The following is a 55,340-nucleotide window of genomic DNA, read 5'->3' on the forward strand; positions in this document are numbered from 1 at the left end:
TCTTGGGTGGCTTACACTCCGTCGCTCGCTTCCGGGGGACTCGTCGGTCGCCGAAGAGGTGGTTTCCGCGGTCTTACCGCGAGAACTCGATGGCTGCGCCCTGACCGAAGCCGACACAGAGCGTCGCCAGTCCGCGGTCGACGTCGCGACGAATCATCTCGTGGACGAGACCGACCGGCAAGCGTGCGCCGCTGGCACCGAGCGGGTGGCCGAGCGCGATTGCGCCGCCGTTGACGTTGTACTTCTCGTCGTCGATGCCGAGTTCGCTGCGGGCGTAGACGGCTTGGGAGGCGAACGCCTCGTTCAGTTCGACGAGGTCGTAGTCGTCGATGGAGCGGCCGTTCCGTTCGAGGAGGTTTCGCGTCGCCGGGACCGGGCCGATACCCATCACCGTCGGGTCGACCCCCGCGACGGCGTTGGTGCCGATTTCGGCCATGATGTCGAGACCGTGGTCCTCGGCGAACTCGCGGCTGGTGACGAGCGTCGCCGCCGCGCCGTCGGAAATCTGCGAGGAGTTACCCGCCGTCACGCTCCCGTCGCCGGTGAACGCGGGCGACAGTCCTGCGAGCGTCTCCAGCGACGTGTCGCGGCGGATGCCTTCGTCCTCGTCGACGAGGCCGTCGTCGGTTTCGATGGGGACGATTTGGTCGGCGAAGTAGCCCTCGTCGGTCGCTGCCGCGGCGCGTTCGTGGCTGCGGAGCGCGTACTCGTCTTGCGCTTCTCGGCTCACGTCGTACTTTTCGGCGACTTTCTCGGCGGTCATCCCCATCTGAAGTTGGAAGACGTTGTACCGCTCGGAGAGTTCCGGGTGGAGGTGCTGGTAGGAGTCGCCGTCCATCGGCACCCGCGACATGTTCTCGACGCCGCCGGCGACGACGACGTCACGATTACCCGCCGCGACGGCGTCGCTGGCGCTGATGATGGCCTGCATCGAGGACGCGCACCAGCGGTTGATGCTCGTCGCGGGTGTGTTCTCGCCGAGTTCCGAGAGCAACGCGATGACGCGCGCGACGTTGTTGTCCTGCTCGCCGCGCTGTTGGGCGACGCCCCACATCAGGTCGTCGACGTCGTCGCCCGACAGCCCCGTCTCGTCGAGGATGGTGTCGATGAGCGGAATCGAGAGGTCTTCGCTGCGGACGTCCTCGAAGACGCCGCCGCCCTTGCCCTGTGCGGTTCGTCGCGCCGCCGCGATGACTGGTGTTGGCATATCTGACCCTCCGGGGTCTATCCTGATAAACGTGGGAGAACCGAGGGTCGGAGAACCCGAGTTTATCCGACAGTCGTCGACCGGCAGTCGACCTTTGCGTGCGTTCCCTCCGAACGTCTCTGTCCCGGAGCAAACGCGGCGATTCGGAGCGGGTTCGACGGTATTAAGACGCTCTGGCAGCTAATTCTCGGGGATGAGTAGCCCGGCTCTCGAAGTCGTCGAATTCCTTCTCACGGCTCACGTGTACAACGAAAACCGGGAGTTGGACGAGAACGACCTCCCACCACGCTATCGGCGCGTTTTCTGGGCCGAGCGCGACGGCGACGCCTCCGACACCGAGTCCGACGGCGTCGAACCGCTCGGCGGCGTCGAACGTCCCCTCTCTGTCACCGAAACCGACGCCCAGACCGCGACCGGCGTCGAACGCCCCTGGGAGGCGGTTTCGGACCTGTTGTTCACCGACCGAACGGAGTTCTCCGGTACGCTCTCGTTCACCCAACCGGAGATGGCGCTGGAGTGGTTCTTCAAGAGCGCCGACCGTGACCGCCTCGTCACGAACCCGACGCTCGCGTTCGTCGCGGAAGGCCGCGACGAAATCGACGTGAGCCACGAAGAAGCCCGCGAGCAAAACCGTCCGATTCACGCCGACCGCGTCTGGATTGACAGCCTACTGGAAGCGTACTTCGACACCGACGACGAGGAGGGCGACTCGGAGATGCTCGACCTCGTCCACGTCCGTGCGCCCGAGGAAATCGAGATGACGCTCGACGACCTCGTACTCACCGCCGACCAGGAGGGCGAAATCGGCAAAATCGTCAAAGCCATCGAACACCGCGACTACCTCGCCGAAATCGGCCTCCGAGAGATAGGTAAACTGCTGTTCGTCGGCCCACCCGGAACCGGGAAGACGACCGTCTCGCGTGCGCTCGCTCACGAACTCGGTCTCCCGTTCGTCGAGGTCAAACTCTCGATGATTACCTCGCAGTATCTCGGTGAAACGGCGAAGAACGTCGAGAAGACGTTCGAGGTCGCCAAACGACTCTCGCCGTGTATCCTCTTCATCGACGAGTTCGATTCCGTGGCCAAAACGCGACGGAGCGACGAACACGCGGCGCTCAAGCGCGCGGTCAACACGCTGTTGAAGAGCATCGACGACATCTCGCTCATCCGCGACGACGTGTTGCTCATCGGGGCGACGAACCACCCCGACCAACTCGACTCGGCGGCGTGGCGACGCTTCGACGAAATCGTCAACTTCCCCAAACCGGACCGACAGATGCGCGCGGACATCCTCCGCGTCATCACGAACCGGATGGATATCGCCGAGTTCGACCCCGAATCGGTCGCCGCCCGTACCCAAGGTCTCACCGGCAGCGACCTCCGGATGGTGCTCCGCGAGGCCGTCTTGGAGGCGCTGACCGAAGAACGGATGTCGCTCACCCAAGCGGACATCCTCGACGCCGTCGAGGACTTCGAAGAGCGGGACAACCTGAAGAACATGGATATGATGGACGACTCCGACTCGCTCATCGCGGGCAACGGCGAGTCGCCGGATGCCGACCACGACCACGACCACGACCACGCGCACGACCACCAGCACTGATGCGCGTCACCCTCCTCGGAACCGGCGACACGACGGGTACCCCCACCGTCGGGTGTGACTGCGACACCTGTCGGACGGCGCGCGAACGCGGTATCGAGCGCTCGCGCTTCTCGGTTCACGTCGAGAACGACCGCACCGGCGAGTCGCTGCTCGTCGACGCCAGCCCCGACTTCCGCAGCCAGTTTCTCTCCCACGACGTGCCGCTGCCCGAGGCGATGGTCATCACCCACATCCACTTCGACCACCTCGACGGCCTCGGCAACGCCTACCGCATTTTCGACGATTTGCCCGTGTACGCCGCCGACGAGACGGACCCGAAGACGGGCGAGAGCGTCGCCGAGACGGTGCGCTCGAAGTTCGACTATCTCGACCGAATTACGGTGCACGCGGTGACGCCGTTCGAATCGTTTCGCGTCTGCGGCTTCGACGTGACGCTCGTCCCCGTCGACCATCCGCCGCTGCTTTGCTACGGTCTCGTCGTCTCCGACCCCGAGACGGGGACGAAACTCTCGCTGTCGGGCGACACGAACTACGACATCCCCGAGGACTCGCGGGCGGCGCTCGCCGACCCGGACCTGTTTCTCGCCGACGCCATCGTCCCGGCGGCGCTCTGCGAGCATCACCCGGCGGGCGGCCGCCACGAGGACGACGAGGGCGTCCCGCGGACGTTCGGCCACAAGCATATGACCCGCGAGGGGGCGCTCTCGATGGCCGAGGAGTTGAACGCGAAGCAGACTCGGTTGGTCCACACGTCGCACTTCTACCCGGCCAAGGAAGCGTTCGAGGAGCCACTCGCAGTCGACGGCGAACAGTACGACCTCTGATTCCGATTCCGACTCCGATTTTTTCGCTAGCCGAACTGGTCCAGTCCACTCTGTCGGCGTGCGACACCCGACGGTTCTCGGACCCACGGAGAGCGCTCGGCGCGAATCTCGTCTAACTCGTTTTCCCACTGTTCGCCTGCCTCGAATCCCGGACACGACTCGCCACATCTGCTTCCGGGGTCGACGACGCAGTCGAAATGTTCGCAGTGGGGACGGCCGTCGTCGGTCGGAGCCATCCGCGCACACGGCGGTAACTCGTACGTCCGCCAGCCTTTGCCGTAGGCGCGTTCGGCGATTCGTCGCCGCTTCCGAGCTTTCTCCTCCGCGCTGACGATGGCGATATCCGTTTGAAGCGGGCGTTCGTCGAGTAGTTCGACGCCCGGTTCGTCGGATAAGAGCGTCGTCGCCTCGCGGACGACTTCTCGCTCGCCGCTGTCGGGGTCGAAGCGCCAGACGCCGACTTCCTCGGGGATGCGGTTGAGGTGCGCGCGCGTGACGTAGCTCTCGGTCGCCAGAATCACTTCGTCGAACAGGCCGAGACTCACGTCGACTCTGAGTTGGCGCTCGAGGTCGCCCGGTTTAGCCAAATCGGGTTTGTTCTCGATGCCAACGAGGCGCGAGAACCAGTCGTCGGGGTAGCGCGTCGTCCGGCGGACGTAGCGACGACTGCCGCGGCGTTCGACCTCGAAGAAGCCGAGTTCGACGGCGCGGTCGGTGGCCTCGCGGGCGGTCTCGGGGTGGCAGTCGAACGCATCTCGCCAGTACGTCGCGCGCCCGACGCCGACGTCGCTCTCGATGGCGAGTGCGGGGATGGAGTCGGGGGTGATTCGGGTGCGCGCGTCGAACGCCGGGCCGGGTTCGACGAGAATCGCGTCGACGATTCGGCTGCCGGGGGAGAAAACGGCCCCGCCGAGTTGGCGGGCGACGAGCCACTCCGACCAGTCGCTGGCCGCCTCCAGATGCCCACAGAGAGCCAACTCGAACCCGAACTCCTGCACGCAGTACTGGAGGCGGTACGGAGTCAAAAGGAAATTGGTCGTACCAGAGGGGACTCCGCATCGTTCGTCTCGCGGGCTTCGTACGGTGGTCGTTCACACGGCACGAACTCTCAGACGCGGTGAGAACAGCAACTTTATCACTCGCACGGGGCGAACCTTTCGCAAGATTGCTCTTAGGAGGTCAATGGTGACGAAAACACAACAACCGGAGGTGAACATCGGACTCGTCGGCCACGTCGACCACGGGAAAACGACGCTGGTGCAGGCACTCAGTGGCTCGTGGACCGACCAGCACTCGGAGGAGATGAAGCGCGGAATCTCCATCCGACTGGGCTACGCCGACGCGACGTTCCGACGCTGTCCGGGAATGGACGAACCGGAGTGTTACACGGTCGAAGAGGAGTGCGAGAACGGCGAACCGAGCGAACGGATTCGCACGGTGTCGTTCGTCGACGCACCCGGCCACGAGACGTTGATGGCGACGATGCTGTCGGGCGCGGCGCTGATGGACGGCGCGGTGCTCGTCGTGAGCGCCACCGAAGACGTCCCGCAGGCGCAGACCGAAGAACACCTGATGGCGCTCGATATCATCGGTATCGAGAACGTCGTCATCGCACAGAACAAGGTAGACCTCGTCGACCGCGACCGCGCGGTCGAGAACTACCAACAGATACAGGAGTTCGTCGAGGGCACCGTCGCCGAGGACGCGCCCATCGTCCCCGTGAGCGCCCAGCAGGGCGTCAACCTCGACTTGCTCATCAACGCTATCGAAGACGAGATTCCGACGCCCGAGCGCTCCGACAGCGACGATGCACGGATGTTCGTCGCGCGGAGCTTCGACATCAACCGCCCGGGGACGACGTGGGGGAACCTCTCCGGCGGCGTCGTCGGCGGCAGTCTCGTCGACGGCACGCTCGACGTCGACGACGAGATAGAACTGCGCCCCGGCCGCGAAGTCGAAGAGGGTGGCCAGTCCGAGTGGCAACCTATCACGACGACGGTCCGGTCGCTTCAGGCCGGCAGCGAGATGCTCGACACGGCGACGCCGGGCGGACTGCTCGGTGTCGGCACCGGTCTCGACCCGAGTTACACGAAAGGTGACGCGCTGGCCGGACAGGTCGCCGGGACGCCCGGCACGCTGCCGCCGACGCGAAACGCGTTCGAGATGGACGTCGACCTGCTCGAACGCGTCGTCGGCGGCGAGGACGAAATCGAGGAGATTTCGACGGGCGAACCGCTGATGCTGACCGTCGGCACCGCGACGACCGTCGGCGCGGTGACGAGTGCCCGTGAAGGCGAGTGCGAAGTGTCGCTGAAGCGCCCCGTCTGTGCGGCCGAAGGCGCGAAGATAGCCATCAACCGCCGCGTCGGCGCGCGCTGGCGACTCATCGGCATCGGAACGCTCGCCGAATAACGGATGGTCGCTGTCGCCATGGACACCAACGCGCTCATGATGCCCGTCGAACTCGACGTCCGCGTCTTCGACGAACTGGACCGACTGTTCGGTCTGGGTTCCGTCGACCTCGTGGTCCCCGAGTCCGTCGTCGCCGAGTTGGCGAAACTCTCGGCGGGCAACGGCGAAGAGAGCGTCGCGGCGAGCGTTGGTGCGGATTTGGCGGCCGACCGCTGTCGAGAAGTCGAGACCGAGGCGACGTACGCCGACGACGCGCTGGTCGAACTCGGCGCACGCGGCGACTGTGAGTACGTCGTCACGAACGACCAACCCCTGCGCGACCGCCTGCTCGAACGCGGCGTTCGAGTAATCGGTTTAAGGGGTCGGAACACACTGAGTATCACAGAACCATAACATGTACAAGAGGGTACGACTCAAGGACACGGTCGAGGTGCCCCCGCGGCACCTCGCCGACGTGACGCCCGAACGGGTGAAGCGTCTGCTACAGGACAAGTTGGAAGGACGGATGGACGAGGACGTCGGCAGCGTCGTCAGCATCGTCGAGGTGCAGGACATCGGCGACGGCTCGGTTCTGCCGAACCGCCCGGGGGTGTACTACGAGGCGGAGTTCGACGCGATAACGTACGACCCACATATGCAGGAAGTCGTCGACGGTATCGTCGTCGAAGTCGTCGAGTTCGGTGCCTTCGTCGGCATCGGCCCGGTCGACGGCCTGCTACACGTCTCGCAAATCTCGGACGAGTATCTCGCCTACGACGGCGAGAACCAGCAGTTGGCGTCGACGGAATCGTCTGACACGCTCGGTGTCGGCGACTCCGTGCGCGTCCGCATCGTCACGAAGAGCATCGACGAGCGCAACCCGCGCGACTCGAAAATCGGTCTCACGGCCAAACAGCCCGGCCTCGGCAAACACGGCTGGCTCCAGACCGAACGCGAGGAGCGACAGGCCACGACGGAGGGTAACTGATGGCCAAACCCCGCCTCGCCTGCCGTGAGTGCCACTACATCAACGAACCGGACTCACAGAGCTGTGACCACTGCGGGTCGTCGAGTCTCACCGAGGACTGGGCGGGGTACGTCGTCGTCACCCATCCCGAAGAGAGCGAAATCGCCCGGGAGATGAACGTCGACGAACCCGGCGGCTACGCACTGAAGGTCCGGTGAACCGCTGATGTTACGTCTCCCCGACGACCTCCGGGGAGCGTTCAAAGAGCCGCTGGGCCCCGTTTACACTGACACCGAGCGACTGCTCTCGAAAGCAGAGGGACAGATAATCGCCGTCGGCGACGTCGTCACCTATCATCTTCGGACTGCCGACCGCGACCCCGACGTGGCTGTCATCGACGGCAAGACCAAACGCGAAGCCGTCGGCGACGAGATTCGCCGCGTGCTCTCGGGCGACAACCCGCGCATCGAAGTCGAGAACCCCGCGGCGACGCTCTCCGAGGAACTGCTCGCGGCGCTGCGCGAGGCCGTCGACAGCGACGAGCACACTGTCGTCGTCGTCACCGAGGGCGAGGAGGATTTGGCGACGCTGCCTGCGATTTTGGTCGCACCCGTGGGTTCGCTCGTGGTTTACGGCCAACCCGACGAGGGGATGGTCGGTGTTCCCGTCACGCCGAAGGCGAAAACCGACGCGCGCGAGTTGATGGCGCAGTTCGAAGGCGACACGGACGCGGCGTTCGAGACGCTCGGTATCTAAATTCGAGTCACGCGGCGTCTGAGCTCAGCTCACTCGCCGTCGACGTTCGGTTTCGGCGGCCACGCGGCGGGCGTTCGTCGGCCGTCGACCGCTCACTGGCGACCGCTCGCCGCTCGTTTCTCGCGTATCGGCCGTCCGCTCCCCCGCTCTTCGAAATCCTTTTACTTGCTTCGCCGGGATTTATGAGCAACTGAACTATGGAAATCGAAATCATCGACGAGGAGGAGAACCCGATGTTGCACAGAACGGACGTTCGATTCACGATGACGCACGACGAGGCGACGCCCTCGCGCCTCTCGGTCCGCGACAGTCTCGCGGCGAAACTCGACAAGAACTCCGACGAAGTCGTCGTCCACGAACTCGACACGAAGTTCGGCATGCGCAAAACCGCCGGCTACGCGAAAGTGTACGAGAGCCCCGAGTTCGCCCGCGACGTCGAGCAGGAGTACATGCTCGAACGCAACAAAATCACCGCAGAGGACGGCGACGCGGAAGCCGAAGAAGCGTAATCGAACGTGCGCGTTCTGGGTATCGAAGGGACGGCGTGGGCCGCGAGCGCTGCACTGCACGATACCGAACGCGACGAGACGTTTATCGAATCCGACCCGTACGAACCCGATAGCGGCGGCATTCACCCGCGCGAGGCGGCCGAACACATGAGCGAGGCCATCCCGAGCGTCGTCGAAACCGTTCTTGACCACGCCGAGCAGACGGCCGAAGGAGATGAGGCCCCTATCGATGCCGTTGCTTTCTCCCGCGGACCGGGCCTCGGCCCCTGTCTCCGTATCGTCGGTACGGCCGCGAGAGCGCTCGCAGGAGCGCTCGACGTACCGTTAGTCGGCGTCAACCACATGGTCGCCCACCTCGAAATCGGCCGCCACGAGTCCGGGTTCGATTCTCCGGTCTGTCTCAACGCCTCGGGGGCCAACGCCCATCTCTTGGGCTACCACAACGGCCGGTACCGAGTTCTCGGTGAAACGATGGACACCGGCGTCGGCAACGCCATCGACAAGTTCACTCGCCACGTCGGCTGGACCCATCCCGGCGGGCCGAAAGTCGAACAGGCGGCCGCAGACGGCGAGTACATCGACTTGCCGTACACGGTGAAGGGAATGGACTTCTCCTTCTCGGGCATCATGAGCGCCGCCAAGCAGGCATACGACGATGGTGAGACGGTCGAGGACATCTGCTTCTCGCTGCAGGAACACGTCTTCGGGATGCTGACCGAAGTTGCAGAACGGGCGCTGTCTCTCACCGGAACCGACGAACTCGTCTTGGGAGGGGGAGTCGGACAGAACGCCCGTCTCAGAGAGATGCTGGCGTCGATGTGTGAGGAACGCGGCGCAGCGTTCTACGCGCCGGACCCCCGTTTCCTCCGCGACAACGCCGGGATGATTGCGGTGTTGGGCGCGAAGATGTACGCCGCGGGCGACACCATCGAAATCGAAGACTCCGCCATCGACCCGAACTACCGACCCGACCAGGTCCCCGTCACGTGGCGCGGCGCGGCCGAGTCCGTCGCGCGCGCCGTCGACGCCGACGCAGATGTCAAGGGCGCTGAAGCGACCGTCGAGTTCCACGACGAGGAAGTCGTCAAACGCCGCCTCCCGAAGGCGTACCGGCATCCGGAACTCGATGCGCGACTCCGACGCGAACGGACAGTCGCGGAGGCACGTCTCACGAGCGAGGCGCGGCGTGCGGGCGTCCCGACGCCGCTGGTGCGCGACATCGACCGTCGGGAAGCGACCATCACCCTCCAGCGTGTCGGCGAGATGGATTTGGCGGCGACGCTCGACGCGGATGCCGTCGCAAGCGTCGGGGAGCATCTGGCGGCACTCCATGCAGCGGGCATCGTCCACGGCGACCCGACGACGCGGAACGTGCGAGTCGACGGCGACCGAACCTTTCTCATCGACTTCGGTCTCGGCTTCCACACCGGTCACGTCGAAGACCACGCGATGGACCTCCACGTGTTCGAACAGAGCATCGAAGGGACCGCCGCCGAGCCAGAACCCCTGTTAGAAGCGTTCGAGGCGGGGTACGCGGCCGCCGGCGACGACGAGGTGCTCGCGCGTCTGCGGAGCGTCGAATCACGCGGCCGATATCGCTGAACCGGTCGCTCTCGTTGCACCGGCGCGCCGACGTGACGGTACGTCGCCTGCCGTCGATTCGCAGCGACGACGACACAGCCAAAACGATTTATCACAGGCGGGCGTACCGCTCTCGCATGGCGGATAAACCAGAAACCGGCGAACTGTTCGGTGTCCCGTACAACTTCGAACGCCCGAGCGCCGGTCGGATGCTGTCCTCGTACTGGCAACCAGGCGACCGAATGCTCGTCAAGAAGCCGTTCGGCGTCGGCTACACGCTCAACCTCGCTAACTGGCGCTCGTGGGTCGTGCTACTCGTCGCGGCAGTGCTGCTCTTCCAAGAGCGAAAAAGCCGTGAAAATGCCGAGTACGAAGACGACGGTCCCGTCGAAGTCGTCGTCGACGACGACTAAGACCTCCGTTTCTTCGCTTCGCGTTACTGTCGCGGACGAGCGAGTGCCGTCGCGCGCCAGACGTTACCGCGTGTGCCGACCGGACGCAGTTCCAGAGGAACCGACGCGCCGGCGGGTAGTTGCTGGAGTGTCGACTGCAACTGCGACGTCTCGTACTCTGCGATGTGCCGCGTCGCGTTCGAGTCGACCGCCTCCACGGTCATCGCACCGTGGGCGTTCATCTCCTTCCTGACTGTCACCAACTCCGCTGCGTGCTGCTGCCGTGCCCCGGACATACCCGGCATAAATAATCGTAGCGGCTTAAAAGCTAATATTTTTCTTAAGTTTTGATACCGAGTACTATGTAGTTCTCACCCCATGACAAACGATGATATAATTTCTCACGCGTTGCATTCGCACCCCGTTTCGCCCGTCTCGTCCCACCGAGACCGACGCCTCTTTGCGGCGGGCGGCCCCCTGCTCGAACATGCTTCACTACGTGACGACCAACGAGGGAAAAGTCGCGGAGGCGACGACGTACCTCGGCGAGTCGGTCGGACAGGTCGACTTCGACTACACGGAGATTCAAAGCGACGACCTTGGGCGAATCGCCGCCCACGGCGCGCGAGAGGCCTATCGCCACGTTGGTGACCCCGTCCTCGTCGACGACGCGGGCTTGTTTGTCGACGCCCTCGGCGGGTTTCCGGGGCCGTACTCCTCGTACGTCGAGGACACTCTCGGCGTCGAACGCGTTTGGCGCGTCGGTGAGAACGAGGAGAACAGGCGAGCAGCGTTCCGCTGTGTACTCGCGTACTGCGACGGCGATCCCTTCGCCGCCTCGCCGGACCCGGTGGACCGCGACGACCGGGTCACGGCGGCGGCAACGGGCGCAGAGCGAGACGCCGAAGAGACCGAACCGCTCCCCGTCAAACTGTTCGAGGGCGTCGTTCGCGGCCGTCTCGTCGCTCCGCGCGGCGAAGGCGGGTTCGGCTACGACCCCATCTTCGAACACGACGGGAAGACGATGGCCGAGATGAGTACCGAGGAGAAAAACGCCATCTCGCATCGGGGTCGGGCGCTGGCGAAGTTCGGGGAGTGGTTCGCCGAACGGTAGTGAGGCGAATCTCGACGGGCGAGCGAAGCGAGTCCATCGGTGGTATCAGGAACGCAGTGACTGATACCTCGTCGGGCGCGACGCGTCCGACGTAGGTTCGAACGCGAACGGAGTGAGCGTTTGAATGAGGATGAAAGTAATACTCTAAACACAGTCATTACGACTGCTCGGAACTCCTCTCCCGTTTTCTATCATCATCTATACAACAGTCGACCCCGGCCCGTCTACGCGCGTGGGTCGCGGTCCGGCCCCGGATACTCGCCGCCTTCGACTTCCCGATACAGACTCCCGGCGTCGAACAGCGTGGCGAACGCTTTCGGGTGGCGAACGCTCAGCGAAACTCGTTTCCGGAGCGTCGCGCCCGCTTGCGCCGTCTGGAGACGCGGGTCCAGCGTCAGCAGATGCATCGCACCGCCGTGGTACGCCGACCCCAGCGCCGGGTGGTCTCCGTCGGCGTGGTCGACCGGTTCGCGCAGCGTCTCGATTCGCGCGCGCCAGTCGGCGGCGAGTTCGGCGTCCGCGAGCGAGGAGATAATCGCCTCCGCGTCGTCCAGTAGCGCGTCGCTGGCGACGAGCGTCGTCCACGAGTGTTCTCGCAGCGAGTCGAGCGCCCGCCGGGCGTCACCGCCGCAGAGCACGTCCGCCGCGAGTACGTCGGCGTCGGCGACGACGCGGGCGGGCGACGCCTCGGGCCGGTCGGTCACCTCCGCGCGTTCAGTCATCGCCGCTCCGTCGTCGTTCGAGTTCCTCGCGCACTTCGTCTTCGTCCACGTCGTACGCCGCTGCTCGCTCGAAGAGGTCGGCCCAACTCATAGCGGGAGATGGCGGCGCGACCACAAGACGCTTATCGGTCGGCGATTCCCGCGCCGCCGACCTTCGACGCCAGTCCCCACGCCACGACACCGACGACGAACGCGACACCGACGTTCGCCACGAGGCCGACGAGACCCACGAGAACGGTCAGCGCGAGCGACTCCGTCTGCACCGCACTCCGGCCCAACTGCACCGCGACGAGGACGAGTAGCACACCCAAGAGAGCCATCGGGAACGCGAGAACCAGCGCCGAAAACAGCGCGGCGACGACGTAGAACACGCTGAGGACGACGTTCGCGCCGCCGGTCCGCGCGCCGAAGGCGTACTTGCCCGCGAGGCCGCCACTGCCGTGACACATCGGGAGGCCGCCGAAGGGGACGGAGAGAAGCGTCATCGTGCCCATGCTCGTCGAGAGGTCGTCGGCGGAGACGTCGGCGTCGAAGAGGTCCGAGCAGAGAAGCGACGTGGCGACGGCGGCGTTGCCGACGGTCATCGCCAACTGTGCGGCCGCACCCTCCGCGGCACCCAGAGAGAGCGCTGGGCCACCGGCGGGAAACACGCCGAAGGCCGGAATCGTCGGTGTCGGCACGCCGGTCACGACGGCCGCTATCGCTCCGCCGACACTGAGAACGACGAGCGTCGCCGCCTGCGGCCGCCCGATTGCGACGACGCCGAGTGTGAGCGCCACGGCCACTGCTGCGAGTGTGGGATTCCCGAGGCCGAGTCCGACGCCGGTCTGTGCTAAGAGAAGCGCAACCGCGAGTTGGACGCCTCGGACCACCGGTTCGCCGACGTAGCGTTCGACCGACGAGATGGCGTTTGTCTGCCCCGCGACGAGGAGTACCACGCCCGCGACGAGGCCGGCGGCGACGAGTTCGCCGTAGCTCAGGGCACCGGCGATGGCCAGCGCCGCCAGCGCCTTCATCGGTTCGACGGACAACGGGAGGCCGTAGACGACGCCCCAGACGATCTGAAAGAGACCGAAGGCGACGAGGGCGTGCGGGAGCGACATCGGCGTCAGCGCGCCGAGTGCGACGACGATAGGGAGAACCGTAACCGAATCTCCGAGCGCGCCGGTGAACTCACCGACGTCGAAGCGAAGCGTTTGTCCCTCCCGAACGTCGGCAAGTGCCATTATCGGGGCCTGTACTGCAAGAGTGATGAGTGTTCTCAGTAAGTGTATGTTCCCACCAGTACCGTCGGGCGAAACCTCGAACGGTTACGCCAAGTGAGTAACATTTAACCACGCCCTCGCCTTCGATGAATCCATGAAGATACAACGACGGCGGTTCGTGCAGGCCGCGGGCGTCGGTGCGATTCTGGGGCTGAGCGGGTGTTCGAGTCAGGACGTTTCGGAGAGCCCCAACAACAGCACCGGGGGCAACCAGAGCAACAGCGGTGGGCAGAGCGACGGTGGCAACGGCGAACAGCAGCAGGAACTCACGCTGGCGACGACGACGAGTACGTACGACACCGGGTTGCTCGACGAACTGAACCCGATGTTCGAAGAGCAGTTCGGCGCAAAAATCAACACCATCTCGCAGGGGACCGGTGCGGCCATCGAGACGGGCGCGGCCGGCGACGCCGACGTGATTCTCGTCCACGCACGCGGTGCCGAAGACGAGTTCCTCCAGCAGGGCCACGGCGTCAACCGCCGCGACGTGATGTTCAACGACTTCGTCATCGTCGGTCCCGAGAGCGACCCTGCGGGCATCAACGGGATGGGAAGCGCGACGGAGGCGTTTTCGACTATCGCAGAGAGCGAGTCGACGTTCGTCTCCCGTGGCGACGACTCCGGGACGAACAAAAAGGAGATGCTCATCTGGGAGGAGGCCGGCGTCGAACCCAGCGGCCAGTGGTATCGCGCCATCGGCCAAGGGATGGGCGACACGCTCAATCAGGCGAGTCAGTCGGGCGCGTACACCCTCGCCGACCGCGGCACGTACCTCTCGATGCAGGACGAAATCGACCTCGTCATCCACGTCCAAGGGCCGCTGCAGGACGGGCCGGTCATCCTCCAGAACCCCTACGGCGTCATCCCGGTCAACCCCGCCCAGCACGACAACGTCAACTACGAACTGGCGATGGCGTACGTCGGCTTTCTCACGAGTCCCGAGGGCCAGAACACCATCGACAGCTACACCGCCAACGACTCGCAGTTGTTCTTCCCGAACGCGCTCTCGGAGGAACCGAACTTCGACCAGTACGTCCCGCAGGGGTACAGCGCCCAAGAGAGTCAGTCGCTGTCGCGGCGCGACAAGCAGTTCCTCTACTGGGTCGAAACGCGAGTCCCGGCAGACTATTAATTCGCCCCATCTCCATATCTAACCGTGATTTCGGCGTTCGGCGACCTGAACCTGAACTACCTCGTCAGCGTCACCTTCGTGTCGCTGTACGTCAGCACCGTCGCCGTCGCCATCAGCACGCTCATCAGCCTCCCCGTCTCCATCGGCGTCGCGTTCGGCAACTTCCCGGGCAAACGCCTCCTCACGACGGTCATCAACACCGGGATGGGGTTTCCGAGCGTCGTCGTCGGTCTCGTGGTCCTCCTGACGCTGTCGAACGCCGGTCCCCTCGGCGAACTCCAACTGCTGTTCACCCCGCAGGCGATGATTATCTCCCAAACCATCCTCGCCACGCCCGTGGTCCTCAGCGTCTCCATCTCCGCCGTCGAGAGCGTCGGCGGCGACCTCCGCGACGCCGCCTTCGCCGCTGGTGGGACGAACACCGACGTAGGACTTCTCGTCCTTCGTGAGGCGCGCTACGGCATCGTCACGGCCGTTCTCGCGGGCTACGGCCGGGCCATCAGCGAAGTCGGTTCGGTGCTCATCGTCGGCGGTAACATCGTCTACCCGCCCGAACAGACCTCGTTCACCCGGACGCTGACGACGGCAGTCACCGTCGAAGCTCGCCGCGGAAACTACGAGACGGGACTCGCACTCGGTGCGGTGCTTCTCGTGCTCGTCCTCGTGGTCAACGCACTCGGCGGGCGCATCCGCGACGGAGGGCGAGCATGAGCCACAAGGAGAACACGACCGGCCGTCTTCGCCTCGTCGCCGACGGCGTCTCACACGGGTTCGACGGCGACTCCGTTCTCGAAGACGTCTCGCTCACCGTCGACCCCGGCGACGTGCTCGCCATCGTCGGCCCGTCGGGCACCGGGAAGACGACACTCCTGCGGCTTTTGGCGCTGTTCTCGCGGCCCGACGACGGCCGTGTCGCGCTCGCCGAAGGAGAGAGCGTCGACACCGTGTCCACTGAACTGACCCCCGACCACGTCGCCGACGCCCGGACGAACGGCCACGGAGACGTCGGTGCTCGAACCAATGGCGGCGGCGGCGACGGCGACGCCCGCGATGCGTGGTCGCTGTCGGACGACGAGCGTCTCCGACTCCGGCGACGTATCGGCCTCGTCGCACAGGACCGCTCGCTGTTCTCGGCGTCGGTCGGCTACAACGCCGCGTACGGTCTCGGCGTCAGACGCTCGCGGGCGGCCCGTCTCCGCAGTTCGCTCCGTCGAACCGTCGGCCGGTGGTCGCCGCCGGCGGCCGCGCTCTCGGCGCTCGAAACGGTCGGGATGGCCGAGATGGTCGACAAACACGCCGACTCGCTTTCGTCGGGCGAGGCCCAGCGCGTCGGCGTCGCGCGCGCGCTCGCCGTCGACCCCGACGTACTCCTCTTGGACGAACCGACCTCGAACCTCGACCCGCGAAACACCGCCGTCATCGAGGACGCCATGCGCGAAGCCAAAGCCCGAGGAATCGGCGTCGCTCTCGCCACGCACGACATGGACCAAGCGCGCCGCGTCGCCGACAAGACGGCCGTCGTCCTCGGCGGAACCTGTATCGAGTACGGCCCGACAGAACGGGTGTTCGAGTCGCCGCGCGACGACCGCGCCCGCCAGTTCGTCGCCGGCGAACTCGTCTACTGACGGAGTCGGTGGCGACTCACGACGGGTGTACTGATTAGGTGGGCTCTCGAACGGACCGTATGGACGGCGCGTTCGAGGCGTACCTCGCATCCGACGGCGTCACGTTCGACGACGGCGACGCCGCGTTGCTGCGTGCGGTCGACGACCACGGCTCGGTCAGCGGTGCGGCCGCCGCACTCGGCCGTTCCCGCGCTCGCGCACTGTCTCGATTGGAGACGCTCGAATCCGCCTTCGGGTCGCTCGTCGAACGCCGACGCGGCGGGGCCGACGGCGGCGGCAGCGAACTCACGGACGGCGCAACCGCACTGTTGGCGCGGTTCGCTCGTCTCCGTGCCGCGCTCTCGGGGACGGCGGGGGCACGGGAGGCGGTGCTGTTCGGCCGCCTCGCGGACTCTGACGGCGAACTCGCCGTCGTCGACACCGATGCAGGGCCGGTCCGTGCGCTCGTCGTCGACGCTGACGGCCAGATTGCCGGGAGCGTCGACGCGCAGACGCCGGTACAGGTGAGCGTCCGCGCCGACGCCGTCACGTTGCACGCGCCCGACGACGCCCCGCCGTCGGCGGCGACGAGCGCCCGCAACCGCTTCGACGGCGTCGTCTCCGACCTCGATTCGGGTACGGCCGTCGCCACCGTCGTAGTCGATATCGGCGCGAACGCGCCGTTGTACGCACTCGTGACCGTCGAGAGCGTCGACCGACTCGGACTGGAGGAAGGCGTGCCGGTCGTCGCGTCGTTCAAAGCGACGGCGACGCGGGCGACGGTGGTCGACGAGTAGCCGCCGCATCGACTCGAGACGGTGAGAGAACTCAGGCAGTCGGGTCGGTCCCGTCCCGTTCCCGGCCACGTTTTCGCAGCAACGACTCTCCTCCGGCGAGCAGCAGATACACCAGAACGTACAGCGGCGCGGGGACGAACACGAACGTGAAACCCGGCGAGTCGCCCTGTCCGCTTCCGACGGGTGGAAACTCGACCAGCACGTGCCAGAACAGGAGCATCAGACTCATGAACGCGACCGGACTCCGGTAGCGATAGCGGTACCACAGCGCGACGGGAAGACCCACAGACCCGAACGCGAACACCGTCAAGATTCCACCGGACTGCCAGAGGGGGCCACTGATGCTGACGTTCGACGAGAGGACGCTGTAGCCGACGACGACGGCCGTGTAGACGATGCTGACGACGGCGGTAACGCCGAACGTGCGCGTCCAGTTCGGACGCGTGTCAGCTGAGGTGGGGGGTTCGCTCACAGAGCTGTCGACAGACTGTCGTGTAATAACTCTACGGACGGTGGTGCGGGCGTTCGGTCGCTGTGAGATACCGACAGCCGTGGGCCTCGACGACTGCGTTCCCCGACTACAGTTCCGCGACGAGCGTTTCCAACTCTTCTCGCGTCTCGTCGTCGACGGGGCGGTGCGGTGCTCGTGCGTAGCCGGCGGGTGCGCCGCGGGCGCGCATCGCCGCTTTCAGTCCGGGGACGCCGTGGACCGACGTCACCGCGCGGTTCAACTCCACGAGACTGGCGTTCAGTTCGCGCGCACCCTCCGTGTCGCCCTCGCGGTGGCGTTCGTATATCTCCGCGCAGGCTTCGGGGGCGACGTTGGCCAGCCCCAAGATACCGCCGTCGGCACCGGCGTCGAGGGCGTGGGCGGCGACGCTGCCTGCGCCGACGAAGAAGTCGAACTCGTCGCCGGCGAGGCGTCGGGTGCGGCCGAACGCTTCGAGGTTCCCGCTCGAATCTTTCATCCCGGCGACGTTCGAGTGGTCGGCGAGACGGCCCGCGGCGTCGGACGAGAGCGTGACGTTCGTGTACGGGGGAACGCTGTAGAGATACACTGGAATTTCGGCGTCGTCGGCGACTTCGCGGTAGTAGGTTTCGAGCGCCCCCTCGTCGTGTGGGAAGTAAAACGGCGTGACGACGAGTGCGCCATCGGCCCCGGCGTCGGCGGCCAACTGCGTCTGACGCTTCGTTTCTCTGAGGCCCGGATGACCCGTGCCGGCGAGCACCGGCACTGAGGCCTCTTCGACGACGAGTTCGACGACGCGAGCGCGCTCTTCGACACTCATCAACTCGGCCTCGCTGTTCGACCCACAAGGGACCAGAAAGTCGACACCACGGGCTTCGACCCAGCCGACGAGTTCTCGAAGCGACCCCTCGTCGAGGTCGCCGTCTTCGGTGAACGGTGTCGCAAGCGGCGGTCCGATTCCTTCCATAACGGGCGGTCACGCGCGGCGAAATTGTAACTTTGGGTCGGGGTCGCACGGTCCGCCTTTCGGCGTCATCAGAGAGCCACTTTCGAGGGCCATCACGCGGTCCGTTTCTCGGGCCCTCAGACAGCAACGTGTCATATAGCTAATCGGCTGAATTCGCTGTCGCACAGCAGTCACACGCCCGTCTGACGCGGGTTTAAGTTCGTCCGTCGGGTCGGTTTACTCGGGCGCGTAGACGGCATCTGTTCCCATCCTCCCACCCGTTCGCGCCCGGATGCTCGCCGAACCCCACCCGACGGCATCCGAGTTCGTCTTTGGGACGGCCGTCCCCCGCGGCCGGCCCCGGGCGAACGTATCGCGCTTTTCCCCTTGATTCAGGCGCTCTCGACGGCCGCGTCTCCGAGCAACTGTTTACGAACGTCTTCGAGCGACTCCTGTTCGACGATGAGTGCGACTCTGTCGCCCGCCTGAATGGTCGTCTGCGGTAGCGGAATCGTCATCGCCTCCCGGTCGTCGCCGTGTGCGTAGATACGGGCAGTCGACGGCAGGTCGATTTCACTGACGCGTTTGCCGACGACGGGCGACCCCTCGGGGATGGTGACCGCCGACAACTGGAGGTTTTCGGTGAGTTCGCCGATGGCGTTGAAGTTCCCGCCGAGCAGTGCGGTTTTCGCCCCCGCCGCGCCGAGACGTTCGGGATAGATTATCTCGTCGACGTCCTCGGCGTACTCCTTGTAAATCTCCTCGCGGTAGTCGGCGTCGATGCGGAGTACGGTCCGACAGCCGTGTTCTCTGGCAATCATGCAGACGGCGTAGTTCGTGTTCAAATCGCCCGTGATGCCGCCGACGGCGACGGCGTCGTCCAGTCCGGCGCGTTCCAAGACGGCCTCGTTGCTTCCGTCGCCTTCGATGACTTCGAACCCGGCGTCACGAGCGCGTTCGACCTTGTCCCGGTTGTTCTCGACGAGGACGACGTCGTGCCCCTCCTCTTTGAGGATACGCGCGGTTCGAGAGCCGACCCGCCCGTACCCAACGATAACGAATCGCATGGCTCTCTATACCGTGCTCCTCCTCAAAAAGCTACGTCTCGTCGTGGAGTTCGTGTGGAGCCGTCGCCATCGCCCGTCGCCTCACCGTCCGCGTGTCCGTTCGAGTCGGCCCACGAGCGAATCGACCGTCGTCGACAGTCGCCGTGTGCCAAAGAGGGCGACGAGTATTGCGCCGACGCCGTCGAAGACGAGGTCCGTCAACGTGTCTTCGAGGCTGTACTGGATGAGGACGGCCTGAATACCCAGAAGGTCGGTCACGCCCCGTATACTGAACTCCAAGACCTCCCAGAACACCCCGAACGCCAGCGTCACGACGAGGATGAACACCGAGAGGAACCGCGGCGGGAGGTACACCGCTCGCGTGTGCTCGTCGACGGCGCGCACCGTCGCGTAGCCGACACCGGCGACCACCGTCGCCGACAGCGTGTGCGTGAGGCTGTCCCACCACGGTATCGCGGTGTAGAGGCCGAGCATCCCGAGCGAGTGCAACGACACCGCGAGCGTCACCCACAGCGTGACGCCGGCGTCGAGGTCGAACTCCGGGTCGCGTTCGAGAATCGCCGGGAGGAACGTCACGACGAGCGCTATCGACGCGTTGACGACGACACTCAGGTTTCGCTCGACAGCACCGACGAGAAAGACGACGGCGATGACGAGTTGGAGTGCCCGGGTGAGTCGCCGTTGCCGACGCGGCGAGAGCGAAAACAGCGTCATCGTGGAGAGATATCGGCCGCGTACGCGCTAAACGTTGTGCCGTCGACGGCCCGCCGTGATGCAGGTGGACTAGTGTGTCACTAGTTCGCACCTCGCCCGACACGGTTTTGCTCTCCTATCTCATACACGGGGGCGATGATGGCCACCACGCACGCCCTGATAGGGGTCGTGCTCGCGCTCGTCGTCGCCCCAGACGGCGGCCTTCTCCCCGTTGCGGCCGCCGGACTCGGCGGACTGTTTCCCGACTTCGACCTGTACGCTGGACACCGGAAGACGCTGCACTTTCCGGTGTACTTCTCGCTGGCGGCGTTCGTCGCCGCCCTCGTCGCCGCGTTCGTCGCCTCGCCGATAGCGCTCGCCGTCGCGCTGTTTCTAGCGGCGGCGGCGGTTCACTCGGTGATGGACGTTCTCGGCGGCGGCCTCGAACTCAAACCCTGGGAAGGCACTTCCGACCGAGCGGTGTACGACCACTTCAACGGCCGGTGGCTCGCGCCCAAGCGCTGGATTCGCTACGACGGCGCGCCCGAGGACTTCCTCTTGGGTGCGGTCTTCGGCGTGCCCGCGCTGTTCGTCCTCTCGGGGACGCCTCAGACCGTCGTCGGCGTCGCACTCGGCATCTCGGCGGTGTATACGCTGCTGCGGAAGACGCTCGTCCCGCTGGCGCAACGTCTCGTCGACGCGATACCCGCCGAACTGCTGGCGTACGTCCCCGACCGCTTCGTCGAGGACTTCCAGTAGTTTCCGATAGCTTCCGATAGCTTCCGATAGTTTCCGATAACTCCCAGTGAGTTCCGGTGTTTTCTCTGCGGCGGCGCTCTCCGGGATAGGAAGGCTGAAACACCGATACCGCTTGGTTCCGACGTGGGTCTCAGCACGCGACTGTTCGGCGACGACACGGCGTTGCTGTCGAACCGGAGTTTTCAGCTTCTGTTGCTCGCCAGCGTTAGTTCACCGCTCGGCTCTTCGGTCGTCTCGCCGGTTCTCGACTCGCTGCGCGGACCGCTCGGCGCGACGGAGGCGCAGGTCACACTGCTCATGGCCGCGTTCACCGCGCCCGCTATCGTCTGTATCCCGCTCGTCGGGATTCTCTCGGACCGCTACGGCCGCAAACCCGTGCTCACGGCGGGACTGACGCTTTTCGGTCTCGCCGGTGTCGCCATCCCGCTGACGACCGACTTCCGGGTCGTCGTCGGCCTTCGACTCCTGCAGGGCATCGGCTACACCGGCATCGCGCCCGTGCTCATCACGAGCGTCGGCGACCTGTTCGACGGCGACGAAGAAGCGACCGCACAGGGTCTCAGATTCACGACTGTCGGCCTGTCGCTCACGGTGTTTCCGCTCCTTGCGGGCGCGCTCGTCGCGCTCTCGTGGCAGTATCCGTTCTATCTGTACGCGCTCGCGCTACCGACGGCACTGGCCGTCGCGCTGTTCTTCGACGACCCGACGCTGAACGCCGACAACGACGCCCCCGGCGCTGCAACTGACGGCGGCGACCAAGGTTCCGAAGGAGACGACTCGCCGTCGACGCTGCAAGCACTCTCGGTCGTGCTTCGTGAGCGTCGCGTCGCGGCGACGCTCGTCGGCCGGGCGGTGCCCTCCTTTCTGTGGTTCGCCTTTCTCACCTACGTCTCCATCGTCGTCGCTCGCGTTCTCGGTGGGTCGGCGGGACAAGCGGGTGCGCTCGTCGCGCTGGCGAGCGTCGCCTCCTCGGTGAGTGCGACGCAGGTCGGCCGCCTGACGGCGGCGTTCGACCGCCGGGCGATACCGCTGTTCGCCACACTCGTCTGCACCGCCGCTGGCGTCGCTACGCTCGGTCTCTCGCCGTCGCTTCCGGTCGCTGCACTCGGCTCCGTCGCCGTCGGCGCGGGTTTCGGCGTCGTACTCAGCCTCTACCGGAGTACCATCTCGAATCTGGCGACGGACGAACTACGGGGGAGTCTCGTCAGCGCTGGCGAGTCGCTCGGGCGCGTCGGCAGCACCACCGCACCGATTCTGCTTGGCGGAACCGTTGCACTCCTCGAACCGGGTCTCGGCGGCGTGCTCGCCATCCGGACGATGCTCGTCGGCGTCGCTGTCGTCACCGTCGCCGTCGGCGGGTTCGTCCTCTATCTCGGCGAGACGGGCGACACCTGACTCACCGCGCGCCCGGCCGCGCACCCGGCCTCTGTCTTCACCCGAGTTCCCGCTCGCAGAACGTGAATCGCCAGCGCTCGCCCTCCGAGAGCCGTTGTCCGCCGACCACCCACTCGTCTATCCGCTCGTCGGTGAGCGGCCGGGCGACGAGGTAGTTCGGAGTCGTCACCCGTGACAGCGGCGCTTCGTCGTTCCGAGCGAAGCCGTATTTTTCGAGCAGTCTTCGGGGGAGCGCCTCGCCGAACACCGACAGCAACGCGGCGTCGTCGTTGTCGGCGACGACACGCGCCAAGAGCGCGTCGACCGCGTCCGTCCACACCTCGCCGCCGGTCAGCGGCGCGACGTCGGTGACGTGGACGACAGTCGAGGCCACGTCTCTCTGGGTGCCGACGACGAACGCGGCGGCGGGACTGCCACCCCACTCGGCGAGCAACGTTTCGTACTCGAAGCGTGGGTTCGCGTACCGCCACGCGTAGAACTCGGCGTCCCTGTCGGCGTGGACGTGCGGCAGCGGCGACGTCGCCACGAGCGTCGTCAACTCTTCGACGGGAACGCCCGCCTCGCGACGAACGGTCACGTCGGCGTCTCTTGGTCTGCCTGTCCGAAGCGAGAGATAGCTCCGTGTCGCTGTCGCTGCGAGTTTGGCGACTGCGTTCGTGGCTCGTTCGCCGCCAATCGACGGCAGCGAGGTCAGCGCAGTCGGGTCCTGCACGCGGTAGTACACCGGGCACTCGCGTCTGACGCCGCGATGCAGTGAGAGGCGTTCTCCTAACTTGTCGAGGGCCCCGAGTACCGCCTCGTTCGGAAAGCCGATGGAGACCTGCGGGTCGCGGGTCGCGTAGTGGTCGTACACGTACGTCACCATCTTCGAGAACAGGCCGCGCCTGCGGTGGTCGGGGTGAACCATCGGGTCGACCTGAATCACCGCGAGAACGCGCTGGTTGCCGATGCGCAGCGGAATCGGCACGCTCGGTCGTGCACCGACGACGTCTCCGTTGTCGGCTTCGACGACGGCGATAGGCGTCTCGTCGAGATACGGGTTCTCGACGTAGCGCCAGTCGAACCAGTCCGGGTCAGTTCGGTCGAACACCGTTTCGTAGAGCGACAACACCGCTTCCCGGTCCGCCGATTCGTACTGTCGGACGTGGTAGTCGCGTTCCGCCTCTCCCGTGTCGTCACCGGCCGCGTCGGTGGCAGCGCCGTCCTCGTCGGCAGCGGCGTCGGCATTGTCGGCGTCCGCAGCGTTCTCAGCGTCCTCAGCGTCCTCAGCGTCCATCCTGTGTCGATTCGACGACCGACGACATAGTTTCACCGTCCGAATGCTGGGTGGCGCTAAATGGTAGACAGTGACTAGCGTCCGAAAAATACCGAGTTAAAACCGGGTGACGGGAACGTTTCCGACCGGAACTCAGTTCATAATCGTGAAACGGACACTGCGCTTTTCATCGGTATCGCCGAACGAGAACCGATGCACTCAGGCGCGTTCTCACCCGGCGCGCGCTCCGGCAACGCAGCGCGTGTCTACGACGAAACCGCGACGGTTCGCGGCGACGCACTCGCCCTCGAAACCGAGAGGAGACGGTACTCTCACGCCGAACTCCGCGACCGGTCGGCACGAGTAGCCGGGGCACTGCACGAGCACGGCCTCGCACCCGACGACCGCCTCTGCTTGTTTCTCTCGAATCGCCCCGAACTCGTTCTCACGGCGCTTGCGGCGTTGAAAGCCGGACTGCCTTTCTCGCCGGCGAACCCGCAGTTCACCGCGCGCGAACTCGTCTTCCAGTTGGCCGACAGCGACGCGAGAGCGCTCGTCACCGAACCGTCGCTGTTGCCGAAAGTCGCCGAGGCACTCGACCGACTCGACACCGACCCGTTGGTGATTCTCGTCGACGACAGCACAGACGAGACTGCCACCGACGGCGATGCCGCCACCACCGACGAGGCTGCTGACGCCACGGACGACATCGGGTTCGACTTCGAGTTCGATTTCGACACCGTCGCGTTCTCGTCGCTCGACGCCGACTCGACGATGGTCCACCGCGAGGACGACGACGTGGCGATGCAGCCGTACACGAGCGGAACGACCGGCAAACCGAAGGGCGTGTTGTTGACGCACCGAAACCTGCGCGCACAGTCGTTCATGGCGTTCGAGCGCTCGGCACTGCGCGCCGACGAGGAACGGTTTCTCTCTATCCTCCCGCTGGCGCACATCGCGGGCTTCGTCAACCGGACGTGGCAGCCGTTGATTCGCGGGGCCGCCGTCTACCTGCGCGACCCGAGCGAGTGGGACCCCGAGACGGCGATGGCGACCATCGAACGCGAGCGAATCACGAAGTTCGGCGCGGTGACCGCGATGTACGTCGACATCGTCAACCACGAGCGCTTCGGCGAGTACGACCTCTCCAGTCTCGAAGAGGTGATGGAGGGCGGCGACCGCCTGCCGACGTCGGTCCAAGAGCGCTTCGAGACGACGGCGGGCGTCGAACTCTTCGAAGCGTACGGCCTCACCGAGACGGGCGGCGGCACCCACGTCGGCTTCGGGTCGACGTTCGGCCCCCGACTGGGTACCATCGGTCAACCGCTGCGGGCGACCGACTGTAAACTCGTCGACGAGGAGGGTCGAGAAGTACCGCCGGGTGAGACGGGTCAACTGCTGGTCCGTGGCCCGCACGTGATGAAAGGCTACCACGAGCGACCCGCCGAGACGGCGGAGGCGTTCACCGACGACGGCTACTTCCGCACCGGCGACGTCGCCCGCCGCGACGCGGACAACTACTACGAACTCGTCGACCGGATGTCCGACGTTATCGTCACCGCCGGCTACACCGTCTACCCACGCGAGATAGAGAACGCGCTGTACGAACATCCGGACGTCGTCGACGCCGCCGTCGTCGGCGTGCCCGACGAGCGCCGAACGGAGACGGTGAAAGCGTACGTCGTCCGCCGACAGGGGTCGGCCGTCGACGCCGACAGAATTCGGGCGTTCTGTCTCGAACGCGTCGCGCCGTACAAACACCCGCGGACGGTGGAGTTCGTCGAGGAACTCCCTCGCACACACAACAGCAAGGTTCGACGCGTCGAACTCCGCGAAGGAACCTAACTCCCGGCTTTTTCGAGTCTTGCGCTCGCCGACTCCGACTGTCTATCTAGAGTGAACGTTTATACACCCACCTCTTGTCTCTCCGCTCGATGCCGGAACGGCCGACCGAGAAGACCGGGCAGGAGGGTGACGAGACGACGAGCACAGACGAGACGGCCACTCACGACGACCATCCGCCGCTCGCATCGGACGGCGAACGGGCGTTTCTCGAACGGGCACTCGACGAGTTGGACGACCCGTTCTACGTGTTCGACAGAGACGGCGGCCTCGTACGGTGGAATCGCGTGCTGACCGACCTGTTCGACGTCACCGACGAGGAGATAGCAGGGAGGTCTCCGATGGAGTTCTTTCTCGAAGCCGACCAACCGCGGGTGCGCCGGGCCGTCGACGAGACGCTCGAACACGGCGAAACGGTCGTCGAAGCACGCGCGGAGACGACGCAGGGACTCGTCCGATTTCAACTCACCGGCCGCCGACTGGTCGACGATGACGGAACTGTACTCGGTCTCTGCGGTATCGGCCGCGACGTGACCGAACAGCGCGCCTTCGAGCGCCGCCTCGCCGACCAGAACGAACGCCTCGAACGGTTCGCCGAAATCGTTGCCCACGACCTCCGAAACCCGCTGACCGTCGCCAAAGGCTTTCTCGAACTGGAGCGACGCGAACACGACTCCGAGCACCTCGGCCGCGTCGACGAAGCGCTCGACCGAATCGACCGTATCGTCGACGACGTGCTCGCCGCCGCCCGCGACGGCCGGACCGTCACCGACCGGACGTCCGTCTCGCTGAACCGCGTCGCACAGAACGCGTGGCGAAACGTCGACACCGCCGACGCGACGCTCGACGTTCGAGCGTCGGGCACCGTCGACGCCGACGAAGACCGACTGCGTCGACTGTTCGAGAACCTGTTTCGCAACAGCGTAGAGCACGGCACCGACGGTGTCGCCGTCACCGTCGAGGACATCGACGAGGGGTTCGCCGTCGCCGACGACGGGCCGGGTATCCCGCCCGAGGACCGCCAGCGCGTCTTCGAGTTGGGTTTTACTGGACCTTCGCAGGGAACCGGATTGGGTCTGAACATCGTGCGGACGCTGGCGCACGCCCACGGGTGGTCGGTGCGAGCGACGGAGTCGGAGTCAGGCGGCGCACGATTCGAGTTCGATACGTCACGTGAACGGTCGTCGAGAGTCCCCGAGTGACGCTGTCTGTGTCGACGCGGCTGGAGATGGCTTGTTCGACGTGCCGCCTCTTCTCCGGAGACTCAGACACGTCCCGCACGACCGGCGGGCTTTATAAAATCAACTCACGGAGTCGCCGATGACGATGTCTCGCCTCGATGTTGCGACGCGCGCAGCGCTGGCCGCCGGGAAACGTCTCTCAGAACTGTCGAATCCACGCGACGAGGATGCCGCGTGGGTGAGTGCCGGTGACGTCGTGACAGAGGCGGCAGCCGAGTCCGCTGACGAACTGGTGGAGAGGCTCGGTGAGACCGACGACGCCGTCTTCATCCAAGAAACTCGCCGTACCTCCGATGACGGCGGGACGTGGGTGTGCGACCCGTTGGACGGCCGTGGGAGCTACCGGGCTGGCGGTAGCGAGTACGCCGTCTCGATCGCACACTACGAGGACACCCGGCCACGATTGGGTGTGGTCTACCTACCTGACACGCAGACGTTGTTCGCGGCGCGAGCGGACGGCCCAGCACTTCGTTACGACTCTGCGGAAGCAGCGACCGCAAGCCGGGGACAGCGACTCTCTGTCACCGAGACTGACGACCTCGCGTCATCAGCCTGCGTCTCGGGGTTCGACCTCGGTGGCCACGTACTGCGGGAGTTCGAGTCGACTGGTGCACAGGTCGCCCCACGAGAGTCGGCCGCTATCAACCTCTGTCGTCTCGCAGACGGGGATGCGGACGTCGTCTGGGAGTACGACACGTATCCGTGGGACGTTGCGGCAGGTCTCGTTATCGCGCAGGCGGCGGGAGCGACTGTCACCGACGTAGATGGTGACCAGTACACAGCAGGTCGGGAGCCAACCAAAGAACAGCGACCACTGGTCGCAACGAACGGACCGCTGCAGACCGACGCGCTGGCGACGATTCGCGGCGTCGACGCACTCGACGTGTCGACGTGAATCAGTAAGTCGACCGCCGCCCGAAAACGAACACGAGTACCGAGAGGAGGAGGATGCCGACGATGGATTCGAGCACCGCGAGACCGTGGTACGAAACGGGGAGTGCGTCGACACGCGCGACTGGATTGATGAAGTGGAGTGCGCTCAGGTATAGCGCCTCCGAGAACCCGAGCGGGTAGAGCAGTGCTGCTCCGACGACGACGACGAGACCGACCAGCAGCACCCGAGAGACACTCTCACCGTATCCCATGACACCACCCGAGAGGAGCGACCCGGCCCACGCACGCCACTCACGGTTCTCACGGTGGGCCGTCCGTCGACTCCGCTTTCGTCGTCGGTACGCAGTTCTGGCCTGGTCCGGAAGCGCATTGTCCCGTGAGAGCCGTTCGACCATCCGGTTTCGCCAGATGTCTCGCGTCACTGGTGACGGACCATCAGTCGTCGTTTCGGTCGGCCCAGTGGCGGCCTCGAACTGCGTACCGTCGTTGATTTTCGCGTCGACGAGCACACAGCCGTACAGGTCGGCGTCGAGAAGCACTGCGTCGAAGAGGTTTGCGCGGGTGAAGACGGCACGGTCACAGTCGGCACTCGTGAGGTCTGCGGCGCGGAAGTTCGCGTCCTCGGCGTCGACGTCGGCGAGACTCGCGTCAGTGAGGGCGGCGCTGCGGAAGGACGCACCCGTAAGCACCGCGTCGTCGAACACCGCGTCGGTGGCGTCGGCCTCGTAAAAGTTCGCCCCGTCAGCTATCGCACCCGAGAGGGTCGCCTTCTGGAGACGGGTGCGGTGGAAAGCCGTTCCCGAGAGAGTCGCGCCTCGGAGGAGGGTCTCTCTGAGACGGGCGCTAAGAAGCACCGCGTCGGTGAGGTTGGCACCCGCGAGATTGGCTTCCGAGAGACGTGCGCGGATGAAGTTCGCCTCCGGTGCGTTGGCGAACCGAAGGTCCGCCTTCCGGAAGTCTGCGTGACGCGCTTGCACTGCTTCGAGGTCCGCGTATCGAAACGTCGCTTCCGAGCAGTCGGTGTTCCGGAGGTCACAGTCCACGAGTGACGCCTGTCGGAACTCCGCGTCGTTGAGTCGGGCCGTCGTCAACGAAGCCCCGTCCAGCGTCGCCTCGGTGAACGTCGCCCCATGGAGGTCACAGCCGTCGAGCGTCACGTCGGAGAGGTCTGCACCAGTGAAATCCGCACCGCGCAACGACGTGTTCGTGAACTGTCTCTCACCGATTGCTTCCGAGAGATTCACACCGGCGAGATTTGCACCATCGAGCATCGGTACGTCGGATTCCGCAGCCAACAACTCCGCAAGCGCCGCTTCTCTCTCGTCAGGGCCTACCGCATCGACGGACGAGGTGTGCCAGAGACACCGGTTGAACCCCTCCAAGGGCTGGCGTGAACAGGCTACGGCGTCTCGGTCCTCTGGACGAGTGACTTCCGAGACCACGAAGCCGCACCGGGTGTCCGTGTCGGTCATCTGGTTTTCTGTAACTACCAGCCGGTTTAACAGTTCGCACTCGTGTTGTTTCCCGTTCGAGGCGCGTCACTCCGCTCGGCAGTGACTCCGCTACCGAAACCAGAGCCGACCGAATCACGGTCGAGACTCGACGCTACCGCTCGCCGCGTGCGTTCGTGCGAAAATCTTCGGCCGGATTCGACTCGTATAGACGGTCGCTCACCTCGTTCGCGCTGCGTCTGGCCTGTCCAAATTCCGAGTCGGCTTCAGGCGATTCCAGCAGATGCTCGGTGACGGAGCGTCTCGCAGAAGTGGAATGGAGAGAAAGCCTAGGCCGGGATTTGAACCCGGGCTCTCGTCCTTACCAAGGACGCGCTTTACCGCTAAGCTACCCAGGCGCCTGATGCGCATTCACTCGTTTGCCCGATTCGTCTTTAGGCGTTTCGATTCGCTTCAGCTATCGGTAGGCGATGGCACGGGGTCGTCTCCCCCACCATCGGCCGCCACTCGTTCGGCGGCCGCCTCGGGCAGCGCCGACGGCGCTTCCGGAAACGACGTGCCGTACTCGGCGGCGAGGTCGGCGGCGTACGCCGACAGCGACTCGGGGACCGACTCGCCGACCGCCGTCGCACCGGCGAGCACCGCCAAATCGAGCACGTCGGCTTCGAGTCTGCCGTCGAAGGAGTCGGTGTCGCGGTCGGTCTCGCCGTCGGTGGCCGGGACCGGCGACCGACGGCCGAGCGTCTGGTCGTGACCGAACGCTCGGACGGTGTCGACGGCGCGGGTCGCCGCCTCGGTTCGGGCGAGAACGAAGAATCCCCGGGCGACCAGCACGTCGGCGGCGAGAACGAGCATGTCGGCCTCGATACCCGCGATGAGGTCGTCGGCGCCGTTCTGTCGCTCGGCGGTCTCGTCCGCCCACGGTTCATCGCGGGCGAGGTCACGGGTGAGTCGAAGGCCCTCGTAAATCAGTTGGACGCCGGCGGCGCGTTCGGCGAGGGCGTCGGTGTCCACGTCGGGGTCGAGTGCCCGCGCGCTCACCAGTGCGAGCGCTCCCGGCAGCATCGACGCCTCCGCGAGGCGCGCGTCCAGCGCGTCCAGCAGTTGTGGAGGGTCGATATCAGAGAGCGCCTCGCGCGCGGCATCGCGGGTCCGCACGGCGTCGTCCATCACTGAACGGTAGCGACGGGAAAGGCAAAGACCTTTGGAAACTCCCCCGCAGAACCGGTATGATTCGCGTTACCGACCGCGAGCGCTTGCGGGTCGTCACCCTCGATAGACCCGACCGACGCAACGCGCTCCGCCCCGCCGACTTGGACGCGCTGGAGGCAGCGGTCACCGACGCCGCCGACGCCGACGTACCGGTCGTCTACCTGCACGGTGAGGGACCGGCGTTCTGCGCCGGGGCGGATTTAGACGTGGTCGCGTCGCTTTCGGACCCCGAAGCGTTCGCTCGCCACGGTCAGCGAGTGGCGAACAGTATCGAATCGTCGGAGAGTATCGTCGTCGCCGGTATCGACGGTGCGGCCCGCGGCGGCGGCGTCGAACTCGCTCTCGCCTGTGATCTCCGCGTGGCGACGCCGGAAGCGACGTTCGCCGAACCCGGCGTTCGCTTCGGCCTGTTCGGTGCGTGGGGCGGCACGGTTCGTCTTCCACGGGTGATGCGCGAGGGCGACGCCCTCGATTTCGCGCTCTCGGGACGCGCAATCGACGCCGAGGAGGCGCTTCGGACGGGGTTGGTCTCTCGAATCGAAGCGAATCCGCTGGAGGTTGCCGAGCGACTCGCCGCGAACGAACCGGACGCGCTGGCAGTGGTGAAAGCACGGATGCGCGACCACAGCGAGAAGAGAGAACAAGAAGCGGCGGAGGCTGAGGCGTTCGGCGAACTCGTGCGGGCGCACGCCGCCGATATCGCGGCAGATAGAGAACAGTAGGGGTCGAGCTTAGAGGTCCAACGCTTCTGGCGCGGGCGGCATCGACCGCTTGTGCGCGCTCTGGGCGACCAGTTTTTCGACTGTCTCAATCTGTGCTTCCGTCACGTCGAGATGTCGCGCCGTCGCCGCCGTCGACAGCGGGCCGTCGACGTGCAGTGCGAGAATCGCGTCGAGGATGTCGTAGGTGATGCCCATCTCCTCCTCGTCGGTCTGTTCGAGCCACATCTCCGCAGAGGGCGTCTTCATCACGAGGTCCTCGGGAACGCCGACGTGGTCGGCGAGTTGGCGCACTTGTTGTTTGTACAGGTTCCCGATAGGGTTGCAGTCGACGGCTTGGTCGCCGTACTTCGTGAAGTAGCCCGTCATCGCCTCGCTGCGGTTGCCCGTCCCGAGGACGACGCGGCCCTTGTGGTTGGCGACGAAGTAGCCCAGCACGGCGCGGGTGCGTACGTAGACGTTGCCGGTGGCCATCCGGTCGTCAGCCGCCTCCGGGAACGCGTCGAAGAACTTCTCCGCGATGGGCTGAATCTCGACCACGTCGTAGGGGATTTCGAGCATCTCGGCGACGCGTTCGGCGTCGCTCATGTTCGTCTCGGTGTTGACCGAACTCGGCATCACGAGGCCGTGCAGTCCGTCTTTGCCGAGCGCTTCGACGGCGAGGTGGGCCGTCAGCGTGCTGTCGATGCCGCCGGAGAGGCCCAGTACCGCGCCCTCAGCACCGGCGTCGTCGGCGACGCTCCGGATGAACGCGACGATGTGCTCGCGTGTCGATTCGAGTTCGTCGTCGGAGAGGCGGAGGTCAAGCGGTGCAGTGTCGTCGAGAATCGGCGTCTCGCTACTCATCGACTAGTCGTAGAGCCGTGGATGACTAATAGGCATCTCCTCGCGGAATTCCGTGGACGTGTGTCCAGTTCTGTGAAACGCTATCTTGAAGTGTTCCCGTCCGGTACTTTTGGCTGCACTCAGCGCAGTGAGCGCCGATGGTGAGCCGAACGAAGTGAGGCGAACCACGGGGCGAAAGCGAAGCGCAGCGCGCCGATGGTGAGACGGACGCAGTCCGTCGAGGTACGGTGTGAACGAAGTGAGCGCCGATGGTCCAATGGTAGGACAGTGGCTTCCCAAGCCACCGGTCCGGGTTCGATTCCCGGTCGGCGCAGTTCTGTCGAGCGAAGCGAGACGAAATGCATATCGAATCCGAACCCTGCCAGTCGCAGCCGACGACTGAAAGGAGTCGGAACGTCTGGCTCCGGTTCGATTCCCGGTCGGCGCACTCCCTTCGGTCGTTTGCCGACCGACGTTCATCTCGTTTCACTCGATGAACTCCCGGTCGGCGCAGTTCTGTAAAAAGCACAAAAAACGAGTTACCGGATGGTGTACCCGTCGTCAACCAACACCCCGTCGACCAGTTCGTCGAACACCGTCGCCATCTCTGTAGGGAGTCTGTCTACCGCCGGGTCTTGGTCGCGGAACTCGACCGTTCGGTCGTCGGCGTCGACGAAGCCGTAGCGTCGGCCGTACTTCTCGCCGTTGTCGCCGTAGGCGACGACGGTCACGTACGGGTCGCGGCCGCCGTGTACCCCGATTTCGTGGACCAGTACGGTTGCGAACTCGGTGAGATTCGTCGCGTAGTTGCCGACGACCAACCCGCGTTCGAGCGTTTCGCGGTCCCACTCGCGGCGGTCACCGGTTTTGACGCTTCGGCCGACCACTCGCTCTGCGGTTATCTCTTCGACCTCCCACTCGTCGATGCGCGGGGAGGCGACGTCGCGGTCGGCGTCTTTGATTCTGTCGCCGACGCGGACACCCAGATACACCGCCCGTCCCGGTCGCCACTCCACGTGAATCTCGTCGGGGTCGAGATAGACACGCGCCTCCTGTCCGGCGATGGTCCGGCGCTCGATTTTCGTGTGACTGTCGATGTCTCTCAGTGCCATGCCGTCTCGAAGGCGCGCTGAGAATTTAACCCGCGCGCTAGTCACGACCCGTGACCGTCATTTTCGCCGTCTCCGCGTGGAGTTTTTCTATTTCGAGTCCCGTCCGAACCACGGTGCATCGGTCGCCGGAATGCTTCCGTCGACGATTGCCCGCAGTTCCGTTGTCGCCGACTCGTCGTACCAGAAACGACGCCGCCACCACGGCCCTTTCCCCGAGTCGTTCGACAGCTCCGTCACGAGGCGGTTCGCCGTCGCCCCCGCCTCACGGGAACTCAACGGTACGACACGCTCGAACAGCCCGGATTCCTCGCCGCCTTCGACGAGTACCTTCGCGTCGAACGGGTCGCGTCTGACGTGGGCGTTCTCGGCGAACCGTTCCCGGTCGGCGGCCGGTAGTTCGAGGTACTCCTCACCCGTCAGTGCCTGCTGGACGCGAAACTCGCCGATGAGGTACGTTCCCCAGTCGTCGTCGACGACGCGGCGCGAGGTAGGTGAGTCGCCGTGGAGACTCAACGTCGCGTAGAAAAACAGCGAGTCCCCAGTCGAGAGTTCCGAGAGCGGGCCGGCTTTGACGCCGTGTTCGTCGCCGTAGGTGTGTCGCGTCGCGCCGTGGACGCCCGCGAACGCCGGGTCGAGGTGGACTGGCGTGTCGAGCACCGAGGGCGGGAGGTCGAATCCGAACGAGAGATCGCCGTACGTCGGCACTCGCTCGCTGGTCTCCTCTCGCTCCGGAATCGGGACGTACTCGAACCGGCCGTCGGGGTACACCGGTCCGCGAAACCCAGGCAAGTTCGTGTTCGCGGCGACGTTGATGGCGATGCTTCGGGGCACGCCGTCGCTACGGGCCGCGGCGACAAATTGGCGGCGCTTCGTTCGCCGGTTACGCGAGTCGTTGAGCGCAGTTGCGACAGAACGTGAACGTCGTGTCCGCTTCGTTTTCGGCCCCACAGTGCGGACAGACGCGCTCTGCAGTCGACCTACCGTACGCCTCGGCCGTCGCCGTCGACGTCGGTGGTCCGACGTTCACCGCTCCCGTTCGGTCACGAACGATTTCACGCTCGGGGCTGTCGTCGCCGCTGCCGTGTCGGGCGCCGGCGCTGTCGGCCTCGGCGAACGCGCCGCCCTCGCCACCGAGATATCGGTAGACGAGCAGTTGGAGGACGACCAACCCGAGCACGTACACGAGTATCCATCCCCACAGTGCGCGCATACTATGACATTTGTCATCATGGCACTTGTGTCTTCGGTCTCAGTTATAAACGAGGCCGTCGACGGTGCGATGACGGTCTGTTGGCGGGAGTCGACAAATCGCCCGGGGCTGTCGTCTTTCTGACGAAAGCGACGCCAAGAATCAAACGAAACGAGAAACAGCGAAACCTCCGACTGAAGCGGACGATGGAGATGCTCTCTGCAGCGAAAAAACGAGCGACGAACGGTTCGCCCGATATTGAGTCGTCGCGTGGTTGAGTATCGTAGCGTTGTCGTCCGGTTGGGGGCCGCTCGCCGACCGATTACTCCGTCTCGGGGAAGAACCGAATGACTCTGTCGTCGCCGTCACGCGGTTCGCCGCGGCCGTCGAGGTTGCTCGTTACGGCGTAGAGGTGGTCGTCCGGACCGGTGAACACCGTTCGGAGGCGGCCGAACTCGCCTTCGTACAGCGGTTCGTTCTCGACGACCTCCGTGCCGTCGATGCGGAGGCGACGGAGGTGTTCGCCCGCGAGCGTTCCGAAGAAGAACTGGCCTTGCCACTCGCGGTACGGGCCGTTGTAAAACGTCGCGCTTCCGGGGGCGATAGTCGGCGTGTATTCGGCGATTGCGCCGGTGTACTCGTCGGTACTCTCGGTGCCACCGACTTCGGGCCACCCGTAGTTGTTGCCCGCTTCGAGCACGTTCACCTCGTCGTTCTCGTCGGGGCCGTGTTCCGTCGAGAAGATGTTTCCATCACGGAACGCCAACCCCTGCGGGTTTCGGTGGCCGTACGTGAACACCTCGTTGTCGAAGGGATTGTCCGGGTGTGGTTCACCTTCGAACGTCAACCGGAGCACCGACCCGTTGAGCGAGTCGGTGTTCTGTGCCTCCTCTCGGTCGTTCGCGTCGCCGACGGTCGCCAGAAGACTATTCTCGTAGAGGGCGAGTCGGCCGCCGTCGTGGATAATGTCGCCGGGAATGTTGTCGATGATGGGTTCCCACTCCCAGCCGTTTTCGAGGTCGTGGCGGACGATGCGGTTCGTGAACTCGTACTCGCCGCCCGCGTAGGTGTGGTAGGAAAACGCTGCCGGTTCGTCCGGGTGGAAGACGAGACCCAGCAGGCCGCCTTCGCCGTCGTCGACGATGTCGGAGACGGTGAGAATTTCCTCGAAATCGCCTCGTCCGCCGGGGATACGGACGATACGGCCGAGACGTTCGGTGAGATAAAGGTCGCCGTCGCGCCACGCCGCCCCCCACGGGATTTCGAGGCCGGTCGTGACCGTCTCGTGTTGGATGGTCTGTGGAGGTGGCGAGGTGGTCTGGGGGCTGTCGGTCGACGGGTCGGAGGTGTCGTTTTCGGGCGGGTCGGCCGTGGACGAGTCGTCGAGGCAACCGCTGACGGCGGCGACGCCGACGAGGCCGAGATAGGTCCGTCGGTCCATGTGACGCGACGTTTGGCCTCACTAACCAAAAACTATCGCAAAAAAACCACGTTTCGACGTTCGAACCTCTCGCTCTCGGTGGATGCGACGGCGGCCTCCCTGTCTCGCGTCTCTCCGCGTCAGTTCGGCGACTCGATATCGCGGCCGAACTCGTCGAACACGTCGATGCCGTCGGGGAGGTCGTACGGTATCTTCCGTTCGGCTTGACGGTTCTCGCCGCCCGCCTCCAGCGGTTCGGCTTCGTCTTCCCATCCGGGTTTGATTTTCACGCTTTTCGCGGGCGTGCCGACGGCGACGTGGTGGGCTGGGATGTCGCCTTGAACGACCGACCGCGCGCCGACAACGCTGTTCTCGCCGACTTTGCAGCCCGCCCGAACCATCGCGTCGTAGGTGACGCGGGCGTCGTCCTCGACGACGGTGTGGAAGTTTTCGACTGCCGTCTGGTCGACGATGTCGTGGTCGTGGCTGTAGAGGTGGACGCCGTCGGAGATGGAGACGCGATTGCCGATGGTGAGTCTGCCTCGGTCGTCGAGGTGGACGTCGTCGTGGATGACGGTGTTGTCGCCGACGCGGATGTTGTGGCCGTACGTCATCGTGATGCCTTTGAACAGGCGGAGGTTCTCGCCCGCTTCCTCGAACAGGTGGTCCGCGAGCATCTGTCGGAATCGGAGCGCGAACTCCACGTTGTCGGCCATCGGCGTCGCGTCGAACTGCCGCCAGAGCCACTGGAGATGTTTCGAGCGCTTGAACTTCTCCTCGTTTTTCTCGGCGTAGTACTCGGACTCCAGCGTCGAGTTGCACGGGTCGTACCCCTGCAGACGGACGCGTTCGGCGTTCGAGACGTCTTCGCCCGCTTGCCAGCGCTCGTACGCCTCCCGGTCGCCGTAGAGGTCGACGAGTACGTCTTGGACCACGTCACAGGTGTCCTCCTCGCCGGAGAGTCGTTCGTCAACCTCGTCGATGAAGGCTCGAACTCCTTCCTCGGCCGCGAGGGGGAGCGAGATGTGACGCTTTGTCATTGGACCAAATTGGCCGTCGTCGGTCAAATCGGTTCGGGTGTGTGCGCGTCGGGTCAGACCACGCAAAACCGGGAGTAACACTCTTCATGCGTCGATTCGCATCGAACGCATGCTCAGACGACGGTTCTCGCAAAGTGTCGCTTCTGTAACGGTCGTCACGGTTCTCGCCGGGTGCGCCGACGACACCGTAACGGACGAGACGACCACCGTCACACGCGAGCGGGCACCACCAGCAGAGAAGCCGAGAACGATACTCCTGCAGAATGGCGATACTACCCGGCATTCGCTCTCACTCTCCGTCACGTACGCCGGCGAAACCGTACACCACTCCACTTACGAGTTAGCGCCTGTAGAGACCCGCAACGACGACAGAATCCCGGGAACGGACGAGACGGCCGCGTTCGTCAACACGACGGGAACCTACCGAATCGACGCCGAAACCGAATCTACATCGGAACAGTGGGAGTGGTTCGTCTCGAACAAATCGAGAAAGGGCCAACTACGCATCACCGGAGACGGTGACCTGACGTTCTCGGAACTCCCGCAGATGTAGCCTACGGGAGCGACGGCGCTACTACTGACTACGCTGGCTTCGCGCCGACCCGGGAAGCGCTCCCCGAAGCACACCACCCTGTTCGGGTGCCGAGTTCGAGAAGTTGCAGACGAACGCCGTATCCGGGTCGGTCGGGTCGAAGACGACTTCCGAGGGGAACGAGAGCGCCCCGCCGGCGAACACCGTCCGGACTCGGCCGCCCGTGCTGTTCGCGTTGCCGTTGCCGTTTCCGTTTCCACCGTTACCACCGCCGTTTCCGTTACCTCCCGCCCCGTTGTTTCCGCCGTCGTCGACCACGGCGATACGATTCTGGCCGTTGAGTGCGACGTACAACTCCGCGCCGCGGGAGGTGAGACCGTCCGCACCGAACAGTTGTGGACCTTCGACGTACACCTCTGGTTCGCCGGCGCTCCCGTCGCAGGCGACCGGAATCCGGACGATTCGGCCCGTGTTCTCGGTGACGCGCGTGACGGCGACGAACACGTCGCCACGAATCGCAGTGATGCCGTTCGCGCCGAAACTCGGCGTGGCGAGCAGGTCGCTGTCGGCCCAGACCGTCGGCTCACACTCCGAATCGGCGGTGAGCGGGAGTTCGTAGACGACACCGCCGAACGACTCGGTGACGAGTAGGCGCGAGCCGAGTTGGTAAAAGTCGTTGACGAATCCTTCCTCGTCGCTGCCGACGAGCGTCGCCAACGCTTGCGGTTCGGCCGACGATGCACGGAGGTCGAGTGCGTAGACGCCGCCCATCTCCCCGTTGACCGCCGCGTACAGGATGCCGTCTTCGACGAGAACGCCCGCAACGGACCCGGGATACTCCGCGACGAGTTCCGTCGCGTCGAGGCTCAGTCCCGACTCGTCCGTCTGTCCGGCGGGAAGGCGACGGACGCTCCCGCCGGTGACGCCGATGTAGAGGTCGCCGTTCCAGTCGAATCCGACGTTCTCGGGAACCGGGTCGGTGACGGAGACGACTTCGGTGAGGCGGCCCTGTGATTGTGAGGCGGCAGCAGCGCCGGTGCCGAGAAACGCGGCAGCAGTGCTGACACCAGTAACTTTCAGGAACGTACGACGTGAATGTTCCATGGGAGTCGGTAGGACGCGAGTCACATAATACTGGAGTCGCAGTTCGTGAGTACCGGCTTCGAAGCGGAGATGCGTCCGTTCGCGTCGGCTGACCGCCACAGAGGATGCGGACCATTTTCAATCCCTCCCGGTATCCTGAGACACATGAACGAGCACACGCCGAGGCCAGACGGAGGGGTCGCACCCCCCGCGTGGACCCGCGACCACGCCGCCGCAATCGAACGCTCCGACGACACCGTCGCCCCCATCATCTACCCGCCGGAGGCACCCGTCGACCCGGAACTGCACATCTGGGACACGTGGTTTCTCCGCGAACGCGACGGCTCTATCGCAGACATCGACGGCTACCGCGTCATCCTCGCGCTCACCTCCTCTTCGGAACTGCTGCCCGGCAAGCGCCACGACGTCGCCACTATCAGGTACTTCTACTCGCGCGACGGCGAGAACTGGGAGACCGGCGGCCCCGTCTTCGACGTCGACGAGAAAGGACCGCTCGGGTCGCGGCAGTGGGCCGGCAGCGCACTGTACGACGAGGGAACCGTCTACGCCTACTACACCGCTTCGGGTCGACGGGGCGAAGAGGAACTCACCTACACGCAGCGACTCGCAGTCGGCCACGGCGGCACCGTCGAAACCACCGAGAACGAACTTCGAATCGAGGGGCCGTGGACCCACGACGTGCTCCTCGAACCCGACGGCGAGTACTACGAGACGGAGAGCCAGTCGCGCGGGATGATTTACACCTTCCGCGACCCGTGGTTCTTCGAGGACGACGGCACGACCTACCTCCTTTTCGAGGCGAACACGCCTGTCCCCGAAGGCTCCGACGCCTGTGGCGGCGACGCGGCCCAACAGGAGTTCAACGGGAGCGTCGGCATCGCCGAGTCGCCGACGGGCGACCCGACGGAGTTCGAGCTTCGACCCCCTTTACTCGACGCCGTCTGCGTGAATCAGGAACTCGAACGCCCCCACGTCGTCCGCCGCGACGGCCGGTACTACCTCTTTATCTCCAGTCACGACCACACGTTCGCGCCGGGTCTCGACGGCTACGACGCGCTGTACGGCTTCGTCGCCGACTCGCTACACGGTGAGTACGAACCGCTCAACGGTTCCGGCTTGGTGCTGACGAACCCCGTCAACGCGCCGTTTCAGGCGTACTCGTGGCTCGCGTACGACCACGGCGACGAACTGCTCGTCACCTCGTTCTTCAACTACTTCGAGTTCGACCGCCCGAGCCTCGACGAAGTCGCCGTCCTCCCCGAATCAGAGCAACTGCGGCGCTTCGGCGGGACGCTCGCGCCGACGGTGCGCCTACAACTCGACGGCAACGAAACGAAAGTCGTCGGCACGCTCGGTCACGGCCACCTTCCGGTGGCGAGCGAGGAACTGCCAGAATCGTGGTGGGACCGTGGTGAGCGACTGCCTAACGAGGGAGGATACAGCCGACGAAGCTAACTACCATCTTACGACTGTCGTCGCTTCCCCGCCGGAAACGTCGCGTCGAGTTCCCACGCTCTCGACGACTGCAACGTCACGTCGCCACCGACCGCCGACAGCGACACGCCCTCCGAATCGGCCCGCGTCGGATACACTCGACTGGTGAGACACCGACGTTCGTTTGCGAACAGTTCGAGAATCGACCCGTCGACGAAGACGCGAAGCGAGAGCGTGTCTCCCTCGATTGGCATGCGCTGTTCGTCTTCCGCCCCCGGTCCGTGACTCGACGCCGACCGGTCGACGACGACGGCGTCGCCGTCGTATCTGACGACCGTTCGCTCCGAGAGCGCGGGCGACTCGAACACGCCGAGTTCGAACGTTGCATCCGCGTCGAGTTCGATATCGAACGCTAGTTCGTAGCAGTTGCCCGAGAGGTCGAGCGTCCGTCGCTCGCCTGCCAACAGCGACACGTCGCCCGAGAGTGCGCTCCGACCGCGAAGTTTCGCCAGTTCGGCGGCCGGGCGCTGGACGATCTCTCCCGCCGAGATGTCGAGTTCCCGCGGCACCGACATCGCGCCCGACCATCCGGCGCGCCACTGGGCGTCGAGGTCACGGGCTTCCGGAATCCATCCCCACGTCAGGACGCGGCCGTCAGGGGCACGGAGTGACTGCGGGGCGTAGTAGTCGCCGTAGTCGAGGACGCCTTCGTTCGTCGGGTCGAAGTGAGCTGTGTCGGCGGTGTCGGTGGTGTCGGTGGTGTCGGTGGTGTCGGCGGTGTCACCGCCGGGCGACCCAGTGTCGGGCAGAGTTGCCTCGCCGACGAAGTAGATGGTCTCGTCGTAGTTCGACACCTGCAGAATCTGGGCTTCTCCGAAGTCGAGGAGTTCGGGGCACTCCCAGACCGTCCCGGGGTCGGGTTCGTCGCGGCCGAACAGCGGGCCGACGTACTCCCACTCGTCGAGGCTCGTCCCCCGGTAGAGGAGGACGACACCGCCGCCGGCTTGTGCGCCCGCGCCGATGAGGTGGTACCAGACGCCGTCCTGTCGCCAGACGCAGTGGTCGCGGAACTCCGCGTTCCAGTCGTTCGTCGCCAACACCGGCGGGTCGGTCGGCGCTTCCTCGATAACGGGGTTCTCGGCGTGTTTCACCCACGTCCGGAGGCCGTCGTCGGCGGCGGTCGCCAGACACGGCAGTTGCACCTGTCCGCGGCCGCCGGTGTACAGCAGTTTCGGCGTCCCGTCGGTGTCGACGACGGTACATCCCGACCAACAGCCGTCGCGGTCCGGACCCTCCGGCGACGGCGACAGCGCGACTGGTTCGTCGCGCCAGTGCAGCAAGTCCTCGCTCGTCGCGTGTCCCCAGTGAATCGAGCCGTGAAACGGTCCTGCGGGGTTGTACTGGTAGAAGATATGATACTTCCCGTCGTAGTGGACGAGTCCGTTCGGGTCGTTCAGCCAGTTGGCGGGCGCGGCGAGGTGGTAGCCCGGTCGGTGGTGGTCGTCGGCAAGCGCCGCCCGCACGTCGGCGAACCCGTCGGCACTCGTGGGGCGGTCGGTGAACGCAGGCCAGCGGTCGCCCGCCAGTGACGCCAACAGGTTCCGGACGAATCGGTCGCGGCCGTGTGTCTCGTCGGCGACCCCGAACTGGAGATGTTCGCCGACGCCCGCCACGGCCCCGCGGCCGAGACGCCACGAGAGAAGCGACTTGTGGCCGACGAGTAGGTCGTCGCTGCGTACCGAACTCCCGAGAACCGCTCCTCTGTCGGGGACCAACGCTTCGTATCGGGCGAACGGTCGCTCGGTTTCCGGTGACGCGACGTGAAATCTGTCGTCGAAGGACTCGAACATCGGGTGGTCGGCGTAGAGTGCTCTGCGGGCGAACCCAGCCGGTTCGTGGACGTCCTCGACGCCTGTCGCGTCCGGACGAACTTCGTCGATAGCCAGCGCCTCGACTGCCGAGAGCGCGTGTAGCGAGAGGAGTAAGCCGCCGCCGTCTTCGAGGAACGCGTGGACTCGGCGCGCGCTGTTTCGAACGGCGTCGTGGTCGTCGAAGGGGTCGTCGCGGTGCCACCAGACGGCGTCGTAGCCGTCGAGGGAGACGGCTCCGTCGGCGACGGCACCGAAGGAGACGATATCCGCCGTCCGTACCGAGTCCGCACACCACTCGTACGCCGCTCGCTGTTCGGGCGAGCGGTCGGCCACGTACATACACGCGACGCGCACAGGGAGCGTGTCCATCTTCTACGACTGTCGTCGCTGAGTGATTAAGCGTTGCCGACTTCGCAGTCGTTGCTGATTTCGGGCGTCCCCAGCGACCACCTACGACGACGTCTCGCCGTCGGCGATAGCAGCCGCGAGTTCCGCGACGTACTCGATATGGGCTTCCCAGCCAGCGGCGTCCTCGCCGCGTTCGAGCGCGTCGGCGTACAGCCCTTCCCAGACCGTCGCCAGCATGAACGCGCCGAAGGTTCGATAGAACCGGTCGTTCCCGTACGTGAGTCCTGTCGAGCGCTCCCACCGCTCGACGAGTTCTCGCCGGGTCGGACTGCCCTGTCGCTTCGTAAACGGCCAGAACCCGTTCCGCTCGCGTTCGCGGAGTTCCGCCATCACCGACTCGGGATGGCGTGCTGCCAACTCGTCCAGCGCCAGCGACGGGTCGTTCGCCTCTCGCCAGTAGAACAGGAAGTAACCCAGTTCCGTTCGCGGGTCTCGGAGCTTCACCGTCTCCCAGTCGACGACTGCGCTGACCGACGGCCCGTCCGCCCACGTGAAGAAGACGTTGTCCGGCTTGTAGTCACCGTGAGTCAGCGCCGTCGCCGACGTCACCGACGGCTCCGGAGCGTTGTCCTGCAACCAGTCGGCCACTCGTCGGAGCGTCTCCGGGTCGTGACCGGTTCTGTTCGTTGTGGCCTCCAACTGGGCGACGTTTCGTTCCACCTGCGTCCGCGGATACACCCGCTCGCAGACGTCGGCGAACCGCTCGGTGTCGACGGTGTGCAACTCCGCGAGCGTCTCTACGAGCACTGTTCCCAGTCGCTCGCGGGACGACTCGTCTCGATAGCCTCTCGGGAGCGACTCGCCCCAGTGGAGGCTCTCACCGTCGACGTACTCTATCACCGAGAACCGCGACCCGAGAATCGATTCGTCCGCACAGAAGTGGACTGCTCGGGGGGCCGGAACGGCGGTCGGTTCCAGCCGTTCCATCACCGCGTGCTCGGTAGCGATGTCGACGAACCCTTCGTCGTTTCGGCTCTTGTTCGGCTGTCGCACCACGTACGCTCGCGGCGTGTCGGAAGTCCCAATCCGAATGACGCGGTTGAGGCCGTCCTCCAAAACGGCTGTTTCGACGACGTGGCACCCGAGCGACGATTCGAGATACGACTGCAACCGTCCTGTCTCCCCGTCTCCTCCGTCGTCGCTCATGGTTCGGAATTGCTCACCGGCGAAGAAAACACTGTGTGAGGCGTGTTCTCACTCCCGAATGGCTATGAACCGACCGGCAGCGAGGAACCCGGGTGGTCGAATCGCCGAGACTGGATTTCATATCGCAAAAAATGGTTTATTTCTACTGGTGTGTCACTTGGCGGTTCTCTGCGACTGTCGGCTATGCTGTCTGCGTTGTCGATTCCGGCCAGTGGCTGTTCGCTAGCCGAACCGGTTCCGATAAGTGTCGTCTCACCTTAGCGCGCGGTATGAACTACCGAACGCTGGGCGATTCGGGAGTGGAAGTGAGCGAAGTCGGCTTCGGCGCGTGGGTCGTCGGCACCGACTGGTGGGGCGACCGTAGTGAGAAACAAGCCATCGAGATGGTTGAGTACGCCCTCGACCAGGGAATCACGTACATCGACACCGGCGACGTGTACGGACACGGCAACAGCGAGAAACTCATCGGCGAGGCACTCGCAGGTCGCCGCGACGAGGTGACGCTGTCGACGAAAATCGGCTACGACTTCTACAACAACCCGCAGGCGGGCCACGGCGAGTTACCCAAACGCTTGGAACCGGAGTGGATTCGCACCTGTGTCGAGCGGAGTTTGGAGCGCCTCGACACCGACTACGTCGACTTCCTCCAACTGCACAACGCGAACGTCGACGAAGTGACGCCCGAAGTGGTCGAGACGCTCGAATCCTTACAGGAAGAAGGGACCGTCGATGCACTCGGATGGGCACTCGGCCCCTCCATCGGGTGGCTCGCGGAGGGTGACCGCGCCGTCGAACTCGATTTCGACGCCATCCAGACGGTGTTCAACGTGTTCGAGCAGACACCCGGACGGCACTTCCTCGACACCATCGCGCGCGAAGAGAGTGAGACCTCCGTCATCGCCCGCGTTCCTCACTCCTCCGGACTGCTGAACGAGCAGGTGACGCCCGACACCGAACTGGAGGCGGGCGACCACCGCGGCTTCCGTCCCGACGAGTGGTACGAAACCGGGTGGGAGAAAGTCGAAGCACTTCGCTTCCTCGAACGTGACGGCGAGCGAACGATGGGGCAGGCAGCCATCCAGTGGCTGCTCAGCCACGACGCCGTCGCGTCGGTGACGCCGACGTTCCGAACGACCGACGATATCGACGAGTGGGCCGCGGCCTCCGAGACGCCGCCGCTCTCCGACGAGGAGGTCGAACGCGTCGAGGAACTCTATCGAGAGAACTTCGGAATCACCCGTGACGACGGGATGGACAGCCTTCGCTCGTCCGTCGACGGTGCGGACTTGGTCGACACCGGTAAGCAGAACGCCGGCCAGTAAACTACTGAGCGCGATATCAAATGCGCCGATAGCGCGCCAGCCAACGACTGTCTTTACCGCTAAAGGAAACAGTAGTCTGGCTTCCCTCCCCAAATCGCTGGAAGCACACGCATTTCACTTCCTTTGGCTCTAAAGGGCGTACTCCACTGTTAATATTTCAGACCCTGAACGTCCGCTATGAGCTTCGTCGTCACGTTTGCCGTTCCTCCCCATTCGTTCGTTCTTCAGGAGGCGTTGGCGGATGTTCCGGGTGCAACAGTCGAATTCGACCGTCAAGTTCCATCGAATCTCCCGTATCCGTTCGTTTGGGTGAGCAACGTCGAGTTCGAGGCGTTCGAAGACGCCGCCGATTCTGACGCCAGCGTCGGAGACCTGGTTCGCCTCGACGGCGACGGCGACGCCGACGTCGCACTCTACGGCGTTCGCTGGACGACGAAAGACCCAACCGTCGTCGACGGCCTCAAAGCGGGACGTTCGGCCCTTCTCTCCGCCGAGTGGTCGGACGACGCGTGGTCGCTCGTCGTCCGCTTCGACAGTCGTGACTCGCTTGCAGCGTTTCGACAGTACTGCAACAGCCACGAACTCGACTTCGAACTCGACAGTATCGCCGAAGACAGGCAACCGAAAGCCGCACAGTACGACCTCTCGACACGGCAGTACGACGCGCTCTCGGTAGCGTTCGAGATGGGGTACTTCAACATCCCTCGAGACACGACACTCGGCGAGGTTGCAGACCAGTTCGGTATCTCCACGCACGCCGCCTCCGAACGACTTCGACGTGGACAAACAAATCTCATCGCAAAGACGCTCTGCGCCGGTCAATCCGACGACGAGAGTCGGTAGTCAGCGCCTGCACACCTACTTATAGCCCCCTCTCGCACAAGGGCCCGGTTATATACCGTTAGGCATTATAGTACTCACTTGACAGATGCTGACCACCCTCCAACGCAACACGAGTGTCGCCACACTCTCGGCGAATCAGCCCAGTCTGTATCGTGTCGCAGGCTACAGCCCACACCAGTGATGTCCACCAACGATTCCGGACGGTCGCTCTCACCGTCGACGGCGTTCGAGTTGCTCGCCGACCCCTCCCGACGAGGCGTCCTGTACGTCCTCTTGGACTCGGATGGGCCGATTCGTTACGAGCGTCTCGTCGAGCGAGTGCTCGGACGGGAGATAACACCCTACGACGACCGACGCCGCCTCCACCTCGAACTGCACCACACTGCGATACCGAAACTGGCCAACTCGCGGTTCGTCGAGTACGACGAACGAACTCGTCGACTTCGCCTGACCGACCCACACGACGAACTCCGACCGTATCTCCGGTTCGCGCGGTCGATGGACGAATCCGAATCGTAGTTCCGAACAACGGTTCGACGACTCCCTGAACCCCCTCGTTTCGCTTCGAATTCGCCGGAGGGCGACGTAACGTCCACCGGTCCACTCACTTTCACTACGCACCCTCGACAACCGTCGGTAACTAATACGTTCATCGACGTCGTCAGATACAGTATGTCCGACCCACGTGTCCACGTCTCGGTTTCGGTCGTCGCCGACGGCGAGCGTATCGGCCAGTTCGACTCCGACACCGAACCGGAAGCAGTCGACTCAGCGCCCGCCGAACCTTCCGAACCGGAGCCTACCAGTCCCGACGTTGAAGCCGAATCCGCTGATATCGAGACGAGCATCTCTGCTGGCGCTGACGACACCGCCGACACCGCCGACACCGCTGATACCGGCGATACCGGCGATACCGCCGACACTGACGACACCACCAACGCTGCTGACTCCGACCCGCCCGCGGCGGCGACGTTCGAGTTGTACCGCGACAGAGCCAACGAGTGGCGCTGGCGACTTCGCCACCGAAACGGCAACATCATCGCCGACGGTGGCGAGGGCTACTCGTCGAAATCGGCTGCGAAAAACGGTATCGAGAGCGTCAAGAAGAACGCAGCGGGCGCGTCAGTCGAGACGCGGTGAGTCGGTGAGTTGACGACTCAGGCGAGGAAGACGTGTCGCGGGCGGTCCGCCAGCACGTCGCGGCCCCACTGGACGGTCTCGCGGAACTCGTCGCTGCGGAAAAAGCCCATCGCGTCGTCCTTCGAGCGCCACTGACTGGCGATGAACATGTCGTCTTCGTCCTCGACGTTCACCATCAGGTCCGTCTCCTGGTGACCGTCCATCTCGTCTAACAGGCCACCGACGACGCCGAATTTGTCGACGAACTCCGCTCGATGCTCGGATTTGACGGTGTAGAACATCCCCATCGTCCCGAACCCGGATTCTTCACCTGCCCGCGAAACGATGCCGGGCAGTTCCGAGAGGAATCCGGCGGCCGTTTCGGCGGCGCTTTGGGTCTCCCAGATGCTGACGACGGCCGCGCGTCCGCGCTCGTTCGCCTCGTAGACGGCCGTCTTGACGTGCGTGCCGTAGTGTTCGAAGTTGCCGCGGAGGCCTTCGACTTCGTCGAACACCTCGTCGGTGTCGGCTTCCGAGTACAGCACCGTGGCGTACACGTCCTCACCGTGTGGTTTCCCGGCGTAGATGTTTAGGTCGGTGAGTTCGCCGCGGATATCCTCCTCACCGCTCGCCGACTCCTCGTCGTGGCCATCGTCACCGTGATGACCACCGTCGCCGCCGCCGTGGTGGCTGTCGCCGCCGTGGTGATGGCCGCTCTCTCCACCGTGGCTACCGCCCTCACCGCCGTGGTGCCCGCCGCTCTCGCCGTGGGCGTGGCCGTGATGGTGACCGTCCTCGTGTTCGCTCGTCGGAACCGACTCGCCGGCGAGATACGCGCCGAGGTCCGTCGGCGGGAACCGTCGACCGACGTAGAACTGGCCGAACTCGCCGTAGCGCGACGACGCTTCGTCGAAACGCATCTCGTAGACGATATCCTTGATGTCGGTCGGGTCGCTGCCGAACAGCGTCACACCCCACTCGTAGTCGTCGAACCCGACGCTGGAGGCGATGACCTGCTTGATTTTGCCGGCGTACTTCCGGCCCACGTCGCCGTGTCCCGACATGAGTTCCGCGCGCTCCTCGAAGGAGAGGTCGTACCAGTTGTACTCCTCGCCGCGGCGCTTGCTCATCGGGTAGAAACTGACGTACTCGTCGTCGGGGATGTCGGGTTTCATCTTCCCCTCGATGTAGCGTCGAAGCCCTTCGTCGACGGCGTCGGCACCCTCCTCGAAGTACTCGTCGGAGACGTAGCCGCTGACTTCCGTCACGGAGACGTACGACGTTGGCTGGTCGGTGAATCCGGCGAGCGCCGTCTGCTCGAAACGACGCTCGGCCGTCGACAGCGCGTCGAGCGTCGGTCGGAAGTGAATAATCAGCAGGTCGGCCTTGTGGCCGACGATAGAGAACACCGCGGATGCGCCGTCGTCGGCGTCTTCGATGGCTTCGTGCGACTGGAGGTAGTCGACGGCTTCCGAGACGGCGCGTTCGCGCTCTCTTTCGGGCGCGTCGCGCCACGCATCCCAGTCGATACTCCGGAAGTCGTGCAGCGCGTACCACCCTTCCTCGGTCTGCGGCGCTTGGGGCATATCTCGGCGTTGGAACCCGTCGACTAAGGGCGTTTTGAGTCGTCGCCGGTTCTGTGGGTTCCGCCCCAACTGGTTTGAACCCAGCGAGCGTCGTCTTTCCCAACTACTCGATGCCTTCGACAACAGACGACCCGACGGGTGCGACGCTCTCGTACCGCAACATCATCGAGCGAGAGATGGAGAACGCGCTCACCGAGATGCACCGCCCGGCGAAAGGCGTCGCTATCTCCGGGTTCGCCGCGGGCCTCACCGTCAGTTTCGGCGCGCTGTTCATGGGGATGGCGCTGACGTTTCAGCCGACGTTCCCCTCGACACTCGCCAAACAACTCACGCTCGGTGGTGTCTCCGCCGTCGGCTTTCTGTTCGTCATCATCGGCCAGACGGAACTGTTCACCGCGCACACGACGATGGCGGTTCTCCCCGTGCTAACCGACCGGGCGTCGGTCCGCGACCTCCTCGAACTGTGGGGCGTCGTCCTCGCGGCCAATCTGGTCGGGTGTGCCTGCTTCGCCGGACTCATCGCCGCTATCGGCCCGCCGATGAACATCGTCGACCCAGCGGCGTTCGGGTCGATGGCCGAGGCGCTGCTCCCGTTTCCGTGGTGGGTTATCACCGCCAGCGGCGTCGTCGCCGGCTGGCTGATGGGCCTTCTGACGTGGCTCGTCGCGGCGAGTCGAGACACCATCAGCCGCGTCGTCATCGTCCTCGTCGTCGCTTCCACCATCGGCTTCGCGCCGTTTCACCACGCGCTGTTGGGGACCACTGAGGTACTCGCCGCGATGTTCCTCGGACAGGGCGTCACACTGGGGGAGTTCGCACACTTTCTCACGTGGACGACGCTCGGCAACGCCGTCGGCGGCGGGGTGTTCGTCGCACTGCTCAACTACGGACACGTCGCGCTTGCGGGGGACGACGTCAATGTCGACTACGAAGCCGAGTCGACGAGCGGGTTCGGCGACGACACGACCGAAAAGCACTGACACACCGACTGTTTGACCAATCAGTCGAGGTCCTACTAACCGAAACGCTTTCACAACGGCCCTCTGATGGGCAACTAATGCGGAAAAGCGGCCCACCGAAAGGCCTCATCTCGTATCTGGTTTTGGAGTTGTTAGCCGAAAAACCGCGGTACGGCTACGAGATTCTCAAAGAGATACGTGAGATTAGCGGCGGCCACTGGGAGCCGTCGTACGGTTCCGTTTACCCGATTCTCTACAAGTTCGAGGAGAAAGGCTGGGCCGAGCGGGTCGAACGCGAGGACGAACCCGACCGGAAGTACTTCGCGTTGACCGACAGCGGCCACGAGGAACTCGTCGAAAAGCGCGCCGAAACCGGCGACAAAGCCGAGGAGTTCGCCGACGTCATCCTCGGCTTCTACCACGTCTACGTCGCCTTCGCCACCGACGGCCGCTTCGACGTCGAGAGTCCCGAGGACGCGTGGCAGTTCGACGAGACGTTCAGTTCGTGGATTATCGAGCAGTTGATTCGCCACCACGAACGCGACTTCGGAAACTTCGAGCGCATCGACGACAGTCCCGAGACGTTCTACGAGCGCTACGGTATCGAGTTCGACTCGTAAGCGCGTCCACACGCCGAAGAAAGAGAGACTCGCCCACTCAGGAGAGCAGTTGCGGGCCGAACATCAACAACAGGAGACTGACGAGCATCAACAGCCCGATACTCGTCGTAATCGTGCTCGTCAACTGCTGTTTACCGTCGACCGGCAACCGTGAGACGATGGCTTCCGTCGACGTACGCAGAATGCGCCCACCGTCCAACGGGAACGCCGGGATGCAGTTGAAGAAGGCGAGGTTGAGATTTATCCACCCGACCCAAAACAGCACGTTGGCGAGAATGAGCACACCGCCGCCGAGAACCGAAAGCGGTCCGCTGACGGTGTAGAAACTCGCGTTCGTGGCGACGAAGCCGGCGAAGTTCGACTCCAGTCCGGGAACGACCGTTCCCGCGAAGGGCAGAAACAGGATGAAAAGCACCTGCGAGAACAGTCCACCCTGCACGTCGCCGCCGAGGATGCCGAGGAACTGCTCGGCGGGGTAGGAGACGACGCCGAGGCTGTTGACGCTGATACCGCTGAGTTCGGGCCCTTGCGTCACGCCGACCAGACCACGGCCGGTGCCGTCGTTCGCCGGGTTCAAAGTCACCGAGTGCGTCTCCAGTTGGCCGTCGACGTACGCCGTCACGTTCACCTCGTCGCCGGGTTGGCCGCCGTCGAGTGCGGTCTGTACGTCGGTGTAGTTCAGCGTCCGTTCGCCGTCGATACTCGTAACGACGACCTGTTCGCCGCCGGGGACGCCCGTCTGCTCGCTCAGCGCGCCGTTCGGCGAGACGCCGAGGAGGACGCCCATCGGGCCGGTGACGTTCGAGCGTTCTCCGTCTGTATCTTCGACGGTGAGCGTGACGAGCGGCCTGTCGACGACCGCTTCACGCAGTCCCGACTCGGTGTTGACCGTCGTGCCGTTGACGGCGACGATGGTGTCGTTCGTCTCCACGCCGGTGGGTCCATCGCCGGCTAACGGCGAGTTCGGCGACATCGCCGTCACGAGCAGCGACCGCTGGACCGTCTTCTCCGTTCCGTTTGCGAGCGTTATCGTCACGTTCGCGGCGTCGCTGTCTCGCAGCGAGTTCTGGAGGTCTTCGGCCGACGTGATGTTCGCACCGTCGAAGCCGACGATACGGTCGCCGGCCCCGATGCCGGCGTCTGCGGCCGCCGAGTTCTGGAACGTAGTGTCGACGGCCGCACCCGGCGCCGCGGCGATTGCACCGGTCACCGGGCCGAACAGCAGCGCCAACGCGATGGCAGTCACCGCGAGGTTGTTCGTCACGCCCGCGGCGAACATCCGGGTCCGTCCGCCACGACTTGCCTTGCGTTGGCTCTCCTCGTCGGGTTCTACGAACGCGCCGACGGGCAGAATCGTGAGCAGGACGATGCCCATCGACTCGATGTCGATATCTTCGACTCGGCAGAGCAGGCCGTGGCCACCCTCGTGGACGACGAGGCCAACGAGCAGTCCGAGCAGAATCTCGGGCGCGACCGACAGCGGGAGGAAGTCGTTGACGCCGGGGATGACGAGGACGTTCCGCGGGGCGTTCACCGCCGTCGGGGCGGGCGGATTCTGCACGATTTGGACGCCTCGAAGGACCAAGAGGACGAACGTTCCGACCATCACGACGAGTGCGATACCGACGCCGATGTTGCTCCACGCCCGCCAGAAGCGCTTCGGTCCGGCGAGCCAGTTCAGAAACGCCCGCCCGCGGCGGGTGTGTATCGTCATCAGCGGCCCCTGTATCTTCACCGAACTCGGGAGCAAGCCGCGTTGTCGCAGCAAGAGGAGGAGTACGGTGTAGAGGACCACGCCGATAAGTACCCAAAGCAGCGTGTTCATTGGCCCAAGAAAGGGTTGGTAGCGGGAAAGACGTTCGGATTATCTCGGCGAGTTTCCACCCGATTCACGGCGACTCTTCGGCCGTCGGAGCGTCGGGGTCGGTGATTTCGATGCGTACTGGCCGTTGCCGTCGCCACCGTGCGTAGCCGACTGCCGCCGCACCGACGAGCGCAACACCGACCGCTACGAGTCGCCGTGACCGCGTGCTCGTCTCCGGGTCGGTCGCGTCGTTCTCGTCGGGTCGGTCCTCGCGCGTGGAGTCGGCGGGTGGGTGGCTGAGGCGCATTGGGTTGCTCCGCGGACGCCCACACGGGTCGCAGGCGACCGTCGGCGCAGATACGCGTTTTGGGGCCTTAACTGTGCGTCCGAGCGTCCTCTCGCTCTCTGTCCGAAGAGATATACTCGTACTCTGTGACACGTCGGTCGTGTTCGACTCGACCGTCTACGAGGTCCGACAGAAGTTCGGCATCGGGAACAAGTACACCGTCTACGAGGGTGAGGGCTCCGAGGCGATTCTGACCTCCAAGCAGAAGAAGCTCCGTCTGAAAGAGGATTTCCGGTTCAACGACGCCGACACCGACGAGGAGCGGATTCGGGTCCGCGCGAGCCAGATGCTCGACGTGAACGCCGCCTACGACATCGTCGACAGTCGAACCGACGAACCCATCGGCGCGGTCAAACGCCGCGTGTCCTCGTTTCTGAAACACGAGTACGAACTTCACGACGCCGCCGGCAACGTCGTTGCGCTCGTCAAGGAAGACAACCACGTCATGGCTGCGATTCGCCGTCTCGTGACGACGCTGCTGCCGTTTTCGTATTCGATTACTTCGCCCGACGGCAGTGAGACGTACGGCACCATCTCCGAGCAGTTCTCCTTCCGCGACAAGTATCACATCTCGCTCGCCGACGGCGCGCTCGACCCACGCCTCGTCGTCGTCGGGTCGGTGGTTATCGACGCGATAGAGGACAACTGACCCACCTTTTACGCTGCGCGAAACCGCAGAGCGGTTTCGCTCGGTAAAAGCTGTCTTCGCGGTTTCACCGCGAAGGCTTAGCAGACGCGACGCGTCTGCTCTTGGACCAAAAACACAGCGTCACCTCAGGCGCTCCGCGCCTTCGAGGGTTCCTCGGCCCGCTCGCTCACGCCGGGAGAGCTTCGCTCTCCCAAGCTCTCGTTCGACTCCGGCTCACGGGAACTCCGCTCGCTCGCGGTACAAAATCTGGCAGAGGACCGCCTCCACACTGCAACCGCCGGGAGAACCTCGCTCTCCCGAACCTGCAACTCACTCCGTTCGCCGCAACCGCTTCACCACGAACTCCTGTTCGAGTTCGCCGAGGAATTCGCCGAGACGCGGCCCCTGCGTCTGGTCGAAGAACAGGAGATAACCCGCCTGAAACAGGTCGCCGGTGTCGATGTCGTGGCGTTTGGCGGCCTCGTAGATTTCGCCCTGAATCTCCTCGCCGGTGTGGCCGTCTTCGACGAACGCCGCGAGGTCGGCGAGCGCGTCGGCCACGTCGTCGTCGAGGTCCACGTCGGGCATCTCCGTCTGGAGACGGTAGTTGTACTCGTTGTCCATCCGCTTGGCCCACGTGCGAGCCTTCTCGACGCGCTCCATCGCGTCCTCGATGGCCCACTCGGGCGTCTCGTCGGTGATGTGGCCCTCGTTTTTCGCCATCTGTCTTCTGAGTTCGGGGTCGTCGACCATCCCCAGTACCGCGGCGAACGTGTAGGGGAATCGGACGCGCTCCTCGCGCACTTCGTCGACGAGGAAGGGGTACGCCCGGTCGGCCAACTGTTCGATGTTCTCGTCGGTCTCCTCGTCGAAGTAGACGCGCTCGAAGCGGTCGAAGTCGTTGACGAGGAGGTCCAGACGCCGCAGGTCGAAGTCGCGGGCGCGCCGCGGGTTGAGCGCGAAGAAATACCTGAGAACTTCGGGTTCGGCGAGTTCGAGCACTTCGGCGACGGTGACGATGTTCCCGGCAGACGAAGAAAGCGGTTCGCCGTTGAGCGTGAACCACTCGTAGGTCATCGGTACCGGCGGCTGGATGTCGAGGACGTTGCGCGCGATGTCGTCGCCGCTCGGCCACGAGCCTTCTGCGTGGTCCTTGCCGAACGGTTCGAAGTCGACGCCGAGGACCTGCCACTGGGCGGGCCACTCGAAGCGCCACGGCAGTTTCCCCTCGCGGAACGTCGCCGTCCCCTCGTGGTCACAGCCCGAAATCGTGTTGTCGCCGGCGGTCATGTCGGTACAGACGTAGTCGACGGTACCGGCGTCGAGGTCGATTGCTGTAACTGTCTCCGTGATTTTCCCGCAGTTCCCGCAGACGGGATTGAAGGGCACGTAGTCGTCGTCGACCTTGCTCTGGTACTCGGCCAGAACCTCGCGCGCAGTGTCGGCGTTTTCGAGAACGTGGCGAACGACTGGCTCGAAGGTCCCGTCCGAATAGAGTTCGGTGTTCGATATCATCTCGACCGGCACACCGAGACGCTCGGCGTCGGCTTCGATGAGCGCCGCGAAGTGTGCGGCATAGGACTCCGCCTCGCCGAAGGGGTCGGGAATGTCGGTGTACGGCTTGCCCAGATTCTGTCCGAGCGCACCCGCGTCGACGTCGCCGAGGCCGACGATGTTGCCGTCTTTGTCCGCGAGTTTGCGGGGCAGTTTCCGAAGCGGGTCCTTGTCGTCGCTCGTGAACACCTGTCGAACCTCGTAGCCGCGTTCGCGCAGCACCTCCGCGACGAAGTAGCCGCGGAGAATCTCGTTGAAGTTGCCGAGATGTGCGACGCCCGACGGCGAGATGCCCCCCTTGATGACGATTGGCTCGTCCGGGTCGCGCGCGAGAATCTCGTCGGCTACCTCGTCGGCCCAGAAGGCGTGGCGCGTCTCGCCGGTCTCGTCGGTATCACCCTCGCCTGCGGCCGCCGGAACCGAGTCGTCGCTGTCGTCTACGCTCATCGCTGCGACCAGTACGTGGGTTCGGTGCCCGCCGCGGCAGGGACGATGTCGGTCCCCTCGTGGTCGCCGCGGAGCACCGCGCGTTCGAGTCGCTGCGGTTCGGTGCCGTCGAGGACGATAGTGCGCATCCCCGCGCGTTCGATGAGTTTCGCCGCCAAGAGGTCCACCGGTGCCGAGGACCCGGCGTCGGTGCTCATCGGGGCGATAACTTTCACCAGTTCCTCGGGCGTGAGTTCCTCGAACTTCTCGGCAGAGTCGTCGCTGCGGGGGTCGGCGCTGTAGACGCCGTCGACGCTCGTCGCGTACACCAGCAGGTCGGCGTCGACGTACTCGGCGAGTGCGGCGGCCACCGCGTCGGTGGTCTGCCCGGGGACGACGCCGCCCATCACGGAGATGTCGCCGCGGCGGATTGCCTCACCAGCGTCTTCGTAGCTGTGTGCCGGGGCGGGGTTGACGCCCGCGCCGAGAGCGGCGATGAGCAGACGCGCGTTGATACGTGTCACGTCGATGCCGATTTGGTCCAGTTGGACCTCGTTCGCACCGAGGCCGCGCGCGGCGTCGATGTACTCGCGGGCGACGCCACCGCCGCCGACGACAGTGCCGAGTTCGCAGCCTTCGCGGGCGAGTGACTCGATTGCGGCGGCGTGTGCCTCGACTCGACGGGCGTCGAGTTCCGGCGCGAGGACGCTCCCGCCGATAGAAATGACGACTCTCATTGCAACCGGGTTGCTGGGATTCGGTCTTAAGGGTTATCAACTCCGCCACGTTCCGCGGTGCGGGAACACCTCCCTCGCGCACAGTCGACGTGTTCACACACCTCGTCAACGGGCCGCTGAGCAACACTAAAGCCGCTCGGTCCCCCGTCTACCGGATATGCGACCACTCTGCGTCGTCGGTCCGGGTGCAACGACGCTCACCGAGCGACTCGCCGCGCGGCTCGACGGCCGCGTCGTGACAGTCGAACGACTTCCCGACGGGAGCGACCCCGCGCCCGACTCGGCGGCGTCCTACGGTCTCGCCGACGACGGTGTTTGGGTCGGTGCGGGCCGCGACCGCTCGGAGTCGGACCTGCTCGACCACCTCTCGGTGGACTACGACTTCGCCTTGCTGGCGGGATTCGAGCATCTACGACTGCCGACGGTCGTTCTCGGCGAGGACACTGACCGACCGGACGACCGGGAGGCCGAATCCGAACCGCTCTACACCGTACCCTCACTCGACGAC

The 55,340-nt window shown here is 64.8% G+C and carries 57 protein-coding genes and 2 tRNA genes (1 of these 59 cut by a window edge); 32 read left to right on the plus strand and 27 right to left on the minus strand.

What is annotated here, in order from left to right; genetic code table 11:
* Positions 1-73: 73 nt before the first annotated feature.
* Positions 74-1,207, minus strand: a complete 1,134-nt coding sequence (locus AUR64_RS11045; protein WP_058582008.1) for a thiolase family protein — start codon at positions 1,205-1,207, stop codon at positions 74-76.
* A gap of 193 nt (positions 1,208-1,400) precedes the next feature.
* Between AUR64_RS11045 and AUR64_RS11050 the strand changes: the two genes are divergently transcribed.
* The gene (locus AUR64_RS11050) at positions 1,401-2,810 is read left to right on the plus strand and encodes an ATP-binding protein (RefSeq protein ID WP_058582009.1); all 1,410 of its coding nucleotides are present in this window, start codon (positions 1,401-1,403) and stop codon (positions 2,808-2,810) included.
* On the plus strand, positions 2,810-3,634 hold the full coding sequence (locus AUR64_RS11055; protein WP_058582010.1) for an MBL fold metallo-hydrolase: 825 nt from the start codon (positions 2,810-2,812) through the stop codon (positions 3,632-3,634). The genes AUR64_RS11050 and AUR64_RS11055 overlap by 1 nt, the downstream gene beginning before the upstream one ends.
* Positions 3,635-3,660: 26 nt before the next feature.
* On the opposite strand, the gene AUR64_RS11060 is transcribed toward AUR64_RS11055, so the two are convergent.
* Positions 3,661-4,632 carry a DUF5787 family protein gene (locus AUR64_RS11060; protein WP_058582011.1) on the minus strand — a complete coding sequence of 324 codons (972 nt, stop codon included), beginning with the start codon at positions 4,630-4,632 and terminating at the stop codon, positions 3,661-3,663.
* A 184-nt stretch (positions 4,633-4,816) separates the two neighbouring features.
* On the opposite strand from AUR64_RS11060, the gene AUR64_RS11065 reads away from it, so the two are divergent.
* From AUR64_RS11065 to AUR64_RS11100, 8 genes are all read left to right on the plus strand, one after another.
* The gene (locus AUR64_RS11065) at positions 4,817-6,046 is read left to right on the plus strand and encodes a translation initiation factor IF-2 subunit gamma (protein WP_058582012.1); all 1,230 of its coding nucleotides are present in this window, start codon (positions 4,817-4,819) and stop codon (positions 6,044-6,046) included.
* An 18-nt stretch (positions 6,047-6,064) separates the two neighbouring features.
* Complete coding sequence (locus AUR64_RS11070; protein WP_082230808.1) at positions 6,065-6,439, plus strand: DUF188 domain-containing protein; 375 nt, start codon at positions 6,065-6,067, stop codon at positions 6,437-6,439.
* 1 nt (position 6,440) lies between these two features.
* Positions 6,441-7,013, plus strand: coding sequence for a DNA-directed RNA polymerase (locus tag AUR64_RS11075; RefSeq protein WP_058582014.1), 573 nt, complete (start codon positions 6,441-6,443; stop codon positions 7,011-7,013).
* Complete coding sequence (gene spt4 / locus AUR64_RS11080) at positions 7,013-7,210, plus strand: transcription elongation factor subunit Spt4 (protein WP_058582015.1); 198 nt, start codon at positions 7,013-7,015, stop codon at positions 7,208-7,210. Before AUR64_RS11075 ends, spt4 begins: the two co-directional genes overlap by 1 nt.
* A 7-nt stretch (positions 7,211-7,217) precedes the next feature.
* Positions 7,218-7,748, plus strand: a complete 531-nt coding sequence (locus AUR64_RS11085; protein ID WP_058582016.1) for a GTP-dependent dephospho-CoA kinase family protein — start codon at positions 7,218-7,220, stop codon at positions 7,746-7,748.
* 197 nt (positions 7,749-7,945) lie between these two features.
* Complete coding sequence (locus tag AUR64_RS11090) at positions 7,946-8,257, plus strand: 30S ribosomal protein S24e (RefSeq protein ID WP_058582017.1); 312 nt, start codon at positions 7,946-7,948, stop codon at positions 8,255-8,257.
* A gap of 6 nt (positions 8,258-8,263) precedes the next feature.
* Complete coding sequence (locus AUR64_RS11095; RefSeq protein WP_058582018.1) at positions 8,264-9,859, plus strand: bifunctional N(6)-L-threonylcarbamoyladenine synthase/serine/threonine protein kinase; 1,596 nt, start codon at positions 8,264-8,266, stop codon at positions 9,857-9,859.
* A 116-nt stretch (positions 9,860-9,975) separates the two neighbouring features.
* Positions 9,976-10,251 (plus strand): DUF5808 domain-containing protein, encoded by a 276-nt coding sequence (locus AUR64_RS11100; protein ID WP_058582019.1) that lies wholly within the window; start codon positions 9,976-9,978, stop codon positions 10,249-10,251.
* 23 nt (positions 10,252-10,274) lie between these two features.
* Here the strand turns inward: AUR64_RS11100 and AUR64_RS11105 are convergent, their stop codons facing one another.
* Positions 10,275-10,526: a hypothetical protein gene (locus AUR64_RS11105; protein ID WP_058582020.1), complete on the minus strand. Its 252-nt coding sequence runs from the start codon at positions 10,524-10,526 to the stop codon at positions 10,275-10,277.
* Positions 10,527-10,717: 191 nt separating this feature from the next.
* Here AUR64_RS11105 and AUR64_RS11110 point away from each other — a divergent pair, with 191 nt between their 5' ends.
* Complete coding sequence (locus AUR64_RS11110) at positions 10,718-11,344, plus strand: non-canonical purine NTP pyrophosphatase (protein WP_058582021.1); 627 nt, start codon at positions 10,718-10,720, stop codon at positions 11,342-11,344.
* 224 nt (positions 11,345-11,568) lie between these two features.
* Here the strand turns inward: AUR64_RS11110 and AUR64_RS11115 are convergent, their stop codons facing one another.
* On the minus strand, positions 11,569-12,066 hold the full coding sequence (locus AUR64_RS11115) for a DUF7384 family protein (protein ID WP_058582022.1): 498 nt from the start codon (positions 12,064-12,066) through the stop codon (positions 11,569-11,571).
* A gap of 122 nt (positions 12,067-12,188) precedes the next feature.
* On the minus strand, positions 12,189-13,292 hold the full coding sequence (locus AUR64_RS11120) for a putative sulfate/molybdate transporter (RefSeq protein ID WP_058582023.1): 1,104 nt from the start codon (positions 13,290-13,292) through the stop codon (positions 12,189-12,191).
* Between the two features lie 133 nt (positions 13,293-13,425).
* On the opposite strand from AUR64_RS11120, the gene AUR64_RS11125 reads away from it, so the two are divergent.
* Genes AUR64_RS11125 through AUR64_RS11140 form a run of 4 tightly spaced genes read left to right on the plus strand, consistent with a single transcriptional unit; the run spans position 13,426 to position 16,864 of the window.
* On the plus strand, positions 13,426-14,463 hold the full coding sequence (locus AUR64_RS11125) for a substrate-binding domain-containing protein (protein ID WP_058582024.1): 1,038 nt from the start codon (positions 13,426-13,428) through the stop codon (positions 14,461-14,463).
* A gap of 27 nt (positions 14,464-14,490) precedes the next feature.
* Positions 14,491-15,174 carry an ABC transporter permease gene (locus AUR64_RS11130; RefSeq protein WP_058582696.1) on the plus strand — a complete coding sequence of 228 codons (684 nt, stop codon included), beginning with the start codon at positions 14,491-14,493 and terminating at the stop codon, positions 15,172-15,174.
* Positions 15,171-16,088: an ATP-binding cassette domain-containing protein gene (locus AUR64_RS11135; RefSeq protein WP_058582025.1), complete on the plus strand. Its 918-nt coding sequence runs from the start codon at positions 15,171-15,173 to the stop codon at positions 16,086-16,088. The genes AUR64_RS11130 and AUR64_RS11135 overlap by 4 nt, the downstream gene beginning before the upstream one ends.
* Before the next feature lie 59 nt (positions 16,089-16,147).
* Positions 16,148-16,864, plus strand: coding sequence for a TOBE domain-containing protein (locus AUR64_RS11140; protein WP_058582026.1), 717 nt, complete (start codon positions 16,148-16,150; stop codon positions 16,862-16,864).
* A 31-nt stretch (positions 16,865-16,895) separates the two neighbouring features.
* Here the strand turns inward: AUR64_RS11140 and AUR64_RS11145 are convergent, their stop codons facing one another.
* From AUR64_RS11145 to AUR64_RS11160, 4 genes are all read right to left on the minus strand, one after another.
* A complete protein-coding gene (locus AUR64_RS11145) occupies positions 16,896-17,336 on the minus strand; it encodes a hypothetical protein (protein WP_058582027.1) in 441 nt (146 codons plus the stop codon).
* A 106-nt stretch (positions 17,337-17,442) separates the two neighbouring features.
* Positions 17,443-18,300 (minus strand): dihydrodipicolinate synthase family protein, encoded by an 858-nt coding sequence (locus tag AUR64_RS11150; protein ID WP_058582028.1) that lies wholly within the window; start codon positions 18,298-18,300, stop codon positions 17,443-17,445.
* 371 nt (positions 18,301-18,671) lie between these two features.
* Positions 18,672-19,346, minus strand: coding sequence for a potassium channel family protein (locus AUR64_RS11155; RefSeq protein ID WP_058582029.1), 675 nt, complete (start codon positions 19,344-19,346; stop codon positions 18,672-18,674).
* Positions 19,347-19,427: 81 nt separating this feature from the next.
* The gene (locus AUR64_RS11160) at positions 19,428-20,060 is read right to left on the minus strand and encodes a hypothetical protein (protein WP_058582030.1); all 633 of its coding nucleotides are present in this window, start codon (positions 20,058-20,060) and stop codon (positions 19,428-19,430) included.
* A gap of 135 nt (positions 20,061-20,195) precedes the next feature.
* Between AUR64_RS11160 and AUR64_RS11165 the strand changes: the two genes are divergently transcribed.
* Both AUR64_RS11165 and AUR64_RS11170 read left to right on the plus strand, forming a co-directional pair.
* Positions 20,196-20,798, plus strand: a complete 603-nt coding sequence (locus tag AUR64_RS11165; protein WP_205628400.1) for a metal-dependent hydrolase — start codon at positions 20,196-20,198, stop codon at positions 20,796-20,798.
* Positions 20,799-20,921: 123 nt separating this feature from the next.
* The gene (locus tag AUR64_RS11170; protein WP_058582031.1) at positions 20,922-22,193 is read left to right on the plus strand and encodes an MFS transporter; all 1,272 of its coding nucleotides are present in this window, start codon (positions 20,922-20,924) and stop codon (positions 22,191-22,193) included.
* A gap of 37 nt (positions 22,194-22,230) precedes the next feature.
* Here the strand turns inward: AUR64_RS11170 and AUR64_RS11175 are convergent, their stop codons facing one another.
* A complete protein-coding gene (locus AUR64_RS11175; protein WP_058582032.1) occupies positions 22,231-23,469 on the minus strand; it encodes a GNAT family N-acetyltransferase in 1,239 nt (412 codons plus the stop codon).
* Positions 23,470-23,661: 192 nt separating this feature from the next.
* Between AUR64_RS11175 and AUR64_RS11180 the strand changes: the two genes are divergently transcribed.
* The 3 genes from AUR64_RS11180 to AUR64_RS11190 all read left to right on the plus strand — a co-directional run bounded on the left by AUR64_RS11180 (position 23,662) and on the right by AUR64_RS11190 (position 27,426).
* The gene (locus AUR64_RS11180) at positions 23,662-25,293 is read left to right on the plus strand and encodes a class I adenylate-forming enzyme family protein (RefSeq protein ID WP_058582033.1); all 1,632 of its coding nucleotides are present in this window, start codon (positions 23,662-23,664) and stop codon (positions 25,291-25,293) included.
* An 89-nt stretch (positions 25,294-25,382) separates the two neighbouring features.
* Positions 25,383-26,492, plus strand: a complete 1,110-nt coding sequence (locus tag AUR64_RS11185; RefSeq protein WP_058582034.1) for a two-component system sensor histidine kinase NtrB — start codon at positions 25,383-25,385, stop codon at positions 26,490-26,492.
* Between the two features lie 118 nt (positions 26,493-26,610).
* On the plus strand, positions 26,611-27,426 hold the full coding sequence (locus tag AUR64_RS11190) for an inositol monophosphatase family protein (RefSeq protein WP_058582035.1): 816 nt from the start codon (positions 26,611-26,613) through the stop codon (positions 27,424-27,426).
* A 1-nt stretch (position 27,427) separates the two neighbouring features.
* Here the strand turns inward: AUR64_RS11190 and AUR64_RS11195 are convergent, their stop codons facing one another.
* The 3 genes from AUR64_RS11195 to AUR64_RS11205 all read right to left on the minus strand — a co-directional run bounded on the left by AUR64_RS11195 (position 27,428) and on the right by AUR64_RS11205 (position 30,046).
* A complete protein-coding gene (locus AUR64_RS11195) occupies positions 27,428-28,897 on the minus strand; it encodes a pentapeptide repeat-containing protein (protein WP_058582036.1) in 1,470 nt (489 codons plus the stop codon).
* A 305-nt stretch (positions 28,898-29,202) separates the two neighbouring features.
* A tRNA-Thr gene (locus AUR64_RS11200) sits at positions 29,203-29,274 on the minus strand.
* Positions 29,275-29,329: 55 nt separating this feature from the next.
* Entirely contained in the window at positions 29,330-30,046 is a 717-nt protein-coding gene (locus AUR64_RS11205) for a DUF7114 family protein (RefSeq protein WP_058582037.1), read from the minus strand.
* A 59-nt stretch (positions 30,047-30,105) separates the two neighbouring features.
* On the opposite strand from AUR64_RS11205, the gene AUR64_RS11210 reads away from it, so the two are divergent.
* A complete protein-coding gene (locus AUR64_RS11210) occupies positions 30,106-30,810 on the plus strand; it encodes an enoyl-CoA hydratase/isomerase family protein (RefSeq protein WP_058582038.1) in 705 nt (234 codons plus the stop codon).
* A gap of 9 nt (positions 30,811-30,819) precedes the next feature.
* Here AUR64_RS11210 and AUR64_RS11215 read toward each other — a convergent pair whose 3' ends face one another.
* Complete coding sequence (locus tag AUR64_RS11215; protein WP_058582039.1) at positions 30,820-31,653, minus strand: NAD+ synthase; 834 nt, start codon at positions 31,651-31,653, stop codon at positions 30,820-30,822.
* Positions 31,654-31,895: 242 nt separating this feature from the next.
* Between AUR64_RS11215 and AUR64_RS11220 the strand changes: the two genes are divergently transcribed.
* A tRNA-Gly gene (locus AUR64_RS11220) sits at positions 31,896-31,966 on the plus strand.
* A 205-nt stretch (positions 31,967-32,171) separates the two neighbouring features.
* Here AUR64_RS11220 and AUR64_RS11225 read toward each other — a convergent pair.
* The 5 genes from AUR64_RS11225 to AUR64_RS11245 all read right to left on the minus strand — a co-directional run bounded on the left by AUR64_RS11225 (position 32,172) and on the right by AUR64_RS11245 (position 36,393).
* On the minus strand, positions 32,172-32,744 hold the full coding sequence (locus AUR64_RS11225; protein ID WP_058582040.1) for a hypothetical protein: 573 nt from the start codon (positions 32,742-32,744) through the stop codon (positions 32,172-32,174).
* Positions 32,745-32,831: 87 nt separating this feature from the next.
* Entirely contained in the window at positions 32,832-33,575 is a 744-nt protein-coding gene (locus tag AUR64_RS11230) for an Nmad3 family putative nucleotide modification protein (protein ID WP_058582041.1), read from the minus strand.
* A 49-nt stretch (positions 33,576-33,624) separates the two neighbouring features.
* Entirely contained in the window at positions 33,625-33,954 is a 330-nt protein-coding gene (locus AUR64_RS11235) for a DUF7577 domain-containing protein (protein ID WP_058582042.1), read from the minus strand.
* Between the two features lie 301 nt (positions 33,955-34,255).
* Entirely contained in the window at positions 34,256-35,374 is a 1,119-nt protein-coding gene (locus AUR64_RS11240; protein ID WP_058582043.1) for a PQQ-dependent sugar dehydrogenase, read from the minus strand.
* Between the two features lie 119 nt (positions 35,375-35,493).
* On the minus strand, positions 35,494-36,393 hold the full coding sequence (locus AUR64_RS11245; RefSeq protein WP_058582044.1) for an acyltransferase: 900 nt from the start codon (positions 36,391-36,393) through the stop codon (positions 35,494-35,496).
* A gap of 109 nt (positions 36,394-36,502) precedes the next feature.
* Between AUR64_RS11245 and AUR64_RS11250 the strand changes: the two genes are divergently transcribed.
* On the plus strand, positions 36,503-36,946 hold the full coding sequence (locus AUR64_RS11250; protein WP_058582045.1) for a hypothetical protein: 444 nt from the start codon (positions 36,503-36,505) through the stop codon (positions 36,944-36,946).
* A gap of 21 nt (positions 36,947-36,967) precedes the next feature.
* Here AUR64_RS11250 and AUR64_RS11255 read toward each other — a convergent pair whose 3' ends face one another.
* Positions 36,968-38,029, minus strand: coding sequence for a twin-arginine translocation signal domain-containing protein (locus AUR64_RS11255; protein WP_058582046.1), 1,062 nt, complete (start codon positions 38,027-38,029; stop codon positions 36,968-36,970).
* A gap of 144 nt (positions 38,030-38,173) precedes the next feature.
* On the opposite strand from AUR64_RS11255, the gene AUR64_RS11260 reads away from it, so the two are divergent.
* Positions 38,174-39,484 carry a glycoside hydrolase family 68 protein gene (locus AUR64_RS11260; RefSeq protein WP_058582047.1) on the plus strand — a complete coding sequence of 437 codons (1,311 nt, stop codon included), beginning with the start codon at positions 38,174-38,176 and terminating at the stop codon, positions 39,482-39,484.
* Positions 39,485-39,492: 8 nt separating this feature from the next.
* On the opposite strand, the gene AUR64_RS11265 is transcribed toward AUR64_RS11260, so the two are convergent.
* Both AUR64_RS11265 and AUR64_RS11270 read right to left on the minus strand, forming a co-directional pair.
* Complete coding sequence (locus AUR64_RS11265; protein ID WP_058582048.1) at positions 39,493-41,703, minus strand: glycoside hydrolase family 32 protein; 2,211 nt, start codon at positions 41,701-41,703, stop codon at positions 39,493-39,495.
* A gap of 81 nt (positions 41,704-41,784) precedes the next feature.
* Positions 41,785-42,888 carry a phosphotransferase family protein gene (locus AUR64_RS11270; RefSeq protein ID WP_058582049.1) on the minus strand — a complete coding sequence of 368 codons (1,104 nt, stop codon included), beginning with the start codon at positions 42,886-42,888 and terminating at the stop codon, positions 41,785-41,787.
* A gap of 269 nt (positions 42,889-43,157) precedes the next feature.
* On the opposite strand from AUR64_RS11270, the gene AUR64_RS11275 reads away from it, so the two are divergent.
* The 4 genes from AUR64_RS11275 (at position 43,158) to AUR64_RS20030 (ending at position 46,193) form a co-directional block, all read left to right on the plus strand.
* Positions 43,158-44,210, plus strand: a complete 1,053-nt coding sequence (locus tag AUR64_RS11275) for an aldo/keto reductase (RefSeq protein ID WP_058582050.1) — start codon at positions 43,158-43,160, stop codon at positions 44,208-44,210.
* 177 nt (positions 44,211-44,387) lie between these two features.
* Positions 44,388-45,053, plus strand: coding sequence for a helix-turn-helix domain-containing protein (locus tag AUR64_RS11280; RefSeq protein WP_058582051.1), 666 nt, complete (start codon positions 44,388-44,390; stop codon positions 45,051-45,053).
* Positions 45,054-45,233: 180 nt separating this feature from the next.
* Positions 45,234-45,572, plus strand: a complete 339-nt coding sequence (locus tag AUR64_RS11285) for a DUF7344 domain-containing protein (protein WP_058582052.1) — start codon at positions 45,234-45,236, stop codon at positions 45,570-45,572.
* A gap of 153 nt (positions 45,573-45,725) precedes the next feature.
* Positions 45,726-46,193, plus strand: a complete 468-nt coding sequence (locus tag AUR64_RS20030; RefSeq protein ID WP_058582053.1) for an HVO_2922 family protein — start codon at positions 45,726-45,728, stop codon at positions 46,191-46,193.
* Positions 46,194-46,210: 17 nt separating this feature from the next.
* Here the strand turns inward: AUR64_RS20030 and AUR64_RS11295 are convergent, their stop codons facing one another.
* A complete protein-coding gene (locus AUR64_RS11295; protein ID WP_058582054.1) occupies positions 46,211-47,758 on the minus strand; it encodes a heme-binding protein in 1,548 nt (515 codons plus the stop codon).
* Between the two features lie 110 nt (positions 47,759-47,868).
* Here AUR64_RS11295 and AUR64_RS11300 point away from each other — a divergent pair, with 110 nt between their 5' ends.
* Positions 47,869-48,738: a formate/nitrite transporter family protein gene (locus AUR64_RS11300; RefSeq protein ID WP_058582055.1), complete on the plus strand. Its 870-nt coding sequence runs from the start codon at positions 47,869-47,871 to the stop codon at positions 48,736-48,738.
* Positions 48,739-48,815: 77 nt separating this feature from the next.
* Positions 48,816-49,337: a PadR family transcriptional regulator gene (locus tag AUR64_RS11305; protein WP_058582056.1), complete on the plus strand. Its 522-nt coding sequence runs from the start codon at positions 48,816-48,818 to the stop codon at positions 49,335-49,337.
* 37 nt (positions 49,338-49,374) lie between these two features.
* Here AUR64_RS11305 and AUR64_RS11310 read toward each other — a convergent pair whose 3' ends face one another.
* Both AUR64_RS11310 and AUR64_RS11315 read right to left on the minus strand, forming a co-directional pair.
* Complete coding sequence (locus AUR64_RS11310) at positions 49,375-51,162, minus strand: site-2 protease family protein (RefSeq protein WP_058582057.1); 1,788 nt, start codon at positions 51,160-51,162, stop codon at positions 49,375-49,377.
* Between the two features lie 64 nt (positions 51,163-51,226).
* Positions 51,227-51,448, minus strand: a complete 222-nt coding sequence (locus AUR64_RS11315) for a hypothetical protein (protein WP_058582058.1) — start codon at positions 51,446-51,448, stop codon at positions 51,227-51,229.
* A 139-nt stretch (positions 51,449-51,587) separates the two neighbouring features.
* Between AUR64_RS11315 and AUR64_RS11320 the strand changes: the two genes are divergently transcribed.
* Complete coding sequence (locus AUR64_RS11320; protein ID WP_058582698.1) at positions 51,588-52,136, plus strand: hypothetical protein; 549 nt, start codon at positions 51,588-51,590, stop codon at positions 52,134-52,136.
* Between the two features lie 309 nt (positions 52,137-52,445).
* On the opposite strand, the gene lysS is transcribed toward AUR64_RS11320, so the two are convergent.
* Positions 52,446-54,116 carry a lysine--tRNA ligase gene (lysS, locus tag AUR64_RS11325; protein WP_058582059.1) on the minus strand — a complete coding sequence of 557 codons (1,671 nt, stop codon included), beginning with the start codon at positions 54,114-54,116 and terminating at the stop codon, positions 52,446-52,448.
* A complete protein-coding gene (gene pyrH, locus AUR64_RS11330; RefSeq protein ID WP_058582060.1) occupies positions 54,113-54,832 on the minus strand; it encodes a UMP kinase in 720 nt (239 codons plus the stop codon). The genes lysS and pyrH overlap by 4 nt, the downstream gene beginning before the upstream one ends.
* Positions 54,833-54,989: 157 nt before the next feature.
* Between pyrH and AUR64_RS11335 the strand changes: the two genes are divergently transcribed.
* A protein-coding gene (locus AUR64_RS11335) for a molybdopterin synthase (RefSeq protein ID WP_058582061.1) crosses the window boundary here: on the plus strand, positions 54,990-55,340 show its start. It continues 456 nt past the right edge of the window; the window shows 351 of its 807 coding nt (coding positions 1-351); its start codon is at positions 54,990-54,992; its stop codon lies off the right edge, out of view.

This window comes from Haloprofundus marisrubri (genome assembly GCF_001469955.1).
GTDB lineage: Archaea > Halobacteriota > Halobacteria > Halobacteriales > Haloferacaceae > Haloprofundus > Haloprofundus marisrubri.

What these genes read in the sequence shown, in the direction of transcription:
- AUR64_RS11045 (WP_058582008.1), bottom strand. Translation starts at nt 1,207, where the DNA reads ATGCCAACACCAGTCATCGCGGCGGCGCGACGAACCGCACAGGGCAAG.
- AUR64_RS11050 (WP_058582009.1), top strand. Translation starts at nt 1,401, where the DNA reads ATGAGTAGCCCGGCTCTCGAAGTCGTCGAATTCCTTCTCACGGCTCAC.
- AUR64_RS11055 (WP_058582010.1), top strand. Translation starts at nt 2,810, where the DNA reads ATGCGCGTCACCCTCCTCGGAACCGGCGACACGACGGGTACCCCCACC.
- AUR64_RS11065 (WP_058582012.1), top strand. Translation starts at nt 4,817, where the DNA reads ATGGTGACGAAAACACAACAACCGGAGGTGAACATCGGACTCGTCGGC.
- AUR64_RS11070 (WP_082230808.1), top strand. Translation starts at nt 6,065, where the DNA reads ATGGACACCAACGCGCTCATGATGCCCGTCGAACTCGACGTCCGCGTC.
- AUR64_RS11075 (WP_058582014.1), top strand. Translation starts at nt 6,441, where the DNA reads ATGTACAAGAGGGTACGACTCAAGGACACGGTCGAGGTGCCCCCGCGG.
- spt4 (WP_058582015.1), top strand. Translation starts at nt 7,013, where the DNA reads ATGGCCAAACCCCGCCTCGCCTGCCGTGAGTGCCACTACATCAACGAA.
- AUR64_RS11085 (WP_058582016.1), top strand. Translation starts at nt 7,218, where the DNA reads ATGTTACGTCTCCCCGACGACCTCCGGGGAGCGTTCAAAGAGCCGCTG.
- AUR64_RS11090 (WP_058582017.1), top strand. Translation starts at nt 7,946, where the DNA reads ATGGAAATCGAAATCATCGACGAGGAGGAGAACCCGATGTTGCACAGA.
- AUR64_RS11100 (WP_058582019.1), top strand. Translation starts at nt 9,976, where the DNA reads ATGGCGGATAAACCAGAAACCGGCGAACTGTTCGGTGTCCCGTACAAC.
- AUR64_RS11105 (WP_058582020.1), bottom strand. Translation starts at nt 10,526, where the DNA reads ATGTCCGGGGCACGGCAGCAGCACGCAGCGGAGTTGGTGACAGTCAGG.
- AUR64_RS11110 (WP_058582021.1), top strand. Translation starts at nt 10,718, where the DNA reads ATGCTTCACTACGTGACGACCAACGAGGGAAAAGTCGCGGAGGCGACG.
- AUR64_RS11115 (WP_058582022.1), bottom strand. Translation starts at nt 12,066, where the DNA reads ATGACTGAACGCGCGGAGGTGACCGACCGGCCCGAGGCGTCGCCCGCC.
- AUR64_RS11120 (WP_058582023.1), bottom strand. Translation starts at nt 13,292, where the DNA reads ATGGCACTTGCCGACGTTCGGGAGGGACAAACGCTTCGCTTCGACGTC.
- AUR64_RS11125 (WP_058582024.1), top strand. Translation starts at nt 13,426, where the DNA reads ATGAAGATACAACGACGGCGGTTCGTGCAGGCCGCGGGCGTCGGTGCG.
- AUR64_RS11135 (WP_058582025.1), top strand. Translation starts at nt 15,171, where the DNA reads ATGAGCCACAAGGAGAACACGACCGGCCGTCTTCGCCTCGTCGCCGAC.
- AUR64_RS11140 (WP_058582026.1), top strand. Translation starts at nt 16,148, where the DNA reads ATGGACGGCGCGTTCGAGGCGTACCTCGCATCCGACGGCGTCACGTTC.
- AUR64_RS11150 (WP_058582028.1), bottom strand. Translation starts at nt 18,300, where the DNA reads ATGGAAGGAATCGGACCGCCGCTTGCGACACCGTTCACCGAAGACGGC.
- AUR64_RS11155 (WP_058582029.1), bottom strand. Translation starts at nt 19,346, where the DNA reads ATGCGATTCGTTATCGTTGGGTACGGGCGGGTCGGCTCTCGAACCGCG.
- AUR64_RS11160 (WP_058582030.1), bottom strand. Translation starts at nt 20,060, where the DNA reads ATGACGCTGTTTTCGCTCTCGCCGCGTCGGCAACGGCGACTCACCCGG.
- AUR64_RS11165 (WP_205628400.1), top strand. Translation starts at nt 20,196, where the DNA reads ATGATGGCCACCACGCACGCCCTGATAGGGGTCGTGCTCGCGCTCGTC.
- AUR64_RS11175 (WP_058582032.1), bottom strand. Translation starts at nt 23,469, where the DNA reads ATGGACGCTGAGGACGCTGAGGACGCTGAGAACGCTGCGGACGCCGAC.
- AUR64_RS11180 (WP_058582033.1), top strand. Translation starts at nt 23,662, where the DNA reads ATGCACTCAGGCGCGTTCTCACCCGGCGCGCGCTCCGGCAACGCAGCG.
- AUR64_RS11185 (WP_058582034.1), top strand. Translation starts at nt 25,383, where the DNA reads ATGCCGGAACGGCCGACCGAGAAGACCGGGCAGGAGGGTGACGAGACG.
- AUR64_RS11190 (WP_058582035.1), top strand. Translation starts at nt 26,611, where the DNA reads ATGACGATGTCTCGCCTCGATGTTGCGACGCGCGCAGCGCTGGCCGCC.
- AUR64_RS11195 (WP_058582036.1), bottom strand. Translation starts at nt 28,897, where the DNA reads ATGACCGACACGGACACCCGGTGCGGCTTCGTGGTCTCGGAAGTCACT.
- AUR64_RS11205 (WP_058582037.1), bottom strand. Translation starts at nt 30,046, where the DNA reads ATGGACGACGCCGTGCGGACCCGCGATGCCGCGCGCGAGGCGCTCTCT.
- AUR64_RS11210 (WP_058582038.1), top strand. Translation starts at nt 30,106, where the DNA reads ATGATTCGCGTTACCGACCGCGAGCGCTTGCGGGTCGTCACCCTCGAT.
- AUR64_RS11215 (WP_058582039.1), bottom strand. Translation starts at nt 31,653, where the DNA reads ATGAGTAGCGAGACGCCGATTCTCGACGACACTGCACCGCTTGACCTC.
- AUR64_RS11225 (WP_058582040.1), bottom strand. Translation starts at nt 32,744, where the DNA reads ATGGCACTGAGAGACATCGACAGTCACACGAAAATCGAGCGCCGGACC.
- AUR64_RS11235 (WP_058582042.1), bottom strand. Translation starts at nt 33,954, where the DNA reads ATGCGCGCACTGTGGGGATGGATACTCGTGTACGTGCTCGGGTTGGTC.
- AUR64_RS11240 (WP_058582043.1), bottom strand. Translation starts at nt 35,374, where the DNA reads ATGGACCGACGGACCTATCTCGGCCTCGTCGGCGTCGCCGCCGTCAGC.
- AUR64_RS11245 (WP_058582044.1), bottom strand. Translation starts at nt 36,393, where the DNA reads ATGACAAAGCGTCACATCTCGCTCCCCCTCGCGGCCGAGGAAGGAGTT.
- AUR64_RS11250 (WP_058582045.1), top strand. Translation starts at nt 36,503, where the DNA reads ATGCTCAGACGACGGTTCTCGCAAAGTGTCGCTTCTGTAACGGTCGTC.
- AUR64_RS11255 (WP_058582046.1), bottom strand. Translation starts at nt 38,029, where the DNA reads ATGGAACATTCACGTCGTACGTTCCTGAAAGTTACTGGTGTCAGCACT.
- AUR64_RS11260 (WP_058582047.1), top strand. Translation starts at nt 38,174, where the DNA reads ATGAACGAGCACACGCCGAGGCCAGACGGAGGGGTCGCACCCCCCGCG.
- AUR64_RS11265 (WP_058582048.1), bottom strand. Translation starts at nt 41,703, where the DNA reads ATGGACACGCTCCCTGTGCGCGTCGCGTGTATGTACGTGGCCGACCGC.
- AUR64_RS11270 (WP_058582049.1), bottom strand. Translation starts at nt 42,888, where the DNA reads ATGAGCGACGACGGAGGAGACGGGGAGACAGGACGGTTGCAGTCGTAT.
- AUR64_RS11275 (WP_058582050.1), top strand. Translation starts at nt 43,158, where the DNA reads ATGAACTACCGAACGCTGGGCGATTCGGGAGTGGAAGTGAGCGAAGTC.
- AUR64_RS11280 (WP_058582051.1), top strand. Translation starts at nt 44,388, where the DNA reads ATGAGCTTCGTCGTCACGTTTGCCGTTCCTCCCCATTCGTTCGTTCTT.
- AUR64_RS11285 (WP_058582052.1), top strand. Translation starts at nt 45,234, where the DNA reads ATGTCCACCAACGATTCCGGACGGTCGCTCTCACCGTCGACGGCGTTC.
- AUR64_RS20030 (WP_058582053.1), top strand. Translation starts at nt 45,726, where the DNA reads ATGTCCGACCCACGTGTCCACGTCTCGGTTTCGGTCGTCGCCGACGGC.
- AUR64_RS11295 (WP_058582054.1), bottom strand. Translation starts at nt 47,758, where the DNA reads ATGCCCCAAGCGCCGCAGACCGAGGAAGGGTGGTACGCGCTGCACGAC.
- AUR64_RS11300 (WP_058582055.1), top strand. Translation starts at nt 47,869, where the DNA reads ATGCCTTCGACAACAGACGACCCGACGGGTGCGACGCTCTCGTACCGC.
- AUR64_RS11305 (WP_058582056.1), top strand. Translation starts at nt 48,816, where the DNA reads ATGCGGAAAAGCGGCCCACCGAAAGGCCTCATCTCGTATCTGGTTTTG.
- AUR64_RS11310 (WP_058582057.1), bottom strand. Translation starts at nt 51,162, where the DNA reads ATGAACACGCTGCTTTGGGTACTTATCGGCGTGGTCCTCTACACCGTA.
- AUR64_RS11315 (WP_058582058.1), bottom strand. Translation starts at nt 51,448, where the DNA reads ATGCGCCTCAGCCACCCACCCGCCGACTCCACGCGCGAGGACCGACCC.
- lysS (WP_058582059.1), bottom strand. Translation starts at nt 54,116, where the DNA reads ATGAGCGTAGACGACAGCGACGACTCGGTTCCGGCGGCCGCAGGCGAG.
- pyrH (WP_058582060.1), bottom strand. Translation starts at nt 54,832, where the DNA reads ATGAGAGTCGTCATTTCTATCGGCGGGAGCGTCCTCGCGCCGGAACTC.